The sequence below is a fragment of the Leucobacter sp. GX24907 genome (genome assembly GCF_053567335.1).
This window is the reverse complement of the sequence record NZ_JBSGPD010000008.1, coordinates 1-55,732: the sequence shown is the minus strand read 5'-3', so window position 1 is coordinate 55,732 and position 55,732 is coordinate 1. Positions and strand designations below refer to the sequence as shown.

Genomic DNA, 55,732 nt, shown 5'->3' with positions numbered 1-55,732 from the left:
GCGCTCCGCTCGCTGAGCGATGAAGAGCGTGACCGAGGCGTGGTCTGCTACTCCTCGGGCAACCATGCGCAGGCAATCGCGTACGCCTCGAAGCTGCTCGGCATCAGCGCGAAGATCGTCATGCCGGAGAGCGTCAACCCTGCAAAATACGCGCTCGTAAAACAGCACGATCCGGAGATCGTGCTCGTCGATGTACTCAAGCGTGCTGAGACGGCCCGGCGCTTGGCCCGCGAGGAAGGGCGCACCTTGGTCCACCCATTCGCCGGTGAAGCAGTGCGCGCAGGGCAGGGCACCTGCGGCCTGGAGATCGTCGATGATCTGCCCGATGTCGACGCCGTCGTCGTACCCATTGGCGGCGGCGGGCTGATCTCAGGCATCGCGACCGCAGTGAAGGGCATTCGGCCCGAGGCTCGCGTGTACGGCATGGAGAATGTCGTCGTGCCGCGCTACACGAACAGCTTGAAGGCCGGCTACTGCCACAACCTCGCCGAGCTCGGTGAGACCATCGCAGACGCGACCCGCGGGATCGATACAGACCAGACGTGCTTCGAGACGATCTCAGCCCTCGTCGACGAAGTCATCACTGTCACAGATGAGCAGATCGTGCCGGCAATCCGTCTCGTACTCGAGCGCGGACATATTCTTGCCGAACCCTCCTCATGCATGGGAGTTGCTGCTGCGCTCTCAGGGAAGCTGCCGGTATCACCGGAAGACCGCGTGGTATTCGTACTCTCCGGGGGCAACTGCGATCTCGATGCGATCGTGAAACTCCTCGCGGATGCTGCTGAGGGCACGCAGCGCAGCTAGCTCAGCTGCGGGGCCCATCAGAAGAGCCGGGCCGGAGAAAAGCTCAGGGTGGCAAGCGATTCGCTTGCCACCCTGAGCTTTCTTCTACTGCAGGTCGAAATCCATCGAGAATCGATCGGACCGCATCAGGCCTGCCGCCTTGGCGCCATCGACGGCGAGCGCAACGCCGCTCACGAAACTGGACTCGTCGCTTGCCAAGAAGAGCACCGCATTCGCGACTTCCTCGGCGTCTGCGACCCGGGGAGTCGGGCTGCTCGCAACCACGCGCTTCTTGAACTCTTCCTTGCTTTCTCCGGGCGCCACATCCTTGTAGAACAGCGGCGTTCCGATCGACCCCGGGCAGACCGAGTTCACTCGAATCTTCTGGTCCGCATAGTTCAACGCGAGGGCCTTCGTCAGGCCGTTGATGCCATGCTTCGATGCACCGTAGAGCGGGTCAGACGGGCGGCCGACGAGTCCGGCAACGGACGAGTTGTTCACGATCGCACCGCCGTTCTCGTTCTCGAGCATGTGCGGAAGCACATGCTTGCAGGTCAAGAACACGCTGCGCAGATTCAGCGTCATGACGGCGTCGAAGTCGTCGACCGTGCACTCGGTGATCGGCTTCGCCATGTTGATTCCGACACCGTTGAACAGCACATCGATGCGCCCGAACTCTGCAATCGCCCGCGCGACGAGTTGCTCGACATCGTTCTCACTCGAGACATCGGTGCGCACGAAGATTGCTTCACCACCGGCAGCACGAATGTCTGCTGCGGCCTGCTCACCATCTCGTTCGTTGATATCGGCGAGAACAACCTTTGCTCCTTCTTTCGCCATGAGTTTGCTCGTTGCAAGCCCCATGCCTGAGGCGGCAGCGGTGAGTACAGCGACTTTATCTTGCATGCGCATGGTTCTCTGTGTCCTATCCCTTGTAGTTGCAGTGCTGGTCGACTCGTGATCACGGATGGTCACTGTTGGGCGGCTCCCGTGAAACGGGCAGGGCTGAAGAGGTCAATATCGTACGACGTCTCACCGTCGATCGCGAGGTCGGCGAGTATCTCACCGACGACCGGAGTGAATTTGAACCCGTGGCCGGCCATGCCCGCCGCAACTGAGACGTTCGCGTGGTCGGGGTGTGTGGAAATCACGAAGTGCTCGTCTGGCGCGTTCACATACATGCAGGACTCCATGCTGACGAGCCGTCCCGCGGCACTCGGCACGTACTGCTCGACATTCCGCTGAATGCCTGCGACTTCTCCAGCGGAGGCCTCGGGCAGCAGCATCGTCTCCGGTGTGCACACCTCTGCGTCGATATCGACGAAGGTCGCCTTCACCAATGGCTCCTCGCCGAAAGCCGGCCAGCTGGTGTAGGCCACACCGCCGTCGGCCACGACATTGACGAGCGGAAACTTGCCGACCCGTAGATCCTCGAGCGCGCCCTCCTGGGGCTCGAACCAGAAGATCCAGTGCCGCTCAATCTGCAACGGCAGATCCATCTCCGACAGCAACCGTGTGGCCCATGCACCGGTGGTGATCACGAGGCGCCTGGCCTCGTACGTTCCTTCGTCGGTGCGCACGCGTACGTGGTCCTGATCCGCATCGGCCTCCCATTCCAGAACCGTCTCTGCGAAATGCAGCTCAGCTCCGTGCCTTTGAGCAAGCTGCTGGTAGGCCAGGATGCACTTTCCCGGCGTGACCACGCCCATATCGGGCTCGGAGTACGCGATCTGTCCGTCTCGAGTCATCACCTGCGGGTACCGTCTGCGCACTTCAGCGCTGTCGAGAACCTCATGGTCGATGCCGAAGGCGCGCGCTGTATCGATGCTGCCCTTGATGTAGTGCTCTTCGGGCGAACCGATGTACAGCCCTCCGGTGTTCGTCACGAGTTTGCGCCCCGTGAGCTGCTCGAGCTCGTCCCAGAGCTCATACGAACGCTTGCCGAGCGGAACATAATCGGGGTGCTCGAACGCCGACTTGCGAATCATGCGCGTGGTGCCATGGCTCGATCCCTTGGAGTGCGCGGGATAGAACTGCTCGAGTCCGAGCACGCGCTCCCCACGCTTGGCGAGTTGATACGCGGCGGAGCTACCCATCGCCCCGAGCCCGATCACGATGACATCGTAGGTGCTGCTCTCTGCCGCCACATAGCTGTTCGTCATCTGGTTTCACTCCATTCACACTCGCACAGAAATCGCTGAATACAACATAGCCACTCATTGATCCCGATGGAGCGGCAAGAGCCCGTAAACCGATTCAATTCTTGTATCACAAGTGACTCGAGAGGTATTTGCGTATGAGCACCAATAACCGCAGTAATAGAACGGGAGAGGTTCTGTGGATTCGCGCCGCCATTTGGCCGTCCGGCTCAGTGATACTTCGTTCGACGCCCACGACTCTCACATTCTTATGTTCCATCGCAGAAAGGCCCCTCCAGCATGTCGATTCGTTCCAATAGTCTGACCCGAGCGCTTACGCTCGGAGGACTCACCGCACTCGCCGCGGTCTCGCTCGCCGCCTGCTCCGGCGGGGAGGACATCACCGCAGGCGGCGATAACTGCACCCCAGCGCACCCGGATCTGCAGACCGTCGAGGAAGGAAAGCTCACAGTCGCGGCCTACGACTTCCCGCCATTCATGAGCATCAACGGCGAGGAGCTATCTGGCGTAGAGGGCGACCTGCTCACCGAGATCGCAGCGATGGAGTGCCTCGAGATAGCTGTGCAAGCCGCAGGTGGCGCGGGCGCAGCGATTCCCGCCGCAGAGACCGGCCGCGCCGATGTCGCGGCGACTGCCTGGTACCGCACCGAAGCACGTGCTGAAATTGTGCGGTTGAGTGCCCCGGTCTATCTTGACGCGACCGGAGTCGTGTCACTCCACAATTACACCGTTGACGACCTCGCCGATATCAAGGTCGGGTCGGTCTCTGGCAACCTGTACAACGAGAGCCTGAAGAGCTGGTTGGGCGACAGCTTTATCGTCTACCAAGACGATGAGTCGATCTACGGCGACCTCGAGGCTGGCCGCCTAGACGCGATTATCGCCTCAGTTCCCTCTTCGCAAGCAACGATCGAGGGCAAGGGCATTGAAGGCGCGACCGTCAACCCGGTCGAGCCTGTCGATGAAGTTCCCGAGTTCGCCAAGCCTGGTCAGGTGGGTTGGCCGACGAGCTACGACAACGAGGCCTTTGGCAAGGCGCTCGACGAGAACATCGCAAAGCTTCATGAGGACGGAAAGGTTGCCGAAGTCCTTGAGGCCTACGACCTGCCCGCCTCTTCGGCGGAGGTCGGAGACGCCTACGAGCTGTAAGCGCTGACTCAGCATGATGGGCGGGCCGATCCTCACAGATCGGCCCGCCCATCACATTTCTGCTCTAACCGGCAACTACCAGTTCCACGGTCTCGATCGGATCGGTCAGACGCTTGGCGTCCTGCGTCGCTTCAGTGACGCGGCGCGGCCGCAGCGCATCGCCGATCACGATGGGCTCGATACCGAGCTCGCGCAGGTCATCGGCGAGGCTCAGATCCGGATCTCCGCCGGCCCAGGTGACCACCGCATCGACCGCGAGCTTCTAGCGAGCGACGCCGAAAATGTCTTCGAGTTCGACTTCACCGCCAGTGACTCCGACCGGCTTCACGCGCTCGATTGTCTGGATGCCCTTCTCCGTGAGGGTGCGCAGCATCGGAACGACAGTGTTGAACCCGTCTCCCTCACCGATGTGCAGGCGCTCGGTCGAGAGCACGGGCTCCACTCCGATGGAGTGGAGGTAGTCGGCGATCAGCGGTCCATCGAGCTCGCCGATCATCTCGTGCACGAGCACACGGCCGCGCACCGCACCGGGCTCAAACGCACGATCCGCGGTGACAACCGGCACGCTTCCGTCACTGGGCACTGCGATCTTCGCGTCGGGCGCGCCCAGAGCGAGTACCACCGTGTCCGGCTGCAACTCAGCGATCGCGGAGGCATCCGCACGCGTGCCCAGACGGATGTCGGCCCCGTAGCGACGAATCATGCGCTCGGCCCACTGCACCCACTTCTTGGAGTCCTTACGGGAGGGAGCCTTCGACCACTGGGCCATGCGCCCACCGACCTCGGCAGCGGCCTCAAACAGTGTGACGCTGCTGCCCCGTCGTGCAAGGCGCCGTGCGGCCTCGAGCCCGGCAGGCCCCGAGCCCACGACGACCGAGGTGTGGCCATCGAGACTGCTGAGCTGATTGAACTCGTCAGCGTTCGCGACGTCGGGGTTCACGTGGCAGGTCAGCGGCTTCTTCAGCATGAGGGAATTCACGCAGACGTTCGCACCGACGCACGGCCGCACCTCATCGGCCTTGCCCGCGAGCGACAGCGGCATGAGATTCGGGTCGGCGATGTGCGCACGGACCATGCCCACAATGTCGGTGTCACCGGCCGCGACCATATGCTCTGCGAGCTCCATCGTCAGCACGCGTCCGACAGCGCACACCGGCACCGACTTCACGGCCTCTTTGACGACGCGGGCCTTGCTGCGGAAGAGTCCCGGCTCCGCCGGGTCCGGCGGCCAGTGCCGGGCGCGCGCCTCGAGCCTGTTGTTGTTGCCCACCATCACGCTGATGTAGTCGACCTTGTCTTCGAGGGCTGCGGCGATCCGCGCACCGTCTTCCGGAGTCAGACCCCCTTCGACCATGTCGTCGATGCCCAGACGTATACCGAGGATGCGATCGTGGCCGATCGCCTCGCGACTCGCGTCGATAATGCGGTGGATCAGGTACAGACGCCGCTCGAAGTCGCCGCCGTACTCATCGTCGCGTCGGTTCGTCAGCGGGCTGAGGAACGCGGCGGGCAGGTTGCCGTGCGCCATGCTGAGCTCGATCCCGTCGAGATCGCCGCGTCGGCACCGGTCGGAGGCCGCTGCGTACTCGTCGATCACCTGGTCGAGCTGCGCGTGGGTCGCGGCGACCGCGACCTGACGGCTGAACTCCGAGAAGTCGCGGGACGGGCCGAAGACCTCGGTGCCTTCCTCCTCGGTCGGGCCGGGGTGCGCGAGCTGGGCGATCATACGACCGCCCTCGGAGTGCACCGCCGCAGCGAGCCGCTGATAGCCGGGAACGATCGACTCATCCTTGTTCCAGAGGCAGATATCAGGCCAGACCTCTGACTCGATGATCGGATTCGCGCCGGTCACCTGCATCGCCATACCGGCACGTGCGCGCTGGCGATGGTACTCGATGTACTGGTCGGTGACCTGTCCCCCCGAGGCCAGCCCCGGCTGATGGGCCGGCAGGTACACACGGCCCTTGAGCTCGAAAGGGCCGACCTTGATCGGCTCCAGCAGAACGTTGCTCATGTCATCCTCACTTCTTCGTCTTGCCGCGGCCCCTGCACTCGCTGCGCTGCGAAGTGATCGGGGCTGTGGACCAGTGGTGTCGATTGCGGGTGGCTCGCACTTGGCGGGTCTGGCTTATCTACCCGCGGTGAATCAAATGTAGCCGTGGAACGGGCGCTTCACTACGGCGCTCTCGACCCAGTCGATCATGGTCACGAAGTCCCACACCGGCAGGTTCACGGCCTCGGCAATAGCGCGAGAATGCGCCGGATACAGCGTGCACTCCATGAGCACCGCTCCGATGCTCGGATCCTCAGCAACCAGCTTCCGCGCGGCAGCGACCAGCTCTCGCTCCAACTGGGCCGGGTTGTACCCGCCTTGATTGGTGAGCACGAGATCCATCTCCGGCACCTCGGGCAGCTTGCCGCCACTGATCACGAGTCGCGACCGGTCGGTGATACCCGCGTGAACGAGCGCATCAGCGTCTGGCAGCACGGTGGCATCGGCACACAGCACTGCGACCTTCTTCTCCGGCGCGATGCTGTTCAAGATGAAGGGCAGCTGCAGCAGCGACGACATGAACACCGGGATATTCACCGCAGCACGAACCTGCGGTTGGTAGTTGCCGAAGTACCCGCAGCCACCGATGATTGCACGGCATCCCGCTGCCTCCAGCTCCTGGGCAGCCTCGATCAGTGCGTTCAAGATCTTCTCATCGGCGCCGGGCTGCAGCACGGTCTCGGTCGTCGCCTCGGGAATCGCCCGGTAGTGCACGGGGTACTTGAATGTCGTCGCATTCTCGACCGACCCCGGGGGCAGCGTGTACCCCGCGGTGCCAAACAGCAGCACACCGATCGCGACGCCTCCGAATGTGCGTCCCGGTCGGTTCGGGACTACCGCATCCGGATATCCCTGGCTTTGGGTGTACATGAGTTCCGACATAGCCTCACTTTTCCTTTGATCTCTGAGGATCCCGCGATCCCTGAGGAACAGTCACGAGAGGTCCGAACCACCTGTCCGAACGCTCCGCTGCGCTCGGCACTCTCGTACCGTCCGTTCTGTGCAATTATCACCCGGTTCTTCAGCGCCGGCATTCACTTCCTCGCGACAGTTTCTGATCCTGGCGTAAGCTTTGCTTACACACCGTTGCATCGCAATGATCGCAGCCTGTTCACCCGCATTCGCACACGAGCCCTCTATTCATCTGACGAACCGAATGAAGCAACCATTATGCTGAATCCCATTCATCTCGAAACACTGCGCACCGTGCTGCGCACCGGTTCCTTCACCGATGCCGGTCACGAGCTCGGCTACACGGGATCCGCGGTCTCGCAGCAGATGTCTGCTCTCGAGCGCGCAACTGGTGCTCAGCTCTTCGAGCGCGATGCGCATCGGGTCCGACCGACGACAACCGCGGTGTTCATCGCAGAGCGCGCCGCAGAACCCCTCGGGCGCCTGCAGGCACTCGAAGCCGATGTTCAATCCCATCTGCGCGGCGAGATCGGCACCCTCCGCCTCGGCGCCTTCCAGTCGTTGAGCGAACGCCTGCTGCCGTCAGCGATCTCCGCGTTCCGGCTCGCTCACCCCGGCGTGGAGATCCCGCTCATCGAAGACACTCCCGCCGGGCTCATCCCCGCGCTCGAGATCCGCTCACTCGATCTCGCGGTGCTCTACCGGTACAGCGCGATGCGCAGCGGCTGGCCCCGCGGCTTCCCGGTCGATGAGCTCTTCACTGAGGATCACTTCATCTTGACTGGCCCAGACCACCCGGTCGCGATCGCCGCAGAAGCCCCGAGCTTGCGCCCGCTGCACGCCGAGATCTGGATCTCAACCGGCCCTTCCTCCACCGGCACTGCAATGCTGCGACGTCTCTGCGCACGCGCAGGATTCGAACCGAAGATCACCTACCAGAGCTACAACTACGCCACCGTGCAAGGGCTCGTCGCCGCGGGACTCGGGATCGCACTCGTGCCGGCGCTCGGCTACACCCCGCTGCCCGGCGTCGTCGCGACCCGACTCGACGTTCCCGACGCTGTGCGCGAGGTCCACGTCATGCGCTCCCCCACGCTGCTCGACGCCCCCTGGATCTCGATGCGGGAAGCCCTGCAGCGGGCCACCGCGGATCTTGCGGCGACCGCGCCCGGCATTCACCTGCCCGACGAGAAGCGCTGATCCTGCGCCCTGCCCTCCTCTTCACCCGCCCTGTCGCCGAGATGAGCCTTGTTGTTCCTTGCGGCGCGTGAAGCACCCGCAATCCTCATCTCGCGAGGGTCGACCGCTGCCAGATGACCATCCTCGTCTCACACGGCGGGTCGACCGTGGCTACGCGGCGGCTCGACCGCAACTGCACTGCGGCTTCGTCATGCACGTCGACGTCAGGTTGCTCCTTGAGCCAGGACTGACCCCAACCATCGACCGCGGCGACGATCGGCCGCAAGGTCTCGCCCAGTTCGGTGAGTCGGTACTCGACCCGGGGCGGCACCTCCGCGAAGACCTCGCGATGCACCAGCCCGTCCTGCTCGAGTTCGCGCAACTGCCGCGTCAAGGTGCGATCCGTCGCCCGCACCAGCGCGCGTTTGATTTCCCCGTATCGCATCGCCCCGTCAAGCAGGTGACTGATGATGGTGAGCTTCCACGCTCCACCGATCACAGTTATCGCAACCTCCACGGGGCAGGCGACGACAGCCTTCCTTGTAATCTCACGCATGACTGCAAACTAAGATGACCGCAGGTAATCTGCAGGAAGAACCGTACTACTGCATCTGCATCTTTCGCGCTACTGTCCGTCTGGGACGGTTTCTCCTCCCTGCAAATATCTGCAGCACACACGAATAACCGCACCACCCACCAGACAGGACTCACAGATATGCACGCTCTCGTCGTCGTCTCCCACCCCTTCACCGGATCGTTCTCCCATGCCATGGCGAACCAGGTCATCGCGGGCCTCACAGAGGCCGGCCACACCGCGGAACTCGCAGACCTCGCCGCCGAAGGCTTCGATCCCCGCTTCACCTTCGAGGACTACGAGACCTACAAACGACAGACCGGCCCCGTGCCCGACGACGTACGCGCAGAACAGCAACGCATCGAACGCGCCGACGCCCTCGTCTTCGCATTTCCGGTCTACTGGTGGTCGCTGCCGGGTCTGCTCAAGGGGTGGTTCGATCGCGTGTTCACCGGCGGGTGGGGGTATGGATCAGGGCCTGACGGGCAGACGTCGAACCTCGGCGGGATCGACGTGCACCTCCTCGCCATGACCGAGACCAGCATCGAGCGCTACGAGCGCCGCGGGTACCGAGAAGCGATCCGCACCCAGATCGAGTCGGGAATCTTCGGATACTGCGGCGGAGAGGTCTGCACCGCGGAGCTGTTCCCGATCACTGAGGAGAACTACGCCGAACGCCACCTCGCACGGGCTCAGGAGATCGGCGCCTCGGTATTCGCCCCGCGAACTAACTGAGGCAAAGGCCCACGACCACATGGCCGGTGGCGAACAACAGGAGGGACCGGGACAATAGTCAGCTCCGGCCCCTCCCGCATGATGCGACGGCGCATGAGTTGATCAGCAGCTCAGCAGATCAAACGCTCAGCGGCTCAGTGTTCAATCACTCCGCTTCGCAAGCACGCGCGCAATCACTCGATCACGCGATCACTCACTGCGCGCAATCACTCGGTGATCAGTGTGCTGAACCCCTCAGGGTTGTCTTCAATCCACTTGTCGACCGCACCCTCGGAGTCGTTCTCATACTCCTCGCTCGTGATCAGCATCTCGAGCTCGCCATAGGCCTGGTCATCAAGGTTCAGGCCCTGCATGAGCTCGGCAGCCTCGGGGAACTTTTCCGCGGTTCCCTTGTGGCCGAGCATGTGCAAGCCCTCCGGCTCACCCATCGCGCCCTCGGGGTCCTCCAGGTCCTTCACGTCGTACTCTGCGTACGCCCAGAACGGACGCCACAGCGTCACCACAACCTCTTCTTCGTTATCGATCGCATCGCCCAGAACCGTCAGCATCGACGCGGTCGACGACGTCGACAGCGTCCAGTCGTCAAGGCCGTAGGCAGGCATCATCGACGTCTGCGTCACCTCGGTCAGCCCTGCACCGGGCTCGATCCCCACAATCTCGCTACCGAAGAGATCGGCGTTGTCCTTGAGATCCGCCATCGAATCGATCTCGGAATACGACGGCACCGCGATCGTCAGCACACCGTTGTCGTACCAGACGCCCATCGACTCGATGTCATCACCGAACTCGTCCATGTAGCTCTTGTGGGTCACCTCGGGCCATCCCGAGGCGTGAATGTCGATATCCCCCTGAGACAGCGCGGCGTACATCGGGCCGTTGTCGTTGAGCACCTCCAGCTCGACCGTCATTCCGAGTTTCTCGAACTGGTCCTTCAACAGATACGCAATGCTCTGCCCGTCAGTCCATCCCTCGATGTACCCGACCGTGATGGAGCCTCCGCCCTCACTACCGCCATCGCCACCGCCGTCACCCGAGCCCCCGCCCGAGCACGCCGACAGGGCTAGCATCGTTGCTGCCCCCAGGGCAAGAACGCCCGCGTACTTCTTCTTCATCAACATGGTGTTTCCTTTCCTTCGCTGGTGCGAGTGGACCTTGGGAAATCCTGTTTCCATTCGAGCCTATCCAGGCGCTGTATCCGGTTGAGACCCGTACAACGGGATTGTTGAACCATTCGTTATGTTCCGTGTCCCTGCCCGTTCCGTTGCCCCGGGCCACGCGACGCAGGCTGTGAAGAGCGGGGTCCGGGGCAACGGAACGGGCAGGGACACCCGTCGCAATCGGACGAGCGCTCCATTCTCTTGCGCCGCGTGACACAAGATTCCGGATCACCGATCAGTCGGTTCCGATGTGCTCCTGCATGCGTGCCACGTACCAGCTCACAAAGGCATCGACCATGTACTCGCTCTGCATGTATGGGCCCTGCTCGTATGCCGGACTCGTCGCACCGCGCTGGCACAACTCGACGAACTCGCGATCCTGCAGGTTCGTCTGCTTCCAGGTGAATGTGAGTTCGTCGAGGTCATAGTCGACCCCCTCGACGGCGTCCTCCGCAACGTGCCAGATCGTGCGAATGAGCGTCTGATTCGCCGCGATCGGGAAGACCGCGAAGGTGATGATGTGATCGCCCAAGAAATGGAACCAGCTGTTCGGTTGCATATGCAGGCCCACCCGCCCGAGCTTGAACTCGGGCACGTCTCCCACGAGCTTCTTCGAGAGCCGCTTCCCTGTCGTCGAGAAGGATTCGCCCTCACCGTCCATGGCAGCGCGCTCCACCCTGAAACCGACGGGACGGTCGCGCAGATCTTCGAGGATGCCGTACGGCAGTCCGTAGCGGTCACACTTCTGAATGAGCTCAAGTTCGGCGATCCGCTCTCGATTCCAGTCATCGAGTCGGTGCTCGGGGATGCTGTTCTCATCCATCCCGAAGGTTGGGAATATGGAGCAGGAGAGCTCGGGATGTCCGTCGCAGTGGTAGCACTCTCGGTTGTTCTCGACGACGAGCTTCCAGTTACCGTTCTCGATCAAATCCTGCTGGTAGGCGATCTTGGTCTCGCCAAGTCCATAGGTCGAGAGAAAGGGATCGATGATCTCCGCGACCGCGTCGAAGTCCTCGGGCGGATTTTCGGCGAGGCAGATGTACACGAGCCCGGCAACGATGCGCACGTGCGCCCGCTTCAGCGCGAAGCAATTCTTATCGAAGTTGTCGCCCGTCGCAGACGCATGCAGGAGCTTGCCGTCCGGAGCGTAGGTCCATGAATGGTAGCCGCAGACGAGATTTCCCGTGGTTCCGGACTTCTCCCGCAGCACCTTCGCTCCGCGGTGACGGCAGACGTTGTGCAATGCGTTGACGCCGCCGTCATCATCGCGCACCAGCACGAGCGAATACGGACCGTACTCGACAGTCACATAATCGCCCGACTCCGGAATCTCCGCGATCGACGCGGCGAAGATCCACTGCTGACCGAAGATGCCCTCCATGTCGGCGTCGAACAACGCGTCGGACGTATAGAACGGGGCCTCCAGGGAGAACATCGGCCGTCGCCGTTCGAGCAGCTCTCGAATCTCGGTCGCGGACTCCTCGGGGATCGTGGAAACTCGCCTGGTGGCGACGGCGGTGTTCTGCTCAACGGCGCCTTGCCCAACCGTGCTCTGCTCAACCATGATGCACTCCTTTGTGACTGTGGGGGATATCGCCAGAATAGGCAGGAAAGATATTCAATAGAAGTGAACATTTTGCACCGATAGCGTGTACGTTTCTTTCATGATCGATCCTCGGCTCCGTGTGCTTCAGCTGGTGGCCCATCACGGCACAGTGACTGCCGCCGCCCACGCACTGAACTACTCCCCCTCAGCGGTATCGCACCAACTGAAGCAGCTCTCCGAAGAACTCGGAGTCGCACTGCTCAAGCAGGCTGGTCGCGGCATCCTCCTCACTGATGAGGCCCATCGACTGCTGCGACATGCTGAGATCCTCTTCGCGCAGGCCGAGCAAGCCTATGCAGACCTGGGAGCGAGCGCCGTGGGCGGGCGTCTGACGCTGTGCGGCTTCTCGACGGCCGCCTACCTGCTCCCCGACGTCGCCGTCAGTCTCCGGGCAGAGTTTCCGGAGCTACAGATCCGTCTCCTTGAGACCGACCCTGCACACAGCCTCGATCTGCTGCTCACCGGTGAGGCAGACCTCGCGCTGCTGACGGCAACCGCCGACCTGCCATCCCTGACCGACCACCGTTTCGACCAGCGTCACCATCTCGACGACCCGCTGGATCTGCTGGTCGCCGAGGGGCACCCGCTTGCGCGCGAATCACGGGTGTCACTCACTTCCGCAGCCGAGGAGCCTTGGATCACCGGGCACCCCGACGGCCCGTACCATCCGCTCATGATCTCAGCGTGTCTGTCGGCGGGCTTCTCACCCCGCATCGCTCACCACGCTGATGACTGGGATCTCGGGCTTGCACTCATCGAGCGCAACTTCGGTGTCTCGCTCTGGCCGCGGTCGAAGCAGATTCATCCCAGTCGCTCGGTCGTCCGCCTCCCGCTGCGCGGCAAGAACCGTCCGACACGCCAAATTCTCAGCGTGACCCGCGCAGGAGGTCGAGGAGGCCCCTTGGTCTCTGCAGCGCTCACGCAGATCGAGGCCAGGATCGCTGCCGAGCATCGGCGGTAGCACGAGAGCGGGGATCCGCGCCGGACTGCTCCTCACCCCCTCACGCCTGTGTACCCCTACGCCCGCCCTGGAGCGACCTCGAGCAGCACCTTGCCGAGGTGGCCGCCCTGCCGCAGCACCTGGTGCGCCTGCTCGGCCTGCTCGAGCGGAAACCTCGCATGGATCGGCAGTCGGATCTCACCGCTCTCGAGCAGCGGCCAGACGAGTTCCTGAGTTCGCTCGAGGATCCGCTGCTTATCCGGGGTCGACCTCGACCGCAGTGTCGTCCCGATGATCCGCGCCCGGCGGGCCATGAGCGCCCCGACGTTCAGCTCGCCGCGCACGCCTGCGATCGTGGAGATCACGAGCAGCCGACCGAACTCTCGCAACATGGCGACGTTGCCTTTCAGCTCCGGGCCGCCGGCGACATCCAAGATGATGTCGGCGCCGCTCTCCGCCTGCACCGCTGCGACGACGTCAGTCGTCCTGCGGTTCCACACGCGCTCGGCGCCAAGGCTCTCGGCGGCCGCGATCGATTCGTCCGACCCTACGGTCGCGAACACGCGGGCCCCCAGGGCACGCGCGAACTGCACGGCGAAGCTGCCAATACCTCCCGTGCCGCCGTGCACGAGCACTGTTTGGCGCTCAGCCACTTCCAAGTCAATGGGCAGCCCGGCCTCGATCACCAGGTTCGACACCACGGTCGCGGCGACCTCGATCAGGCCGCCCGCATCGTCCAGAGAGAGTGCCGAAGGAGCGGGGAGCAGCTGGCCTTCCGGCACGGCGACGACCTCGGCGTACCCGCCGCCGGCGAGCAGCGCGATCACGGCCTCCCCCGTGTCGCGCCGGTACCCCGAGACCTCGAGCCCCGGGAGCTCCGATGCCCCGGGAGGCGGCGGGTACTTACCCGCCACCTGCGCGAGGTCGGCGGCATTCACCCCGGCGGTGACCACATCGACAAGCACCTCGCCGTCGCTTGCCACCGGATCCGGAACATCCTCGAATCGCAGTTCATGGTCGTCGGTGATCGTGATCGCTCGCATACGCGTCACGCTACTCGCGCCGACAGGCCGGATGCAATGCGACTCCACGGATCCTCACCCACCCCGATATGCGGAGACCGCAGATGAGTCAGCGCACCTCGCGCGAGCGTTGCCCGCCCGCCGCTTCGACGAGCCGCACAAGCAATTCATCGGGCAGGCTCGGCTCGGCAAGCGGCTCACGACGTCGCCCGAAATCGTGGCCGATGAGAGGCCGCAACCGCTCGAAGTGCGCCTCGGTCCGCTGCACGAAATCCTCCCCGAACGCTGACGGGTCGACCACGACCATCCAGGCTCCGACGCGCGGAGGATTCGGACCTTCGTTCTCAGCATCGATCGAATAGGTGCCGCCAGCCATCGCCCCGAGCATCTCGACCATGAGTGCGATGTTCGCACCCTTGACCCCACCGAACGGCAGCACCGCACCGGCCAAGGCGGCCACGGGATCAGTCGTCGGATTGCCGGCCGCGTCAACACCCCAGCCCTCAGGAATCGTCTCGCCACGATCCGCAGCGCTCCTGATATTGACCCACGCGGTCTCACTCGTGGCCTGGTCGATCAAACGGGGGCGCCCTGCTCCCGGCAACGCATAGGAGATCGGGTTCGTTCCTGTCACCGCGCCCGGCGCCCCGAAGACCGACATGAGCGCCGGCGAATTCGTGCCGGCGATCGCCACCAAGCCTTGCTCCGCAGCATCGACCGTGATGTAGCTCAGCTCACCCCATGCGAAACAATCGGAGACCCCGAGGAATGCCACGCCCGCCTCGCGAGCCGCCCGATGCAGGTCCTCTCTCACCAGATCGTAGACGTACTGCGCCGGCCCGTCATCGGCCCCAGCCGCGATGACCGCTGGCCGCGGCGCGCCGATACGGGGTTCCGGATCAGCCTTCAGTCGACCGGTGCCCAGCGCCTCGATGGCATCGAACAGGTGTGAGACCCCGACAGTCGGGCGATGCCGCTGCTCGGCTTCGACGACCGATGCTGCGAACGTCTTCGCCAGGTTCTCCGACGCACCCGCAGCACGAAGCGCGTCAACGCACAGCGCCTCCAGCTCCGTCCAGGTCGGCTGGGGATGAGGATCAGAAGCACGCATGAAATCGGTCACGACACCCATCCTGTCGTAGATGCAGGGTGCGCCGCAGTACGCGACTCAGAATTCCTCGTACGTGTTCGGATGCTGACTGAGGAGCCGCCCGTCTGCACGGCCCAGAGCGGTGATCGCATCGACCTCGGCCGGATCCAGAACAATATCAGCAGCTTCAAGGTTCGCCCTCTGGTGTGCAAATGAGCGAGAGCGAGGGATCGCGATCACCTCGCGAACAATGTGCCATGCGAGCACGACCTGCGCCGGTGACGCGTCGTGGTTCCTCGCGATCTCCAGCACCACTGCCTCGGCGAGCAGATCCTTCCCCTTGCCGAGCGGACTCCACGCCTCAGTGAGAATACCGAGCTCGCGGTGCGCGGCAAGCGCCTCGGCCTGCGGAAAATAGGGGTGCAACTCGATCTGGTTCACCACGGGACGCACGCCGGTGGCTTGCTCGATGCGCTCGAGGTGCTCGGGCAGGAAGTTGGAGACGCCGATCTGACGCACCACCCCGCGTTCCCGGGCGGCCACCATCGCCTCCCAGGCCTCCACATACCGGTCAAGACGGGGAACGGGCCAGTGGATGAGGTGCAGGTCGATCGCGTCGACCCCCAGTCGCGCCCTGCTCTCCTCGATGCTGTGCCGATTCTGCGGCGAGGCATGGTGGCGGCTGGGCAGTTTCGAAGTGACCGTGATCTCGGAACGGTCGACGCCGGAACGACGCAGCCCTTCTCCGACGGAACCTTCGTTCTCGTAACCGGACGCCGTATCGATGAGTCGGTATCCGGCCTTGATCGCCTGGGCGATGACGTCTGCGCCCTCATCGCCGAGGAGGCGCACGGTGCCGAAGCCCATCGCCGGAAGCTTGAAGCCGTTGTGGGCGGTGAAATGCGGCAAATTCGTCACGGGGATCCTCCGATGCGTGCTGTCTGTGCGTGCTGAGTATGCGTGCTGTGTATGCGTGCTGTGTGTGCGTTCCGCCTGAGACGGGGTCAATGCGCTGAAGCTACGCCGACTTCCCTGATTCGGTCAATGCGACTCACCGGCTCTGGCTGTTGCAAAATTAGTATCGTTCGCAACCCTTCCAGCGGTGCTCTGGGCACGGCTATTCTGATCGCATTCCGCAGCACGATGCGTCAGAAAGCTGCGGAGCTGACCGCCAAAGGAGTTCGCATGTCTGGCACCCCCTCGTTCCTCGTCGGCCTCGTCGGCACCGGAACAATCCAGTCGTTGTCTCCGGCCCTGCACATGCAAGAGGGCGCGGCCCATGACTTCGCCTACGTGTTCCGTCCGGTGGACCTCACCGCGCTGCAGCTCGAGGTCGACCACCTCGCCGACGTGCTCGACTGGAGCGAACGTCTCGGCTACAACGCGATGACCGTCACGCATCCCTGCAAGCAGCTCGTCATCCCGCTGCTCGACCGCGTGGACCCCGTCGCCGAAGCGCTCGGCGCAGTCAACACCGTCGTATTCACCCCTGAGGGTCGCGTCGGGTACAACACCGACACCACCGGGTTCGAGACGGCCTTCCGCGACACCATGGCGGGCGTACCCGTCGGTCATGTCATACAGCTGGGCGCGGGTGGGGCCGGAGTCGCCGTGGCCGATGCGCTTGCGCGCCTCGGTGTGGCACGCCTCACCATCGTCGATATCGACGCGGGGCGCGCAAACGATCTGGCGACAGAGCTGCGCACCCGACGCGGGCTAAAGGTTGAAGCGGCGCAGCCCGCCGACGTGCCGTCGCTGCTGGCTGAAGCAGACGGGGTCGTGCACTGCACTCCGCAGGGCATGCACGATCACCCCGGTACGCCGTTCGACACGGCGTTGCTGCGCCCTGACCTCTGGGTCGCCGACATCGTCTATCGCCCGCTCGAGACCGAGCTACTCCGCGCCGCGCGAGCACTCGGCTGCCAGACGCTCGCAGGCGGCCGCATGGCCGTGCACCAGGCGGCCGAGGCATTCCGCCTCATCACGGGCGTCGAAGCCGATACCGGCCGCATGCTGCAGCACTTCGAAGAGCTCGCAGCCGCGGAGTGATCCCTAGAGGTGGTCGGTGCTCATGTCGAACCACAGGTCGCCGACGGTGTGCCCGTTGGCGAACGGATCAGTCGGATGCAGGCCGACCTGACGGGTTCCGGTGATCCAGGCCTGACCAGCGATGCGCGGCACGATGCCTGCCACTTCGTTACCGCCACGATCGGCCACTGAGATCTCTTCTTCGATCGTGCCCTCGAAGGTCGTGCCGATGATCGAACTGTGCCGGAAGACCTCTCCCTCACGAACGAGGCCCTTCGCGTGCAGCACCGCGAGTCGCGCCGAGGTACCCGTGCCACAGGGCGAGCGGTCGATGCGACCGGGCGAGATCACGACGGCGTTGTGCGATTCGAGACCGTCATCGGTGCGTCGCAGAGGTGCTGCGAAAAGTGTTTGGCTGATCCCGGTCATGCCCTCGAGCGTGGGGTGCTCGACCGGAAGCTGCTCGGCGGCCGCACGTTTGATGCGCTCCCCCAGCTCGCAGAGGGCCCGTCCCTCACTCGGTACGACCTCGAAGCCGAGTGCCTGGGCATCGACGATCGCGTAGGTCATCCCGCCCCAGCCGACGTCAACCGTGAGCTTGCCGATACCGGGAACGTCGATCTCGCGGTCCAAGTGGTAGGCGAAGGCGGGCTGGTTCACGAGGCTCGCCCGCACGACCTTGCCGTCCCGGCACTCGCAGTCGACGGAGATGAGCCCACCCGGGGCTTCGAGCGTCACGGTGGTGCGGGGCTCCTGCATCGGGATCATGCCGGTCTCGAGCAGCACTGTGGCGACGCAGATCGTGTTGGATCCTGACATCGCAGGGTACTCGGTCGGTTCGATGATGACGTAGCCGACCTGGGCATCCGGATGCGTGGGCTTCACGAGCAGGTTGGCATGGTGCGCGGCCGAGCCGCGGGGTTCGAAGAGCAGCGAAGTGCGGAGCCAGTCGGCGTTTCGCTGTACCCAGTCGCGCTTCTCGAGCACTGTTGCTCCGGGAGGGTCGACCACCCCACCAGTGATGACGTTGCCGACCTCACCTTCGGCGTGACAGTCGACCAGGGTCAGTACTCGTTCGATGCGCATGCGCGCTCCTCTTTCTTCAGGTGTTCCTCTTCGAATCCCGCGGCTGCAGCCTACCGCCGCATTGCGTTACAGCTCATTCGGTTCGCCGACCTCGGCGATCCCGGGGCTTAATCCCCACTTCTCGAGCAGGCCGCTCGGAGCGCCATTCATCCCCGAACGATCTATCGTTATATGCTATAACAAATACTTCGAAAGCCCACCGGATATGCTGATCCGCAGAGCCCGGTCGAGCGAGAGCCTGCAAGACCCGGCGCCGCCCCCGACCGCCTCGAACGCGATGAAGGAGATCGGTCAGTGACGACCCAGCCCCCCGCCGGCCTGCAGCAACCGCCGACACTGGCTGAAGAGATCTACCGTTTCCTCGAGGGCGAGATCCTGAGCGGACGCATCGAGGGTGGCACTCGACTCGTCCTCCGCCAGATCGCGGAGCAGGTCGGCACAAGCATCATCCCCGTGCGCGATGCCATCAACCGCCTCGAAGACGTCGGTCTCGCGGTGAGTGAGCCGCGGAAGGGTGCCGTCGTCAAGGCCTACAGCACCGCCGAACTCATCGACATCTACGAGTTGCGCCTGCTCATTGAAGCCGAGGCGACGCGGCTCGCCACGCCCCGCGTGACCGACGAGGCGGTCGCCGGCATGGAAGAAGCTCTGCGCGAGATCGCCGGGCTCATCGCCGACGGTCGGATGGGCGATGCCACACTCGCGGAGGCCGCGCTGTACCGCACGCTCTACGAGTTCTCGGGCAACAGTGCCCTGAACACGGTCATCGAGCAGCTCTGGAAGCAGAGTCACCTCTACCGCATCACGGCGCACATGGAAGACGCAGAGCAGACACTCTACGAGGTCACCGAACACACCGTCGAAGCAGTGAAAGGCCGTGACCCCGATGCCGCGGCAAGCAGCCGGCGACGCGGCATCCAGCGCTCGCTCGACAACCTCACCGCCCGCGAACGGGGTTAGTCGCGCTCACCGTTTCCGGCCGGCTCCCTCTTCCCTCTCGATCGGAGTGAGGCGCGCGAGCTGCGTGACGTGGCGGGGTTCCAGTTCGTCCACGGTCGAGACACCGAGCAGCGTCATCGTTCGCATGATTTCGCTGCGCAGGATCGCAATCGCTCGATCGACACCCGGCCTTCCTCCGGCCATCAACCCATAGAGATACGCGCGACCGATGAGCGTGAACTTCGCCCCGAGCGCCATCGCGGCCACGATATCGGCGCCGTTCATGATGCCGGTGTCGATCATCACGGTGGCGTCCTGCCCCACCTCACGAACGACCTTCGGCAACAACTGGAAGGGCACCGGAGCCCGATCGAGCTGCCGCCCACCGTGGTTCGACAGCACAATGCCGTCGACCCCGCGGTCGACGAGTGCAACCGCGTCTTCAAGGTTCTGCACACCCTTGACGACCAAGCGCCCCGGCCACATCTCACGGATGACGTCCAGATCCTCATACGAGATCGTCGGATCCATCGCCGAGTTCAGCAGGTCACCGACGGTTCCTCCGGTCGACGACAGCGAGGCGAACTCGAGCTTCGGGGTCGTCAAGAAGTCGATCCACCACCACGGGCGCGGGATCGCATTGAGCACCGTGCGCAGGCTCAGCTGCGGCGGAATTGAGAAGCCGTTGCGCGTATCACGCATTCGATTGCCCGCAATCGGCGTATCCACCGTGAACATGAGCGTGTCGAAGCCCGCCTTCTCAGCGCGTTCCACGAGTCCATAGGAGATCTCGCGATCTCGCATGACGTAGAGCTGGAACCAGTTGCGGCCGTGCGGATTCGCCGCATGCACGCCCTCGATCGAGGTCGTGCCGAGCGTAGAGAGCGTGAAGGGAATGCCTGCGGCGCCCGCAGCGCCTGCCCCGGCGATTTCCCCCTCGGTCTGCATCAGACGAGTGAACCCGGTCGGGGCGATGCCGAAGGGCAGGGAGGATCGCCCACCCAGAATCTCCACCGATGCATCGACGCGGTAGGCAGGGCGCAGCACATCAGGGTGGAACTCGATATCTTCGAACGCGCGTCTGGCGCGCTGCAACGACAGCTCACCCTCCGCGGCGCCGTCGGTGTAGTCGAATGCGGCCCGGGGTGTGCGGCGATGCGCGATCCGCCGCAGGTCATAGATGGTGAGCGCTGCATCGAGTCGACGCTTTCTCGGGTCGAGCTCCGGCTTCTTGAAGCGCATCAGCTCGAACACCTCGCTGGGGCGGGGAAGCTGTCGTTTCATGGTGCAGCCTTTCTCCTCCGGATCAGCGCGCTCACCTCACGGGTTCATCGCACCATTCTCTGGCCCGAACGTGTGGTCAGACCACAGTAAGTGTAAACCCGCGCGGTCCGACGGTCAACGGGATCGAGTTCGCCCGCGACCGCCGTTCGGTAGCTGCTCCCCGCCGTTCGGTAGCTGCTCCCCGCCGTTCGGTAGCTGCTCCCCGCCGTTCGGCAGCTGCTCCCCGCCGTTCGGCAGCTGCTCCCCGCCGTTCGGCAGCTGCTCCCCGCCGTTCGCCCGCCACTCTCCGCCGTTTGACCGCCGCTCGGCCTACTCCCCCGCGGCCTCCCGGTAGTAGCCGACGATGTGCGCATGCAGCAGTTCTGCGGCCTGCTCGCCGGCCCCGCTGCGCAGCGCCTCGAGAATTCCGCGGTGCTCTGCTCGAAGTCGGGCGGCCGTGGCCGCCCAGTCCGGGAGCGAGCGGGAAAGCCCAGCCGTATGATCCGCGATCGACAGCCGCAAGGCCTCCATCAGCGTACTGATGAGCGGGTTTCCTGCGGCGCGCGAGATCATCGCGTGGAACTCTGCATCCAGTGCAAGGAACTCGTCGACCGAGAGATCGTCATCGTCCATGCGATCCAGCAGCCGCTCCGCCGCGCTCCAATCATTGCTCGCCGGCCGTGACCGCTTGGCCGCCCACTCTTCGAGTAGCAGCCGAGTCTCGAACACATGGGCGGGGCCCGCTTGGCTCGTGGCGAGCTGCAGGTTGAGCGCCAGCGCAAGGGCTTGCTCGGGGGCGGCCGAGATGATGGTGCCGGATCGCGGCCCTGATCCTCGCGCCGACGTGACGGCCCCGAGCGCCTCCAGCACCCGCAGTGCCTCGCGAATGGAACTGCGCGAAACTCCCAGCGTCTCAGCCAGTGTCCGCTCCCCCGGCAGGCGGTCTCCGATGCGCAGCCGCCCGCTCGAGAGCTCGCCGGTCACCCAGCTCATGACCGCCTCGTGCGCCTTCATGCCTCAGATTCTCTCACCTTCTCACCGAGCGATGATCTCCCCGAGATATGACTTTGTGTTGCTTGGGCACCGTCGAAGCACCCCGAAGTCTCATCTCGACGAGCGTCTGGCTATCACTCAGAGAACCAACACCGCGAGCGCCGCGGTGACCGAGACCACGACGAGCGCGTTCGCGAGCAGTACGACGCGGATCACCACGCCGCCATCCACTCGTTCGATGTCCGCGGGTGCAGTATCGATCGGCCCGGTGTCGGTGTGCACGATCCCCCCGCGCCCGGAATCGGAGCGCGATGAGGCGATGCCGTTCGCGACGCCTTCGGCGACGAGCAAACGAGCCGGGCAGAGCATGATCGCCGCGCCGGTCGTCACCCCTTGCGCTCCGATCGCGACGGCGGCGTTGGCCCCCAGAACGTGCGTGGCGTCGGTGATCGCAACCGTCAAGATTGCGGCGCTCGCGCTGCCGGCGTTGGTCGCGTATCCCGCCAGCGCGCCGATCGATGGGATGAGTGCGAGGAACCCTCCGCCCATACTCACGGCTCCTGCGGCGAGCGCGGTGCTCATGCCGTTCACCGAGAGCAGGGCACCGAATCCGATGAACAGGATCGTGACGGTGCATACGGGAATCCACATGCGCGTTCCTCGGCGCACTGCGATCGAAACGGTCGAGCGCGGCATGCGCAGGATCACCGGCGCCACGGCTGCGGTCACCATGATCCACAGCCCTGGACTGGTGAAGAGCGCGTCCCAGTCGCCGAGGTCCATCAGCATGCTGATGACGATGACGGAGAGCATCGAGGCGATGAGCAGGCCGTAAGGAGCGAAGGCGCGCAGTGTGCTGCGATCCATCTGTGGAATGCGCGCACCCCTGATGCGGCCGAAGCCGATGAATGCGGCGATGCCGACGAGCGCAGCGATCACGCCGGCGAGCGGGGCCCCGACCCACAGGTTGACCGCGAGCAAGGACCCCCACATGAGAAGTGTGACGACCAGCACTTTGCCAAGCATCCGCCGGCCGCGCCGCCAGCCGAGGCCGACGATGGTCATGGTCGCGCCCATGATGACGAGCACCGGCAGGTTAAATACGGCGGTCCAGACGCCGATGTCGTGCAGCGGGAGGCCGCTCATGCCGGCCGCAATGAGCAGGGCGGGGCCCATGGACCCCCACGGCGCGACGACGAGTCCGAGGAGTCCGATGGTCGCTGCCTTGGTGGCGCTGAGTCCGATCCTCATGAGCAACGGAACTGCCATGATGAGGCCCACGCCGTATCCGATGATCGACTCCGCGAGTGGGGCGATGCCGAGCCCGAGCAGGAGTACGGTGCGGTCGCGCGTCTGCGCGGCGCTGCTCAACCAGGTGCTGATGCGTTCCTGCGCCCCTGAAGCGGAGAGCATCTCGGAGAGCCAGATGCCTCCGAGCATGATGAAGACTGCAGAGATCGCTGCGACCGACAGCGATTGACCGCGCTCGACCAGCGCCTGGCCGTCGATAGGGAACCAGGGGAAGAGTGCGAGGGTCAGCCCGATGCAGGCGAGTACTGCGTGGAGCGTCTTGACCCGTAAGAGGAGCAGGATGACGATCGCTGCAATCGGCAGGGCCGCGAGTATGAGTTCGAGAGCATGGCGGGTCAATCACCCCTCCTTCGCGGTTCGGGATCGGCACTCGTTGTCGGAGCGGAGTCCGGCGCCGAGAGTCCGGCTAGAGCAATAGTGCTGGATCGCCGGTGTCGCGCGCCATCTGAAGCTCGCGTGTCGCGGTCACAAATATGTACATAAGTACACAAATACGCGCACTTGCGTGCATTGCGTCGAACGCGTCCCGGTCACAGAGACCGGGCCAACATACTCTGACCGCCATCGATAGCCAGGGATTGGGCGGTCAGAGTGAGCGGAGCTTCGGTCGCGAGCCAGATTGCCACGGCAGCGATCTCCTCGGGTTCACTCGCTCGCCCCACTGGCACAATCCCGGCGAGTGCCTCGGGATCGGCATCCGCGAGAAACTCGGCGGCCATGGGCGTGCGAATCCAGCCGGGATCCACGACATTGACCGCTACCCCTCGTCGCGCATATTCGATCGCAGCTGATCGCGCCAGGGCGGTGAGTCCGGCTTTCGCAGCCTCGTATCCGCCGTACTCACCTCGGCTGATCCTCCCGGTGATCGATCCGATGTGAACGATGCGTCCTTCACCATTCCGCGCCAACCGTTCAGCGGCCACGCTGGTCACGACGGCAGGCACCATGAGGTTCGTCTCGAGCACCTCCCGGAACATCGCGATATTGAGATCCGAGAGCGGAGTTGGCAGGTAAGCGCCAACCGATGTGATGACGCCGACCACGGGGCCGAGTGCTGCTTCGACCCGGTCGACGACGCGACCCACTGCCGCGGGATCACTTGCATCGTCGGCTTCGAACACGCGGAAGGCCTCCCGGTCAGGCCCGCACGCTGCTTCGAGTCGCTCTCGAGAACGACCGATTGCGGCGACAGCAATGCCCGATCTCACGAGACCGGCCACACAGGCCGATCCGACGCCGCCCGATGCTCCGAATACTGCTATGCACGTCATCGTGCCGCCCTTCCTGAACACGAACAATAATCACTCTGATCCGACGCACGCAGCGGGCTCGGAATGTCGGCACTGACACCGCACAGTCTCGACCCCGCTGCGCTCGCGGTACCTCCGATCAACCGATCAGACGGGCTTCTCCGACGTCGGCCGCTGAGGCATCGAGCCCGTTCTCTTCGAGAATCTCACCGAGTTCACCTGACTCGCGCAGTTGTGTGATGAATTCGTCCATTGCTTCTGTGAGACTCGAGTTGTCCGGGGCGATGGGGAACATGATCTGAGCGGCCTCGAGTGACGCTGCTACCCGGTCGTCGGGCTCGACGACCTCGACCTGGAAGTCGGTGTCCTCGAGGTTGTACATACCCGATCCAAAGCTATCGACGGCAATGTCGATACGACCGTTCTTGAGGTCCTCGTAGAGGTTCTGCGCCGTGTTGTAAACCTTCATATCGTCACCGAGTAGACCACGGAGATCTTCGACCCACAGGTAACCGTCGACGGTCCCGACGTTCTTGCCCTCGAGATCGTCGACGCTCACGTACCCATCTGTGGACATCAGCGCCATCTGATCCAAGTAGATCGGTTCCGTGACTTCCACGACCTCCGCTCGCTCCGCCGTGCGGTAGAAGGCGCCGGTGCCGATGTCGGCACGACCCGACTGAATTGCCGGGATCGATGCCGCCGCGGTGAGCACATCGATTTGCAGGTCGACACAACTCTCCTCGGCGAACTTGGTCATGAGCGCCCCCTCGACGCCTTCCAGTCCGCCCTCGCCTGACTGGGTGAAAGGTGGCAGATCGACGTTGGCAACGGTCAACGTTCCATCGCTGATCGTGTCGAACTCATATTCGGGCGTGCAGTTCTCGTCTCCCGCTGCGCTTCCTCCGGTCCCTGCGCAGCCTGCGAGGGTCCCGGCGAGCAGCGCCGTCGCTGCGATGCCTGCGATCCGTCGGTTCTTCATGATGTGTTCTCCATTTCACAGTGAATTGGTTGGGTGTTGGGGTGATGGGTAGAGGAATCAGTGGGCATGCCTGCCCAGGCGCTTCTCGACGCGCTCGGTCATGTAACTCGCCGGAATCGTGATCGCCGCATACAGGAAGCCCGCGAGAATCAGTACGTCCAGGTATTTGAAAGTCGAAGAGCCGATGGAGTACGCAGTGCCGAGCAACTCGGACAGCGCAACCGTGTAGGCGAGCGATGTGCCTTGGAATATGAGAATTGCGAAGCCCATGAGTGCAGGCAGCGCGACGCGGAACCCCTGAGGAATGATGATGAACCGCAGTGTGTCCCGCGAGTTCATGCTCAGGGCTTGCGCTGCCTCGATCTCGCCCTGCGGCACCGCTTGCAGCCCGCCTCTGATGATCTCGCTCGTGTACGCGGCGGTGGTCAGCGCGAGCGCGACGGCCGCCGAGAGAAACGAGGTGAGCGAGACACCGATGCTTGGCAGGCCGAAGTAGATGACCTGCAACATGACGAGTGCCGGCGTGCCGCGTCCGATCTCCACGAGGACGATGGCGATGGAACGGACAGCCTTCGATCGCGTCTCGTTCAAAACAGCCAGGATGAGGCCCAGTGGGACCCCTGCGAGCAGACTCAGTCCGGTGAGCTTCAGGCTCACCCATAGTCCGCCGAGCAGACGCGGTAGTGGCGTCAGCCACTCGGTGAAGAACTCAATCATCGTGCGACCCGCTTTCTCAACGTCGTCTCGAGGGCGCGCGCTCCCCAGGCCGCGGCGAGGGAGAGCAGGATGTACAGGGCCGCAACGACCAGGAAGGGCCCGAGTGCATCGGCAAGCTGGCGTGACTGAGTGTTGGCGAAGTACATCATCTCGGTCACGCCGATGGTGAATGCGATGGAGGAGTCCTTCAGCAACCCGATGCCGTAGGTGGCGATCGCAGGCACCGAGATGCGCGCGACCTGGGGGCCCACGATCCTCGACATCATGCTCGTCCAAGACATACCGAGCGCCGTCGACGCTTCGTACTGCCCGTGATGCACCGCGGTGAGGCCACCGCGGTAGATCTCGCAGAGATATGTGGACGAGATGATACCCATCCCGATGATCGCAGCGGTCAATGGGTCGAATCTCACCCCAAGCTGCGGCAGACCGAAGAAGATGATGAAGAGCCAGACGATCGGTGGGGCTCCTCGAATCAGCTCGATGAGCAGACGCGTGGGCAGGCTGAGTATTCGCCAACGGGAGTTCCTGAGAATCAGGAGCGGAATGCCCCCGACCATTCCCACTGCGAGAGAGAACAACGTGAGCAGGATCGTCGTTGGCAGCCCCTGCAGCACGGTGAGGAAGACGTCGAGGTTCATCGTTCGAGCACCGCCTTCAAGAACTGACGAGTGCGCGGATGCTCCGGGTCGGAGAAGACCTGTTCGGCCGCTCCCTGCTCGATGATTCCGCCGTCGGCCATGACGACAAGGTGGTCGGAGACGTCACGTGCGAACTGCATCTCATGGGTGACGACGACCATCGTCATTCCATCGCTGGCCAGCTCTCGCATCACTGAGAGCACTTCGACCCCGAGCTCTGGGTCCAGGGCGCTGGTCGGCTCGTCAAAGAGCATGACCTTTGGGTCGACAGCGAGCGCGCGGGCGATGGCGATGCGCTGTTGCTGGCCGCCGGAACACCGACTCGGATACTGAGCGGCCTTGTCGGCGAGGCCAACGCGGTCGAGCAGCTCCATGGCACGAGCTTCGGCGTCCCGTTTGGACCTGCCAAGCACGCGTTCCTGTGGCAAGGTGACGTTTCGTAGAACGGTGAGGTGGGGAAAAAGGTTGAAGGATTGGAAGACCATTCCCACGGTGCTGCGCAACTTGTGGAGCTGCTTCTGCGGCAATGGTTCAGAGGCTTCGATGACGGTATCGTTCACGCGGATCCGCCCAGCATCAGGGGTCTCGAGCAGATTGATGCACCGCAGCATCGTGCTCTTGCCTGCACCGCTGGGGCCAATAATTGCCGCAACTTCACCCTCTTGCACACGCAGGCTCACATCGTTCAGCACGATGTGGTCTCCGTAGCGCTTCTCAAGATCGTTGACCTCGATCACCGGCCGAATCGAGTCCGCACTCATGCTCGCTCCTCTACTCTGACGACGGCATCCGCCACTCGTTTCGCATCGGCTGTCGCATCGAGCACACGCCTCGGACGCAGCAGGTCACCGATCACAAGGGGATCAATCCCGAGCTCCCGGAGTTCGGATGACAAGGTCGAATCCGGATCCCCACCCGTCCAAACGACCATGCTGTCGGCGGCGATGCGGGTCGAACTCACGCCGAAGAGATCCTCGATCTCCACCTCTCCCCGCGAGATACGCACCGGGCGACGGCGTTCCTGTATCTCGATGCCCTTCTCGGCAAGTGTCCTGAGCATCGGGATCAACGAGTTCAGCCCTTCACCCTCTCCTGCATGAATTCTGGAGGTGACGAGGGTCACGTGCTTCCCTTGGGAATGGAGATAGTCGCTCATAAGTGCGCCGTCCAGTGCACCTACGGCGTCGAACACCACCACTCGAGTTCCAGGAGCATCGACACGGAAGCTCTGTCGTGGGCCGAGCAGGGTGCTCGAGCCGTCGGACTCGATGGGGAACCCCGCGTCGTCCGCTCCTATCGCCAGAATGACCGTGTCTGGATGCAGCTCGACGATCGTCGCAGCGTCGGCGGCATGACCCAGGCGGATGTCTGCGCCACCGGCTCGAAGCATGCGCTCGCACCAGTCCACCCATTTCACTGCGCTTGGTCGTGATGGCGCTTTACCCCACTGGGCCATGCGTCCGCCGAGGAACGACTCGGCTTCAATCAGCACGACGTGCGCGCCACGCACGAGGAGGCGACGCGCAGCTTCAAGTCCTGCGGGTCCGCCCCCGACGACCACGGCATGGTGCCCATCGATCCGTTCGAGGTTCACGAGTTCGTCAGAGTCGGCGACGTCGGGGTTCACGAGGCACTCCAACGGGCGCTTCTGAATCAGCGCGTTGATGCAGACACTTGCACCGATGCAGGGCCGAACCTCATCGGCACGACCCGCGAGCGATAGCGGCAACAGCTGCGGGTCAGCGACTTGGGCACGTACGATACCGACCATGTCAGCATCCCCTGCCGCAATCATGTCTTCGGCAAGATCGGCGCTGAGGATGCGCCCGACACCCGCGACCGGGACACTTTGTACATGCTGCTTGACCGTCCGCACGACGTGCCGAAAAAGCCCTGGCTGCGCCGGGTCTGGCGGCCAGTGGCGAGTCCGTGCTTCGAGCCTGTTGTTGTTCCCGACCATGACGCTGATGTAGTCGACTCGCGACTCCAGAGCCGCAGCGATCTTGCCGGCTTCTTCGGGGTCGAGCCCGCCTTCGACCATGTCATCCGCGCCGAGCCGGATACCGAGGATCAAATCACGCCCGACAGCCTCGCGGACAGCGTCGAGGAGTCGAATGGGCAACTCTAATCTGCGATCGAAGTCTCCACCGAACTCATCGTCGCGCCTATTCGTCAGCGGAGACAGGAAGGAGGCGATGAACAGCCCGTGGGCCATACTGATCTCGACTCCGTCGAGCTCCCCACGACGGCAGCGGTCGGCGGCGGCGGCGTATTCCTGAATGACCCGGTCGATCTGTTCATGTGTCGCCTCGAGGGCCACCTGGCGCGTGACTTCGGAAAGGTCTCGTGAGGCGCCGATGATCTCAGCGCCCTCCGACTCGTACGGACCAGGGTGCGCGAGCTGCGCGATCATCCGACCGCCTTCGGCCCGCACCGCCGCACCGAGTCGGCGGTACCCCTCGATGACCGAGTCATCGATATTCCATAGGCAGATATCAGCCCATTCATACGAGGGAGCCACCGGAGTCGCACCGGTCACCTGCATCGCCATCCCTGCCTTGGCGCGCTGCCGATGGTAGGCGATGTAGCGATCCGTGACCTTCCCGTCCTTCGCCAGACCTGGCTGATGCGCCGGCAGGTACACCCGGCCTCGCAACTCGAACGGACCCACGGAGATCGGTTGCTCGATGAGTCGCACCATATGGCTCTTCCTCGTTTCATCGTTGAAATCGGTGTCACCGTCTGTCACCGGTAGGCCCATACTCACAGCAGAGGTGTCGCTCTCGACAGCCGTCGAGAGCGACAAAGATCTGGCCTAGTCCCAGCAAATGTTGGACTGGTCATCACACGTGCGCAGAGGTCAGCCCATGCGGCCTGTGAACGGCTCTCACGTCCGCGCTGACTCACGGACTCCGCGCTTCGCACTCCATGATCAAGGGGCTACCCTGGGTGGCGGGGCGCAACGGTGCGCACCTGACCCCGCTTCGCTCATCGATGAGCTGGAGCGCACGAGAGGCCCGCACGTTCATGCTCAATCCATTTCATCTGCTGACACTCCAAGCCGTCGTGCGTACGGGCTCATTTGCAGAGGCTGGGCGGGTGCTCGGGTACACGGGCTCAGCGGTCTCGCAGCAGATCGCCGCACTCGAAACCACTCTCGGTGTCGAATTGTTCGAGCGCGCCCCGCAGGGTGTCTCCCCGAACTCGACGGCCCTCTTTATCGCCGAGCGCGCGACTGACACCCTCGGACGAATCAGATCGCTCGAAGATGACATCCGAGCGCAGATCTCCGGAGAAGCAGGGCACCTGCGCATTGGCAGCTTCGCGACCGTGGTGGAGAAAGTCGTGTCGCGCGCGTTCTCGATGTTCCGTGAGGATCATCCCCGTGTGGATATCCAGCTCTCGGAAGGTGAGATCAGCGATTTGATCCCGCTGATGGAATCCGGCGAACTCGATATCGCAATCACCTACCGGTACACCCCGCTGTCGGTGCGCTGGCCAAGGGAGTTCTACATCGAACGGCTGCTGGTCGAGGATCTCTTCCTCCTCACTTCGAAGCACCATCCTCTCGCCGATGAAAAGAACGGCATATCGTCTCTGGAGGGTCTGGAGCACGAACGCTGGATCTCGACAGGGCAGCACACCATTGAGACGGCCATGATCCGCCAGATGTGCGCCACTGCCGGTTTCGTGCCGAACATCAGCTACTACGTGGCGAACTATCTGAGTTTCCACTCACTGATCGCTCCCGGGCTCGGCGTCTCGATCATGCCCACACTCGGCTACAAACCGGATCCAGCGATCGCAGCGAGCCGTCTCGAGATGCCCGACGCATTTCGTGAGGTGCTCCTCGTGCGCGCCCCGGGAGTCACTGAAGCTGCCTGGCATGCGATGCGGTCGGCGCTGCGCAGTGCAACGACGGAACTCATGCTGACAGACCGCTCAGTGCACACGCCCGCGCACTTGAACGGCCTGAACAGCCCACCTGGTTCGTGGCGCACATCGCTGCAGGATGGCGGTGCGGCTCGGTAGGACACCCGGTACGGCCGTTGGGGGTACCGGATGTCTACACGCTACCGCTGAATATACGACACATGCGTCTCCACAAACTCCATCACCCCATGCTTCCCATCAGCACCACCGATCCCGGAATGCTTCCGCCCCGCATGGAACCCCTGCATCGCCTCGAAATTCTCCCGATTCACATACGTCTCCCCATACTCCAACTCATCAATCGCCCGCAGCGCGCAGTTCAGACTCTCCGTGTAGATCGACGACGTCAGACCGTACTCCGAATCGTTCGCCAAACGAATCGCCTCATCCAGATCCGCAACCGCCTGCACCGGCAACACCGGACCAAACACCTCCTCACGCATCACCGCCATCCCGTTCTCCGCGCCGGTCAGCAGCGTCGGCTGGTAGTGGAATCCGGCGCCGAGATCGGCCACTGCGCCTCCGCAGACGACCTTCGCACCCTCTGAGACCGCACGCTCCACCACCGCGCTCACCCGATCCAGACTCTCCGCATTGATCAACGGCCCCATATCCAACTCCGCCACCTCCGCAGGATCCCCGAACCGGGTCCCCTCGAACAACACCCGCAACTTCTCCACGAACTCGTCATGCACACTCGCCTGCACGAACACCTTCTCCGCACAGTTACACACCTGCCCCGTGTTAATCACCCGAGACTCCCAAATACACCGGGCCGCGAGATCCAGATCCGCATCCTCCAACACAATCGCCGGCGCCTTCCCACCCAACTCCAAATTCACGCGAGTCAGGTTCTTCGCCGCGAGCTCCATGATCCGCTTCCCCGTCGCCACACTCCCCGTGAATGTGATCAGATCCACATCCGGGTGCGCCACTAACGCTTCCCCAGCCTCACGACCCGTCCCCCCGACCAGGTTGAACACCCCAGCCGGCACCCCCGCAGCATCCACCAACCGGGCGAACTCGAACGCGTTGATCGGGGTCTCTTCCGCCGGCTTGATCACGATCGTGTTCCCCGTCACCAACGCCGGCGCCATCTTCCGCGCGATCAAAAAGAACGGGAAGTTCCACGGCAAAATGCCGCCCACCACACCCACAGGCTTGTAATTCAACAAGATCGTCTCACCCGAACGATCACTCGGAATGATCTCTCCCTCGATCCGGCGCGCCCACTCCGCCATGTACTCCATGTAGTCCGCGGTGAACCCCGCCTCTACCCGCGCGAGCGCGCGAGTCTTGCCCTGCTCCCGCACAATAATGTCCGCGAAGTGTTCCACCTCGTCCCGCAACAACGCAGCAATCCGACGCAAATACCCCGCACGCTCAACAGCAGGCAACGCCCCCCACCCAGGCTGCGCATCCCGCGCCGCTACCACCGCACGATCAACTGTCTCAGCACTCGAACGCGGCACCCGCCCCACCAACTCCCGCGTCGCGGGATTCCACACCTCAACCACCTCAGGCTCCGACCGGAACACCCCACCAACAAAATTCTCATACGTCACGGACATGGTTTCTCCTTTGAACACCGCCTCCTCGTTGGAGGTCACTGCGAGACTCTCATTGCTCATCACGGCACCAAAAGCACCTGACCGCGACACTTCGTTGGGCTTGCACGAATTCCGCTTGGGGTAGCACCTCGGCTCCGGGTGAGTTCGCATCCAGACATCGCAGAACGACAACTTGTACAGAGGTACATAAATACGTACACTTGTACTTATTGCTGCGAGTGCGCCGCGACGCCATCCGCCCGAACGACACAACAGCTCGACCGAAAGAGGCCGACATGAGCACCGACCGGACGTCCACCCACGTCGCTCCGCGTCGACACGACCCCGCAGGCCGTCGCCGCGCGATCCTGAACGCCGCAGCCGAACTCATTACCGAACACGGCACCCCCGCACTCACCCACCGCGCCGTTGCGGCCCGCGCCGGGGTGGCACTCGGGTCGACAACGCAGTACTTTTCCTCGATCGACGAGCTGCGTGAGCTCGCACTCAAGCAGCTCGCTGACGAGATCGACGACGAACTCGCAAGCATCGAGCGGTTGCTCGACGAGCATCCGCTCGACTCCGACCCCGTCGTCGACCTCATCCACGATTTCCTCACCGAACCTTGGCAGGTGCACTCAGCGCTCGCGCTCATGCACGCCGGTGTCACCGATCCGACCCGACGCGCGCTCGCTCGACGCTGGTTCGATCGCCTCGTCGAGATACTCGCAACTCGCGTTGGCCGGGAGCAAGCCCTCGCTCTCGCCGTCTACTTCGACGGAGTCACCGTGCATGCGGGCCTGCACCACGAACCGCTCGACCGAGCCCATCTCGCCCGAGTGATTCGCGCGCTCACCGAAGAGGACTAGCTGAAGCTCACTGCACTTCGGAACACCTCCCGATCTTCTGACCTCTGGACCCCAGACATGACCTCGACCACTACGCCCAAATCTTCGACCGCGACGCTCTCGTCTCCCCGACGCTGGGCGGCCGTCGCCGTACTCACCGCCAGCCTGCTCGTCGTCACCATGGACATGACGATCCTGAATATCGCGCTTCCCGCGATGGCAGCGGATATCCATCCGACGGCGGAGCAGCAGCTCTGGATCGTCGACGTCTACTCGCTGATCCTCGCCGGCCTGCTCGTGCCTTTTGCCGCGGTCGCCGACCGCTGGGGCCGCAAGCGCATGCTCACACTCGGGTACACGATCTTCGCACTCGCATCGCTGCTGGTGCTCGTCGCAGATTCCCCCGCCATGGTCATCGCGCTGCGCACGCTCCTGGGCGTCGGTGGCGCCATGATCATGCCGAACACGCTATCGCTGATCCGAATCATCTTCACCGACCCTGCAGAACGCGCCAAGGCACTCGGCATCTGGGCCGCCGTTGCGGGGCTCGGCGCCGCCGTCGGCCCGCTCGTCGGTGGGTTCCTGCTCGAGCACTTCACCTGGCATTCGGCGTTCCTCATCAACGTCCCACTCATGGCTGCCGCCATTATCGCCGGCCTGATCTTGCTACCCGAGTCGCGAGTCAAGAATCCGGGCCCGTGGGATCCGGTAGCCGCCGCGCTCTTCCTCGCAGGCATGACGCTGCTGGTGTGGTCGATCAAGACCTTTGGCAAGCACGCGGGATTCGATGTGCTCGAGGCCTGGGGCGCGCTCATCGCGGGTACCGCACTGCTCGCCTGGTTCGCTGCTCGCTGCCTCCGCAGCCCGCACCCGATGCTCGATCTGCGACTCTTCCGCAACCGTGTCTTCTCTGCAGGCGTGCTTGCCGCGCTCGGCTCCACCTTCGCGTTCGTCGCCGCGCTCCTCCTGCTTGCCCAGTGGCTGCAAGCGGTCGACGGAGCGACCCCCGTCGAGGCGGGCATGCGGCTGATCCCCGCAGCCGCTGGAGCCGCACTCGTGTCACTCGTCGCCCCGGCGATTGCAGCCCGCATCGGTGCTCGTGCTGTGCTCGCCGGCGGCATCGGTATCGCCGGCCTCGGCATGCTGGTCATCGGCCTGCAACCGGGTGAGCTGCATCTCTTCACCGTACTCATCGCCCTCGCGATGGTGGGGGCCGGCAACGGCTCGCTCGCCATCGGCTCAGCCATGATCATGGCGGGTTCACCAGTGGAGAAGGCAGGCAACGCGGGTGCGATCGAGGAGTCGTCGTACGAACTCGGTGCCGTGCTCGGGGTCGCGATCCTCGGCTCCATCGCAGCCCTGCTCTACCGGGCGGAGTTCTCGAACACCGCGGCCTACTCCGCCCTGAATCCTGCCGCGGCCGAAGATGCTGCGCAATCCATCGGAGCCGCTTCCGCCTACGCAGATCAGGCCGCGCTCCCGCAACTCGCACACGACGCCGGCATCGCGTTCACCCACGCGATGCAGGTCACAGGCATCGCCGGCGGAGTCCTGATGCTGGCCGTGGCACTGGCGGTATTCCTGCTGACGCCCCGCGGCACGGATATCGCCGACGTCGAGCACTAGGCCCGGCCGTCACCACCCCGCGAGCAGCGAAACCGGCAGCACCAATACCCCGATGACCGCGAGCACGATGGCGAACAACCAACGCTGATCGGCGCCATCGGTCACGAAGCGCACCCTGCGCGCCTGACGAATCGCGAGGAACGCGAAAGCGATACTCAGCACGATCGACAGCGGAGTGAGGAAGAACGTGTCGGCGATCCCCATGTTCGCGCTCTCCACGAACTTCCCCAGACGACGCAGCCCGAGTGCGAGCAGTGGGAACGCCAGTGCGACCGTTCCGAGCAGAAGTGCTGACCCGCCTTCGCCCGAGTACAGGGCGCGCAGTTTCTCGTTCATGCCGCAAGCCTAGCGATTCCTCACCGGTCGGTACCCGAGTACCACCCGGTCGGCACCGGAGGCCGATCCGCAGGGAATCCGTGACTTCTACTCTGAAATTACTGAGAAACCCGTCACAGGATCAATGAAAAGGAACTCCCATCATGTCGACCACCATCACCACTGCACACCCCACCGAGACTGCGGCTGCGTCTGCGAACGCACCCGAGGGCAACCTCCAGAACACGACAGCGCTCCAGGACGCTCAGGTAGCGCCGGTCCCCCCCGAGCGGAGCGACTACCGCGGCTTCGCGATCACGAGCTTTGTACTCGGCCTGGTTTCGATCGCCGCCGGCTGGACGTTCTTCGCCCCGCTCACCGGCCTGATTCTCGGCATCCTCGCACTGCGCGGAGGCACCTCCGAACGCACACTCACGACTTGGGGCATTGCCCTGAACGGTGCAATGCTCGCGCTCTTCGCACTCGGTCTCGTCGCGGTCGTCGTCTTCGCGGCATTCGGACTCATGGCCCTACCGTTCATCGCATGAGCGACGGGAGTTTGGATGCCTTTGGTGTTCTGTTCAGGCGGATAGAACACCAAAGGCATCCAAACTCTCGCAACTCAGCGGCGGGGCGGGAGAGAGGCGGACCCCGGCTGGGCCTCGACGCGCTCACGCGATCGCACGACCAGCAGTCTGACAACCGCAACGATCCCGATCACCATCCACACCGCGTTCAGCCCGACAACCGGCAACGCTCCATGGTAGATCGCATTGATGACGAGTCCAGTTGCCCCGATGAGATTCAGCAGCTGATACCCGAGCCCCGGCGCTTTCCCTCGCGCGCTTACCAGCGCATACCCGAGGATCAGGCAGGTGGTGCCGATCCACCCAACCGCATCAACAGTGTTCACCCCCGAATCATCTCACCCGAGAGCATCCGATACCAGTGGTGCAGCGTGTCGCTTGGAGCCGCGACTACCGTCGAGCCCTGCGCTCACGGATGCGCATGTTGATGACGATCGGGGATCCCTCGAATCCGTAACGCTCGCGCAGGCGGCGCTGGATGAAGCGGCGATACCCGGGGTCCAGGAACCCCGAGGTGAACAGCACGAAGGTCGGCGGGCGGTTCTGCACCTGCGTACCGAACAGGATGCGGGGCTGCTTGCCACCGCGCAGCGGATGCGGATGCTCCTGCACGAGCTCTGCGACGAAAGCGTTGAACTTCGCCGTGGGGATGCGGGTATCCCACGATTCGAGGGCCGTCTCGAGGGCGGGTACGAGCTTCTCGAGATGTCGGCCGGTGCGAGCTGAAATATTGACGCGGGGTGCCCACGCGACATGGTCGAGGTCGGTCTCGATCTCACGATCGAGATAGCGGCGTCGCTCGTCTTCCAGCAGGTCCCACTTGTTGAAGGCGAGCACCAGTGCGCGCCCTGATTCGAGCACCAGGTCGATGATGCGCAGATCCTGATCACTGATCTCCTGCGTCACATCGAGCACGACGATCGCGACCTCGGCCTTCTCCAGCGCCGCAGTTGTACGCAGCGACGCGTAGAAGTCCGCACCCTTCTGCAGGTGCACACGGCGTCGAATTCCTGCGGTATCCACAAAGGTCCACACCCGCCCCGCGATCTCGACCTGCTCATCCACGGGGTCTCGTGTCGTACCGGCGAGGTCGTTCACGACGACGCGCTCCTCACCCGCCGCCTTATTGAGCAGGCTCGACTTACCGACATTCGGTCGTCCGAGAATCGCCACACGGCGTGATCCGTCGAACTTCGGCTGCGCCACCTCGGATTCTTCCGGCAGCGCTGCAATGACCCGATCGAGCAGGTCGGCAACACCGCGTCCATGCAGCGCCGAGACCGGTCGCGGCTCGCCGAGGCCGAGCGACCAGAGCTGTGCGGCCTCCGGCTCCTGCACGGCATCGTCGACCTTATTGGCAACCAGGAACACGGGCTTCTGCGTGCGACGCAAGAGCTGCACGACTCGCTCATCTGTAGCGGTCGGTCCCACACGCGAGTCGACGACGAACACGACGGCGTCGCACAGCTCGATCGCGACCTCGGCCTGCAGTGCCACGGATGCGTCGATGCCCTTGGCATCGGGCTCCCACCCGCCGGTGTCGACGAGCGTAAAGCGGGTGCCGGCCCACTCGGCGGGATAGCTCACGCGATCGCGTGTCACACCGGGCAGATCCTCGACGACCGCCTCTCGACGCCCAAGAATGCGATTCACAAGCGCTGACTTACCCACATTCGGGCGTCCCACGATCGCGACAACCGGCAGCGCTTCAGCTCCGGGCTCAGCGAAGCCGAGGAACTCGCCGTCCTCGCCGATAAGCGCAAAGTCCTCGTCCTCGAGCGCGAAGGCCTCGAGGTTCGAGCGCATCGCGCGAAGGCGCTCCTCGTCGGTGACGGAGTCGTCCAAGCCAACGGCCTCCTCGCTGTCAGCTGCCCCGCCAGGGCCAGCAGCCCCATCCAAGCCAGCAGTCTCCTCGAAGTCGCCGGCACCGGAGACCTGATCCTGCTCATTCATCATTCGCTCTCTCCTGCGCCCCGCAGGGCGCTCACGATATCCACCACAGCCTGCACCGACTGCTCAAAATCCAGATCGCTCGTATCGACGAGCGTCACCCCGGGTGCGGGAGTGAAGAAATCGACCACCTGGGCGTCCTTCTCATCTCGCGCACGCAGATCCTCAAGCACCTGTTCGGGCGAGAGTCCCGGCAGCTCGCCGGCGCGGCGCTGAGCTCGCACCTCGGGCGAGGCGGTGAGCAGGATCCGTACCGGAGCATTCGGAGCAACGACGGTCGTGATGTCGCGTCCTTCGATCACGACTCCGGGCAGACCGGATTCGGCCACGAGTCGACGGAACATGCCGTTGAGGCCGTCACGCACACCGGGGTGCTGCGACACGCGACTCACCTGCACACTGACAGCAGGGTCGCGGATCTCCGAGGTGACGTCGATCGGCGTCGAAGGGCCCGCGGGATCGAACGCCGGAAGTCGCACGGTCACCCGCTGCTCGCCCTGCAGGGTAATGGCGTATCGCCAGGATTCCAGCAGGTTCTCTACTGCCGGAGCGTTGTCGAGATCAAGGCCGGTGCGCAGGGCCGCCCACGCGAGTGTGCGGTATGCGGCACCGGTATCGAGGATGCCGAATCCGAGCCGCTCGGCGGCGGCTCGAGAGACACTCGACTTGCCGCTCCCCGCGGGGCCGTCGATCGCGACGAGGATGGGTTCGGCAACCGATGCGTCGACGCTTGATGCGGCAGTGTCGGTCACAGGGTTCTCCATCCACGATCAGTGAGTCCCGAGACCGCGAGGTCGGCCACCTCGGGCAGCACCGCGATCTCGGCGAAGCCGATCTGCGCTCCCGGCGAGTGCTCGAGGCGCAAGTCTTCCATGTTAATGCCCAGTTCTCCGAGCTCGGTGAGCAGACGGGCGATCTGCCCGGGTCGATCGTCCACGATCACGGTGATCGTCGTGAACCGTTCAGACGATCCATGCTTACCGGGAATGCGCGAGACACCCCGATTGCCTGCTGCAAGGAGGTCGGCGATGCGGCGGCGTGCGCCGGTTCGGGCAGGATCGCGGAGCGCATCTGCGAGGTCGGCGACGTCTCGCCCGAACGCGTCGAGCAGCTCGACGACGGGCTCGCTGTTCGCTCCGAGAATCTGTACCCAGAGCTCAGGGTCGCTCGAGGCTACTCGTGTCGTGTCGCGCAGGCCTGCACCAGCGAGCCCGATGGCCTCGTCGCTCGCTGGAACGAGGCGGGCGGCCAGCAGGCTCGACACGACCTGCGGCAGGTGCGACACGAGTCCGACAGAGCGATCGTGCTCCTCAGGCGTCATCTCGAGCAGCACGGCGCCGAGATCGAGAGCAACGGCTTCGACCAAGGCGAGCGCCTGCGCCGGAGTCTCATGGTCACGGCAGATCACCCAGGGCCGTCCGACGAACAGGTCGGCCCGCGCCATGATCGCACCGCCCCGCTCACGCCCTGCCATCGGGTGGGAGCCGACGTAGTTCGTCAGGTCGACGCCACGGCGACGCAGTTCGAGGAACGGCTCGAGCTTGACGCTGGCGACGTCGGTGACGACGGCTTCGGGGAAAGTCTCGAGCGCCCGCTGCACGACATCGGCCGTGACATCGGGTGGGGTGGCGATGACGACCAGGGCGGGGGCAGGATCCTTCGCAGTCCGTCGACGACCGGCTCCGTAGTCGGCGGCGAGCGCCTCTGACGTCGGCGATCGGTCTTCGAGCGTCACCTCGACGCCGCGTTCACGCAGCCCGAGCCCGACGCTCGCGCCGAGCAGGCCCGTCCCGATGATGTGGACCGGCCGATCCACTCGGCTCGCGAGCCCCTCATTCATGCCAGGCCGCCTTTCGTTCAGTACCCGTACCAGTTTGCCCTACGGGTGGAGGTTCATGCGTTCCGGATCCCACCAGCCCCGCCACCTACCTTCGGCGAGATACGCCTTGTGGTTCCTTCACGCCCGTGAACCAACCACGATCCTCATCTCGCGTGCAAGGAAAGAGTGCTGGTCGCGGGCACGGCCTAGAAGCAGCGGTCGGGAGCACGCCGTGCCAGGAGCGGCGGCCGGGAGCAGGCCCTGCAGAGAGCACGGGTCGAGTGCACGTGGTGCCGCGAGCTAGCGGCGACCGTGCGGGTTTCCGCGCGCCGCAACCCCGCGCATTCCGCGAGCCCCCTTGCCGTCACCGGGACGCCCTGCCGTGATCTCGCCGTCGCGCTGCGTCTGAGCTTTGCCAGAACGTGACTTGCCAGCACTCGACTTGCCAGAACGTGACTTGCCAGCACTCGACTTGCCCGACCGGGACTTGCCGGCGCTCGGTTTACCAGCACCGGACTTACCGGCACCGGACTTCCCAGAACCCGCTGAGCCTGCGCCGCCGGCCGTGGAACCTCCGTCTTCGGCCGCACTCAGCAACGCCCCGCGTTCGGCAGGCGCCAGCTCGCGCATCTCTCCCGCACGCAGCGTGCCAAGGTGCAGCGGCCCGAACTGTCGCCGAACCAACTCTTCGACCGGATGCCCGACCTCCGCGAGCATGCGTCGCACGATGCGGTTTCTCCCCGAGTGCAGCGTGATCTCAACGAGCGAGCGCGACGATCCGCCCCCGCCCGGCAACAGTTTGGCTCGATCGGCATGGATCGGGCCGTCGCTCAGCTGCACGCCATCCTTCAACTGTTGGATCACCGCCGCCGTCACCCGGCCGCGCACCTTCGCGATATAGGTCTTCTGCACGCCGAAGCTCGGGTGGGCGAGCTTGTGTGCCAGATCGCCGTCATTCGTGAGCACGAGCAAGCCGCTCGTGTCGGTGTCGAGGCGTCCGACGTTGTAGAGGCGGTCTTCGATCTGGTCGGTGAACTCGCGGAGATCCGGCCTGCCGTTCTCGTCGCGCATTGTTGACACGACGCCGCGGGGCTTATTGAGAACGAAGTACCGCTTCGTCGCATCGAGCTGCACGATGACGCCGTCGACTCTGACCTCGTCCGCTTCTGGATCGATACGACTGCCGAGCTCATGCCGCACCTCGCCGTTCACGGTCACACGTCCACCGGTGATGAGCGATTCACACGCACGGCGCGAGGCGACTCCCGCGTTAGCGAGCGCCTTCTGCAGGCGCACGCCGGTGTCCTGCGCAGGCCGACCATCGGGATGATCGGCGCTCTGCCCCACGCCGCGATGCTCACCGCGGTCCTGACCGCGATCCGCCTTGCGGTCTGCAGTGCGCTCAGCGGGCCACCCCCACTCGGCCATGTCGATCTCAACCGATCCTCCATCGACCGAGAAGGCCCCTCCGAAGCTCCCGCCCGATTCGTTCGTCCGGTCGCCACTCATCACGCCTCCTCAGTGCTGAGCGGTGCACCGCTCGTCTGCAGGTCCTCAGCTTGTGCGCCGCTCGCAGGCCCAGAAGACGACTCTTCCTGCAACGCGGTCCCACCGCCTCGCCCTGCGTCTTCATGTTCGAACCCCGCGCTGCCGTCGTCGAGCAGCGGTGCGATGGGCGGCAACTCCTCGAGACTCGTAATGCCGAGGTGTTCGAGCAGCATCTCGTCAGTTCCGTAGAGCACCGCTCCGGTCTCCGGGTCATGGCCTGCCTCGACGATGAGCCCGCGCCCGACGAGCGTGCGCACCACCGAGTCGACGTTCACTGCCCGAATGGACGCAATCGCACCGCGCGAGATCGGCTGACGGTACGCCACGACCGCGAGGGTCTCGAGCGCCGCCTGGCTGAGCCTCGCGGGTGAACGCTGGTGCACGAAATCGGAGATCAGCGGATCAAGCGATTCGCGCACGTAGAAGCGGAAGCCGCTCGCGACTTCCCGTATTTCGAAGCCGCGGCGCGGCCCGAGGCTCTCACCGTTGTAGTCGGCAGTGAGGGTCTGCAATGCGCGGCGCACCTCTCGCACGGGGCGGTCGGTCGCGGTGGCGAGATCCACATCGCTCAGGGGCGATTCGGCGATCATCAGAAGCGCCTCGAGCTGTTGTTCGAGTGCGTGCTCCGAGCGCACCCGATCGACCGTGCTCGCGGGCACCGCAGTACCGTCGCCGGGCTGGTCCGCAGCACCCTCGGTGTGTTCCGCGTCGGCTTGCTCCGCAGTATCTTCGGCATCTGCCAGATCCGGGGTCGCACTTGAAATCTCAGTCATAGTCGCTCCCCAAGGTAGCAAGCTCGTCATCAGACCAGTTCTCGCTCGACCAGCGCACGAGCAGCTCGCCCAGTGGCTCAAGCTGCTCGAAGCTCACCGCAGAACGGCGATACAGTTCGAGCAATGCGAGGAATCGGGCCACAATCACGCCCCGTTCGGATTCTCCCACGATGAGCTCGCGGAATGAGTGCGTGCCGCCTCCTCGGAGCGTTGCGACGACGGTCGCTGCCTGCTCCCGAATCGAAACGAGCGGGGCATGGAGATGGTCGAGTCCGACGGTCGGAATCTCGCGCGGCGCGAATGCGAGCATTGCGATCGCCGCAAAGTCCTGAACGGTCGCCGTCCATACGAGTTCCGGTGCACTCCGACGGAACCGCTCATCGAGCGGCACCCGACGCGGATGCCGCTCGGACTCGAGTTCGAGTCGCTCTCGAAACCATGCACTGGCCTGCTTGAACGCCCGGTACTGCAGCAACCGCGCGAACAACAGATCCCTGGCCTCGAGCAGCGCGATGTCTTCGGCATCGACGACTTCACCCTGTGGCAGCAGACTCGCGATCTTGAGGTCGAGCAGCGTTGCGGCGACGACGAGGAACTCCGAGGCACGGTCGAGTTCGACGATGCCCTGGCCCTCGATCGTCGCCAAATAGGCGATGAACTCGTCGGTGACGAGGCTCAGCGCGACCTCGGTGATGTCGAGTTCGTGCTTGCCGATGAGCGTGAGCAGCAGATCGAAGGGACCGTCGAACACCTCGAGGCTCACACGGAAGCCGTCGCCCGGGCCTTCCGCTCCCGGTTCGGCTACTGCGGCCGTGTCGGTGGGGTCCATGGGCTGGTTCAGGCGACGAGCCGGCGCTCCACGAGCTCCCTGGCGAGCTTCAGATAGGCCTCGGAGGCGGCATTCGATGGGGCATACTCGAGGATCGGCTGCGCGGCGATCTGCGCATCGGGCAGCTTCACGGTACGACTGATCACGGTGTCGAACACCTTGTCGCCGAAGGTATCGACGACGCGTTCGAGCACTTCGCGGGCGTGCAGCGTACGGGCGTCGTACATCGTCGCAAGAATTCCGTCGAGCTCGAGTTGCGGGTTGAGCCGGTCGGTGACCTTCTCAATCGTCTCGATCAGGAGTGCGACGCCGCGAAGCGCGAAGTACTCGCAGGCGAGCGGGATCAGCACCCCGTGGCTCGCGGTGAGCGCATTCACGGTGAGCAGGCCGAGCGAGGGCTGGCAATCCACGAGGATCACATCGTATTCGGATGCGACCTTCCGCAGCACCCCCGCGAGGATCTGCTCGCGGGCCACCTCTGTGACCAGGTGCACCTCGGCTGCTGACAGGTCGATGTTGGCCGGGAGCACGTCGAGCAGCGGCGTAGCGGTCGGCTGGATGGCGTCTCGCGGATCCTTCACGCTTCCCAGCATGAGTTCGTAAATAGTGGGAACATCATGCGCCTGTACGCCGAGACCTGCCGAGAGCGCGCCCTGCGGGTCGAAGTCGACTGCGAGGACCTTGCGTCCGTAGCGCGCGAGCGCGGCTGCGAGGTTGATGGTGCTCGTAGTCTTCCCGACGCCGCCCTTTTGATTGCACATCGCGATAATGCGGGCCGGGCCGTGCTCTACGAGCTCGTCGGGCACGGGAATCAGACGCTCGGGTCTGCCGGTCGGGCCGAGTTCGACCTGCTGTTCTGTCACTCGGTGCTCCTCTCGACGCTCTGAGCCCCCATCCTATCGCTCTGATCCATCCGGGCCTCGTGTGGGGTCGTGCAGCTGGCGAGGAATTGCCATAATGTGGCCATGCCCGAGTTACCGGAGGTATCCGCCCTGGTCGATGACCTGAGGCGACGAGCCGGCGGGCGCGTGCTCGAGCGCCTCGACCTGTTCGCGTTCGCAGCACTGAAGACTGTGGCGATATCTCCTACGGAGCTGCATGGACAGACCATCGACGGGGTCGATCGGCACGGGAAGTTCCTCGATCTGCGCATCGGCCCCAGTCATCTCGTCATGCATCTGGCACGGGCGGGCTGGATCAAGTGGCGTGATGAGGTACCGAAGACACCTGTCAGGCCCGGCAAGAGTCCACTCGCCGCCCGTCTGGTTCTGGCTCGGGACACCGCCGACGATGAGGGGCAACCCGCCTGCCTCGATATCACCGAGGCCGGGACGAAAAAGAACTTGGCGATCTACCTGGTAGCGGACCCTGCCGAGGTGCCGGGCGTCGCCAGACTCGGGCCCGATCCCCTGGATGACGAGTTCACTGTCGAGGCGTTCGCCGACATCCTGGCCGGTGCCGGGAAGGCGCAGATCAAGGGGGTGCTTCGGGACCAGTCGCTCATTGCGGGAATCGGGAACGCCTACTCGGACGAGATCTTGCATGCGGCACGCATGTCACCGTTCAAACCTGCTGCGATGTCACCTGAGGAGATCACAAGGCTCTACGAGTCACTCGGCTCGACGCTGCGGGAGGCGATCGGACGGGCCGAGGGCCGCGCGGCTGCCGAGCTCAAGCAGGAGAAGAAGTCGGGCATGCGAGTGCACGGGCGGGCCGGAGAGGAGTGTCCGGTCTGCGGAGACACGGTGAGGCAGGTGATCTTCTCGGATTCCACCCTGGAGTACTGCCCGACCTGCCAGACCGGGGGAAAGCCTCTTGCCGACCGAGTGCTCTCCAGATTGCTGAAGTGAGGGCTGCGAGTCGCCAACGCATCACTGACACGTTTCCGAGCCTCACCGAGCCTCGCCGAGCTTCACCGGGCGCGGGGGTGCGCCATCAGGTAGTGCTCCCGGAGCGTGTCTGCAGTGACCCGGGTGTAGATCTGCGTCGTCGTCACCGAGGCGTGCCCGAGCATCTCCTGCACGGTGCGCACGTCGGCCCCGCCCTGCAGCAGGTGGGTCGCGAACGAGTGCCGGAGCGTGTGAGGTGACACTTCTGCGGCCAGCTCTGCACGTTCAGCCGCGGCCTTGATGATGAGCCAGGCGGTCTGTCGAGAAACCCGGCCACCGCGAGGGCCGACGAAGAGCGCGGGCGTGCCCCGTCCCTGTGCCACGAGTAGAGGTCTGGCTCGCACGAGGTAGGCGGCGAGCGCCTGCCCGGCGAAGCGCCCGTAAGGCACGATCCGCTGCTTCGATCCCTTCCCGGTGACGCGCAGAAATCCACCCTCGCCGAGCGCCTGCTCCGGATCCGACCCGGCATCGCCGGCGGCGGTCAGCAGGTCGTCGACGTCGAGCCCCACGGCCTCGCTGACACGCGCCCCCGAGGCGTAGAGCAGTTCGAGCAGGGCACGGTCTCGCAGCGCAACTGGCGTGTCTGCGCCGGCCGAATCCGCGGCATGCAGCAATGCTTCGACTTCTTCGACGGAGAGTGCCTTCGGCAGCCGTTGTGAGAGCTTCGGAGTTCGTACGCCTCTGGCCGCATAGTCGGGCAGCAGACCTTCGTCGTAGAGAAATCGGTGCATGCCCCGTACGGTCGAGATGCGACGTGTGATTGAGGCGTGCGAGAGCGCTCGTCCCTCCTTAGGGGCGCCGAGGTGGGCTACATACTCCGAGAGGTGCTGCGGGGAGACCGTTGCGAGGTCGTCGATTCCGCTCTGTTCGAGCCAGGCCTCGTAGGCCTCCAGGTCACGACGGTAGGCGTCTCGACTGTTGGGCGAGAGTCCGCGTTCGATCGCGATGTGCCGCAGGAAACGCTCGATCCCTCCACGGGGCGCGAGCTGCGGTTGCGCGGTCATTCCGACCGCAACCCGCGGGTCAGTGCGCGACGGTCCCAGGGGGTTTCCGGATCGCGGAGCGTCTTCCATCCGCGAGCGCGAGCGGCCTCCGCAGCGAGCAGAGCGTTCGTCGTGACGCCGTTCTGGACCCGGCCGTCGAGCGCCGCCTCGACGGCTTCGGAGAGCGGCACCCAGCGGGAGACCATCTCCGCCTCCTCACCATCGCGCACGAAGTCATGCTCGACGGGGCTGAGCCCGCGGGCGAGGAAGATGCGAAGCGTCTCACTCATGCCGCCCGGTGAGGTATATGTGTCGAGCAGCAGGTGCCAGTGCTCCGCCTGCAAGTCGGCCTCTTCCGCGAGTTCGCGCTGTGCGGCGGCGAGGCCCGGCTCATCAGGCAGATCCATGAGCCCTGCGGGAATCTCCCAGTCGCGGTGCGCAATCGCGTGCCGGTACTGGCGTAGCAGCAACACGCGTTCGTCGTCATCGAGCACCAGCACGCCGACTGCGCCGGTGTGGTCGACGTAATCTCGAGTGAGCACCTGGTCGCCGAATTCGAAGCGGTCGCTCCGCACGTCCCACACGTGCCCGCGGTGCACGAGCTCGCTCTCGAGTATGCGGATCTCCGGAGCGAACTCATCCGCGAGAGGCACGTCGGTCGACGAGTCGGTCGTCATCGGTGCCTCAGGCGTCGAACAGCCGGGTGGCTTCGCGGCGTTCGATAGCCGCCGCAGCCAGGCCCGCGAAGAGCGGGTGCGGGCGGCCGGGACGCGATCGCAGCTCAGGGTGCGCCTGGGTGGCGATGTAGAACGGGTGGATGTCGCGCGGCAGCTCGACGTACTCGACAAGCTCGCCGTCGGGGCTGGTGCCCGAGAAGGAGAGCCCAGCCGCCCCGATCTGATCACGGTAGCGGTTGTTCACTTCGTAGCGATGCCGGTGGCGCTCGCTCGCCGTGCCGGCTCCGTAAAGCTCGGCGGCCAGTGATCCGTCCGCGAGCACGGCCTCGTACAGACCGAGACGCATCGTGCCCCCCAGATCGCCACCACCCGTCACATTCTCAACCTGCTCGGCCATCGTCGCGATGACGGGGACCGGGGTTTCAGGGTCGAACTCGGTCGAGGAGGCATCTGCGAGACCGGCGACGTTCCGCGCATACTCGATGACCATGCACTGCATGCCGAGGCAGAGGCCGAGCGTCGGAATACCGTTCTCGCGAGCAAAACGCAGGGCACCGAGCTTGCCTTCGATACCGCGGATGCCGAACCCACCCGGCACGCAGATCGCGTTGACATCTCCGAGCGCTTCGAGCGCCCCCTCGGGGGTTTCGCAGGTGTCTGACGCGACCCACTTGATATTGACCTTGGTGGCGTGCGCGAAGCCGCCGGCACGGAGCGCCTCGGTAACCGAAAGATAGGCGTCGGGCAGGTCGATGTACTTGCCGACAAGACCGATGGTGATCTCACCCTTCGGGTTGTGCACCGAGTCGAGCACCGGCTGCCACCCGGTCCAATCGACCTCGGCAGACTGTGCCGAAAGGCCCAGGTGGTCGACCACAGTCTGGTCGAGGCCCTGATCGTTGAAGAGCTTCGGGAGGTCGTAGATGCTCGGCACGTCGACCGCGTTGACCACGGCGTCTTCGTCGACATCGCACATCAGTGCGATCTTGCGCAGATTGTCGTCGGTGACGGGGCGGTCGCTGCGCAGCACGAGGGCGTCGGGCTGGATACCGATCGACCGCAGCGTCGCGACGGAATGCTGAGTAGGCTTGGTCTTCTGCTCACCCGAAGCACCCATGAAGGGCACGAGCGAGACGTGCACGAAGATGACGTTCTGTCGTCCGAGTTCGTGACGCACCTGCCGGGCCGATTCCAGGAACGGCTGCGATTCGATGTCGCCGACCGTGCCACCGATCTCCGTGATGATCACGTCGGGCTGCGGATCTTCTTCGGACTGCAGCCGCATGCGGCGCTTGATCTCGTTGGTGATGTGCGGGATCACCTGGACAGTCGCGCCCAGGTAGTCGCCCCTGCGCTCCTTGGCGATCACGTTGGAGTAGATCTGCCCGGTGGTGACGTTCGCAGCCTGCGACAGTTCGATGCCGAGGAAGCGCTCGTAGTGGCCGATGTCGAGGTCGGTCTCGGCACCGTCGTCGGTGACGAAGACCTCACCGTGCTCGAACGGGTTCATGGTGCCCGGATCAACGTTGAGATACGGGTCGAGTTTCTGCATCACGACGCGCAGGCCCCTTGCGGTCAGCAGGTTTCCGAGGCTGGCGGCCGTGAGCCCCTTGCCGAGCGAAGAGACCACACCTCCGGTCACGAAGATGTGCTTGGTGATCTTGGGCCGGTCTGCGTGCTGATCTGCTTCCACGGGCTTCGATCCTATCATTCGATTCTTCAGCGGAGTTCCTGTCTGGGAATCCAGACCTGCTTCACGATCATGAGCACCATCGCCGTGACCGGGATCGAGATGAGTGCTCCGAGCAGCCCCAGGAGTGTGCCACCGGCCAGTGCGCCGATGACCACGAATGAGCCGGGAACCGATACAACGCGATTCATGACCCGCGGCGTGAGCAGGTAGGCCTCGATCTGCATGTAGATCACGTAGTAGATAGCGGCGATGATCGCGGCCTGCGGGGATTCGAAGAGGGCCACCACTGTCACGAGCACGGTAGCCGCAACGGAGCCGATGAGCGGGATGAGCGCGAGCAGGAACACTCCGACCGCTACCAGGCCCGCGAACGGCACTCTGACGATCGTCATCATGATGAAGCCGAGCACCGAGTTCATCAGTGCGAGTATCACCATGCCGTTGACGTAGCCGCCGACGGACTTCGTGACCTGCTCGGTAATGTCCATGACTTTGCCGCGCCCCGAGCGCGGAGTGAGCGAGTAGAAGCCCCGCTTGATCGACCGCAGCGAGGCGAGGAAGTACAGGCTCAGGATCAGGACGATGATGCTGGCGGTGACGCCACTTGCGATGCCGACGCCGGCCTGCCACACGCCGCCGGCCACCTGCGCCCAGTTCTCGGGACTCGTCACGATGCCCTGCCCCATGTGCAGCAGCTCCTGGAAGTCGACGAACTCGCCGAATCTCTCCTGCAGGTCCCAGAACCACTCCTGGCCCTGCACATCATCGATGAGCCCCGGTGCGCTGCGCACCAGCAGAGTGATCTGGTTCGCGATCATCGGGATCACGATCGCGAGTACGGTCGCAATAATCAGGAGGAAGCCGAGGAACACCGTCGCGATTCCGAATGATCGACGCATGCCCTTGCGCTCCAACCAGCGCACCACGGGGTCGAGCCCGAGGGCGATGAATAGGGCACCCACCACATACATGATGATCGTGCTCAGCTGCCCGATCATCGTGCCCACCAGCAGTGCGACGAGCACGCCCAGCGTGATCGTGAAGCCGAGCTGGAACGGACCGCGGACGACGAACTCGCGACGGTTCGCGCTCTCGGGCTCACTCCGCGCCTCGGCGGCAGCCTCGCGCGCATCGCGATACATCTCGCGAGTTTCGGCGTCCATCTGCGTCGGGTCGGCGTGCACCACGTCAGGATGGTTGTCGAGGTAATCGGCGCGTTCGGCGTCAGTGCTGGATGCGTCGGCCGGCGGCTTATCGGAAGCTCCGGCCTGACGACGTCGAAGCCCGCTGATCTTGATCATGTCAGGAGAGTAGCACTCGCCTCGGACGCTCGGGAGAATCAGGCCTCGTTGCCGAGCGACAGCAGCTCAGCGGCATGCTCGAGCGCACTCGACGAGTCGCTGAGCCCTGAGAGCAGACGCGCCATCTCACCGAGCCGCTCCTCTCCGTCGAGCCTGCGGCAGCTGCTCTCCGTGAAGCCGCCAGATGAGTCCTTCACGATCTGCAAGTGGTTATTCGCGAATGCGGCGACCTGCGCGAGGTGCGTCACCACGATCACCTGCGAACTCCGGGCCAGGCGGGCGAGACGCCGTCCGATCTCGATGGCTGCTCCACCTCCGACGCCGGCATCGACCTCATCGAATACGAATGTGGGCACCGGATCGGTTTGCGCCACGACGACTTCGAGCGCGAGCATGACACGCGACAGCTCTCCGCCCGAGGCGCTCTTCGCCACTGGTCGCGGTACGGCCCCCGGGTGGGGTGCAAGCAGGAATCGCACCTCGTCGGCACCGTGACGTCCCAGCTCCGTGGGCTCGAGCTCGGCGAGGAACGAGGCGTCGGGCAACGCCAGCTGCCGCAATTCGGCGGTCACGAGCTCGGACAGTCGGGCTGCAGCGTCGCTCCGCGCTCCGGTGAGCCGCTCGGCGAGCAACTGCTCCGAGCTTCGAAGCTCGGAGAGACGCGCCTCCGAAGTCTCGATGCGTTCGTCGTCACCATCGATCTCGGCAAGTCTGACCGCACTCTCGCCAGCCCACTTCACGACCTCTTCAGACGTCGCACCGTAGAGGCGGAAGAGTCCGTTCAGTGCCGCGAGACGCTCATTCGCCCGTTCGAGTTCGCCCGGCCCTTCCTGATCGAGGTCGCCGGAGTAGGCTGCGAGCTCTCGCGCAGTATCGGCGATCTGAAAACTGATCGCGCGGAGTGACTCGAGCATGCCTTCGAGCGCCGCATCGTGGCCGACAACCCGCTCGATCTCCTGCCTCGCAGTGTCTACGAGAGATCCGGCGTCGCGACTGAACGGGTCATCCGAATCCGTGGCGAGCGCCTCGTGAGCCGTGCTGGTAGCCGCGCGCAGCTCCTCGGCATTGGTGAGCAGTCGGATGCGCGCCTCGAGTTCCACCTCTTCTCCGGGCTGCGGATCCACAGCCGAGATCTCTTCGATCTCGCGTCGCAGACGCTCAGCCTCCGCGGCTCGCTCGTCGCGAGTCTCGGTGAGCTCAACAACCTGTGCCTCAACCTCCCGGCGTTCGTCGTGGACGCGTCGGTACTCATCGAGCACCCCCTGCAACGCCTCACCACCGAAGCGGTCGAGTGTGTTCCGCTGTGCGGCAGAGCTGCGCAGCCGCAGCTGCTCTGACTGCCCGTGCACGGTGAACAGCCGCTCAGCGAGACGGGCGAGACTGCCCACAGGCGCGGCCGCACCGCCGACGTTCGCACGACTGCGTCCCTCGGCATTCACCGTCCGGCCGAGAACGAGCTCACCGTCGTCAAGATCTCCACCGACCTCGTCGACGAGCTCAGCGACGTCGGGATCAGCCGTCCGTACGATGCCGTTCACACGCGCCTGCTGGGATCCGGCACGCACCGCACCAGCGTCGCTGCGCTCTCCCATCAGCAGACCGAGCGCCGAGACCACCATCGTCTTGCCGGCTCCGGTCTCACCGGTGATCGCGGTGAAGCCGGGCCCCAACGAGAGCACCGAATCCGCGATGATGCCGAGATCTCGGATGCGCAGCTCCTCGATCATCGGCGACCGCCCCCGTTGAATCCGGCTGCGCTTCCCCGCCATCCCGTGATCGGCAGATGGAACTTGCGCACCAACCGTTCGGTGAAGACGGCAGGATCAAGCCTCGCAAGCCGCACGGACAGTGGAGAGCGGCGCGCCTCGATGACGGTGCCGGCCGGCACCTCGAAGCGGCGACGTCCGTCGCACCGCAGCACGCCCAGACCAACGCTCTCGGGAAGAATCTCGACGCGCAGGGCCGAATCCGTACCGACGACGACCGGACGGTTGAAGAGTGCGTGCGCTGCGATGGGTACGAGAAGCATCGCCTGCACACCCGGCCAGACGACCGGGCCACCGGCGGAGAACGAATACGCGGTAGATCCGGTCGGCGTGGCGAGCACGACGCCGTCGCACCCGAAGGATGTCAGGGGACGACCATCGACACCGACGGCGACCTCGAGCATACGGCTCAGCTTCTCGATGCTGGCCTCGTTGAGCGCCCAGGTCTCGACGATGATCTCGCCCTCGAATACCGCTCGGACATCGAGCGTGACCCGCTCCTCGACTGTGTAGTCGCGGGCAAGAACCTGCTCAATGGTCGCCGAGAGGTCGTGGCTCTCCATCTCGGCAAGAAAACCGACATGACCGAGGTTCACCCCGACGATGGGACAGGCCGATCCTCTCAGCAGCTCCGCGGCGCGCAGGATCGTACCGTCGCCTCCGAGCACAATCGCGATCTCGATCCGATCGAGGTTGGTATCGGTCTCGAGCTCGAGGATCATCGACAGGTCCACATGCGGAGCAAACTGCTCACGGTCCTCCTGACTCATGACCGGAGTCACCTCGGCGGCGAGCAACGCCGAGATCGCTTCCCGCGTCGCTTCCACTGCCTCATCGCGGGCAGTGTGCGAGACGATGAGGATCTGTCTCTCGCTCATGCGTATTCCTCTCCTCGCCGTCCTTGTACTCCACGCCCGGAGATCCGGTGCGCAGCGCTCCGTTCGGGGCCGGCTCTCTCGGGTCCGGTGCCTCCGCTCCCGAGCACAGTGCCTCGATGCGCCCTTCCCATTCTGACGGATCCGCGGCGGTCGCAGGCACGAGATGCACCAAGAACTCGATGTTCCCCTCCGCTCCCGTGATCGGTGAGATGGCGAGTCCCGCGGCTCGATACCCGCACGCTACTGCCGACTGCAGCACCGTGCGGATCGCCTCCGCACGCAACGACGGATCGGTGACGATTCCCTCTTGAATACCGGTGCGCCCGACCTCGAACTGCGGTTTGATCAACAGCACGGCATCGGCGTCAGGCGCGGCTGTGCGGGCGATCGCGGGCAGGATCAAGGTGAGCGAGATGAACGAGAGATCCGCGACGACGAGCTCGGGACGCTCCGCCTCACCTGTCAGCCGGGCCAGGGAGTCGGCGTTGAGTTCTCGCGCATTGCACCCCTCGACGAGGCGGACTCGAGGATCCTGTCGCAGCGTGTCGTCCATCTGCCCATGCCCGACGTCGACAGCCTGCACCAGCTGAGCACCGCGTTCGAGCAGCACCTGGGTGAACCCGCCGGTCGAGGCGCCGAGGTCGAGCGCACGCCTCCCCGTCGGGTCAATACTGAAGTCGTCTAAAGCTGCGAGGAGCTTCTGTGCGGCACGACCGACATAGTGCCCGGTACCATCGCTCCGAAGCTCGACGCGGCCACCGTCGGGAACCCGCTGCCCCACTTTCGTTACGAGCTCACCATCGACGGATACCAGACCCGCCGCTATCCGCTGCGCGGCTTGGCTCCGTGAACGAATGAGGCCGAGGTCGACGAGTACGCGATCGAGACGATGCGCCGATCCCCTCCAGACCACCTCTACCGAACGTTCAGCGCAGGGCATCGTCGGTACCGTCGCTGCGCTGCAGCTCCGCGAGCAACTGCTCATGCAGCTGCTCGTAACCCCGCGCACGGTCGTACAGCGGTTGACTCTCGACAAGCTCCACCGTGCTGATGAGCTCGTCAGCTGGACCGCCGCCAGTCAGACCAGTGCCGGTCGCCCCGTCGTCTTTCGTCTCGTCTCCAGCCGTCGACGGAACGGAATTCGTTTCAGCTCCGCGCGCGTGCTCTGCAGCCGTCTCGTCCATGCCCCAAGCGTAGCCTGCACCGCCGACGAAGCGGGACGCTAGTACTCGACCCGCCAGTGGTCTTCGAGCAGGATCTCGGGAACTTGCAAGCCGTAGATCGCGAGTCCCGACTGCCAGACTGCCGCGCAGCCCGCCCGCAGCAGGTCGAGCGGCGCATCGCCTTCCGCGACGACCTGCACCACGTGCCCGTCCATGCGCACGCTGGACTTCCCCACACGCACGCTTCCGTTCTTCAGCGTCTCGACTTCGGGGTACGGCTGTTCGAGTTCCTCGAGCGACGCGACGATGTAGTCGGGGCGCATGTCCTTCGACGCTGCGATCAGTTGCTTCGGACGATCCACACCGGTCAACACGTGGAGCGACGCGATCCCGGCTGCCCGAGCACCCTTCATGTCGGTGTCGAGCCGGTCGCCGATCATCAGGGCATTTCGAGTGCCGAACCGAGCGAACGCGGTTTCAAAAATGGGGGTCTCCGGCTTACCGGCGAAGACGGGGAGCCGTTGTACCGCGGTGTGCACTGCTGACACGAGGGTACCGTTTCCCGGGGCCAGCCCCCGCTCAACGGGAATGGTCCAGTCAGTGTTCGTGGCGATCCACGGCAGCGGTGCTGCTCCGGGACGCTCCGCGAGGGCGAACGATGCCTCCGCGAGATGCTCCCACCCCACGTGCTGAGCAAACCCTTGTACCACCGCCGCCGGATCGTCGGCGGCGGTGCGCGTCACGACGAATCCCGCCTTCTGCAGCTCATCGACCAGCCCATCCCCGCCAATCACGAGGACTGTTGACCCCGCAGGAACGCTCTCGGTGAGGAGCGCGACAGCGGCCTGCGGCGAGGTGATGACGCGCTCGGCCGCAGTCTCCAAGCCGAGGCTTCGCAGGTGCGCGGCCACAGCCTCGTCGGTGCGGGAGGCGTTATTGGTGATGTAGCCGAGCGGCACCCGCTTGGCGGCCGCATTCAAACGCTCCACTGCCCCAGGGATCGCCTTCGGGCCGCGGTAGACCACACCATCGAGATCCGCGAGCAGCAGCTCTCGGTTCTCGATCGGCGCCGCACCGAACAGCGGCTTTCTCCCGAAGAGCGCCATGGTCTAGTTCTCCTTGTTCGAGCCAGCGTCCGGCTGCTCTGCAGCGTCGTCTGCGGAGTCGGCGAGAAGCGCATCGACCTCGGCAAGATCAGCGTCAGTCACGGCCATCGCGTCGGCAGGATCGACCTCGGTCAGGTCGGCCTCGGTAGCGCGTGCATCAGCCGAGCCTGCTTCAGCTGCATCTGCTTCAGCTGCATCTGCTTCGGCTATGCCTGCTTCGGCATCGCCGCTCGCGGCCGCCTGCTCGCTCGCTGCTTCTGGCTCATGCTCCTCGAAGACCTCGAACACCTCGAGCTCGTCGTGCACACCGTAATGCTGCTGCAACGCGCGTTCCGCTTCGTCAGCACGAGCATCCCAACTTCCCGCTTCTGCCTCACGACCGAGGTCCTGCAGTACTGCGGCATAGGCGCGGAATAGGTCGGGGCTCCACGAGTAGGCTCGGTCTGGGTTCAGCTCCGGGATCTCCAGCTCGTACAGGGCCTGCTGGGTCTGATTGAGATCCAGGCGAGCACCAGACATCGCGATGGCAAGCTGTACGCGCTGTTCCGTGTCGAGATGCTTCGTATCAGCATCGAGTCCGGTCTGAATAGCCTTTTCCGGACGATCGAGACCACGCTCACAGTCGACCATGAGCGCGAGGTGATCGGCAGAGCCGGTCAACCGTCGATAGGTTCGGAGCTCACGCAACGCGAGCGCGAAGTCACCAGTACGATACGCCGTGATCGCGAGGGTCTCCCGGGTCACCGGGATACGGCCGGCACGGCGCGAAGCCGAGATCGCGTGCTGATGCGCAAGCTCAGGGTCCTCGTCGATCAGGGCGGCAACCATCACGAGGTGCCGTGCGACCCGATCTTGCAGATCGACCTGGAGCTGCTTCAGCTCCTTGCGCGCTGCTGGATGCAGGTCCTTCGCTTGGATCGCATACGGGATCTCCGGGTCCTCGTGCTCAGACCGGACGGGGCGCAGCTCGTGCTGAAGCCGTTCGGCTTCCGTGTACTCGCGGTCGCGACCGCCGCGATCGCTCCGGCCACCACCCCGCGTGCCGCCGCGACCGGTTCGACCGTCGCCTTCAAAGCCACGGCGGGGACGTTCGTCCTGTCCACGCTGACGACGGTCCCCTCCGTCATACCGGCGGCCACCGTCTCGACCGTCACGACGCTGACGCTCTCCATCGCGACGGTACTCACCATCACGATGTGCCCGCCTGTCGCCCTGGGCCGAATCACGACCAGGCCGATCGTCCCGACGCGGTCGATCGTCCCGACGCGGTCGATCGTCCCGACGCAGTCGATCATCACGACGGGGTCGGTCATCGCGACGCTGGCGATCGCCGCCAGTCTGGGATTCACCACGGTGCTGCCGGTCCTGACGCTCACCACGGAAGTTCCGATCCTGGCGTTCACCACGGTACTGCCGGTCCCCACGAGCGCCGGGCTCATCACTTCGATCGGTGTCTCGCCGAGGCCGGTCGGTACGTCCTTCGCCTTCGCGGCGGGGGCCTCCACGGTACCCGCCTCCGCGATGATCGCGGCCGTCACGGGAATCCCGACCCTCGCGGTCGCCGCGGAAGTCGCGATCACTGCCCCGACGTCGATCGCGACCTGCGTCGCCGTCTCGTCTGGGGCGGCGTCCATCGAAATCGCCGCGTCGTGGCCGATCGTTCATGATGCCTCCTGCGGCGTCGTCTCTATGTTCGCCCCAGATTATCCGGGGAAATGAATAAGGGGCCGTCCGTATCATTCTCAGGTCCGCCAACATTGGCGAACCGTCATCGAATCATACGAACGACCCCTCATTATTGTGAAGAGGTCCGGCGGTGTCCTACTCTCCCACGAGGTCCCCCTCGCAGTACCATCGGCGCTGTCAGCCTTAGCTTCCGGGTTCGGAATGTAACCGGGCGTTTCCCTGACGCTATAACCACCGTAA

Annotated in this window: 53 protein-coding genes, 1 rRNA gene and 1 pseudogene (1 of these 55 cut by a window edge); 13 read left to right on the top strand and 42 right to left on the bottom strand. The window is 64.5% G+C overall.

Annotation, left to right across the window (positions count from 1 at the left end):
* On the top strand, positions 1-807 hold the 3' portion of the coding sequence (locus tag ACUYV6_RS11985) for a threonine ammonia-lyase (RefSeq protein WP_449278912.1). 183 nt of this gene lie to the left of the window's left edge; 807 of the gene's 990 nt are visible here — the last part of the coding sequence; the start codon falls outside the window, past its left edge; its stop codon occupies positions 805-807.
* An 84-nt stretch (positions 808-891) separates the two neighbouring features.
* On the opposite strand, the gene ACUYV6_RS11980 is transcribed toward ACUYV6_RS11985, so the two are convergent.
* Entirely contained in the window at positions 892-1,698 is an 807-nt protein-coding gene (locus tag ACUYV6_RS11980; protein WP_449278911.1) for an SDR family NAD(P)-dependent oxidoreductase, read from the bottom strand.
* A 59-nt stretch (positions 1,699-1,757) separates the two neighbouring features.
* Positions 1,758-2,948, bottom strand: a complete 1,191-nt coding sequence (gene solA, locus ACUYV6_RS11975) for an N-methyl-L-tryptophan oxidase (RefSeq protein ID WP_449278910.1) — start codon at positions 2,946-2,948, stop codon at positions 1,758-1,760.
* 276 nt (positions 2,949-3,224) lie between these two features.
* Here solA and ACUYV6_RS11970 point away from each other — a divergent pair, with 276 nt between their 5' ends.
* Positions 3,225-4,094 (top strand): substrate-binding periplasmic protein, encoded by an 870-nt coding sequence (locus ACUYV6_RS11970; protein ID WP_449278909.1) that lies wholly within the window; start codon positions 3,225-3,227, stop codon positions 4,092-4,094.
* Between the two features lie 64 nt (positions 4,095-4,158).
* On the opposite strand, the gene ACUYV6_RS11965 is transcribed toward ACUYV6_RS11970, so the two are convergent.
* From ACUYV6_RS11965 to ACUYV6_RS11955, 3 genes are all read right to left on the bottom strand, one after another.
* Positions 4,159-4,338, bottom strand: a complete 180-nt coding sequence (locus tag ACUYV6_RS11965; protein ID WP_449278908.1) for a hypothetical protein — start codon at positions 4,336-4,338, stop codon at positions 4,159-4,161.
* A gap of 18 nt (positions 4,339-4,356) precedes the next feature.
* The gene (locus ACUYV6_RS11960) at positions 4,357-6,108 is read right to left on the bottom strand and encodes an oxidoreductase (protein WP_449278907.1); all 1,752 of its coding nucleotides are present in this window, start codon (positions 6,106-6,108) and stop codon (positions 4,357-4,359) included.
* A 132-nt stretch (positions 6,109-6,240) separates the two neighbouring features.
* Positions 6,241-7,029, bottom strand: coding sequence for an aspartate/glutamate racemase family protein (locus tag ACUYV6_RS11955; protein ID WP_449278906.1), 789 nt, complete (start codon positions 7,027-7,029; stop codon positions 6,241-6,243).
* Between the two features lie 288 nt (positions 7,030-7,317).
* Between ACUYV6_RS11955 and ACUYV6_RS11950 the strand changes: the two genes are divergently transcribed.
* Positions 7,318-8,259 (top strand): LysR family transcriptional regulator, encoded by a 942-nt coding sequence (locus ACUYV6_RS11950; RefSeq protein WP_449278905.1) that lies wholly within the window; start codon positions 7,318-7,320, stop codon positions 8,257-8,259.
* A gap of 85 nt (positions 8,260-8,344) precedes the next feature.
* On the opposite strand, the gene ACUYV6_RS11945 is transcribed toward ACUYV6_RS11950, so the two are convergent.
* A complete protein-coding gene (locus tag ACUYV6_RS11945; protein WP_449278904.1) occupies positions 8,345-8,794 on the bottom strand; it encodes a winged helix-turn-helix transcriptional regulator in 450 nt (149 codons plus the stop codon).
* Between the two features lie 159 nt (positions 8,795-8,953).
* Here ACUYV6_RS11945 and ACUYV6_RS11940 point away from each other — a divergent pair, with 159 nt between their 5' ends.
* The gene (locus ACUYV6_RS11940) at positions 8,954-9,547 is read left to right on the top strand and encodes an NAD(P)H-dependent oxidoreductase (RefSeq protein ID WP_449278903.1); all 594 of its coding nucleotides are present in this window, start codon (positions 8,954-8,956) and stop codon (positions 9,545-9,547) included.
* 206 nt (positions 9,548-9,753) lie between these two features.
* Here the strand turns inward: ACUYV6_RS11940 and ACUYV6_RS11935 are convergent, their stop codons facing one another.
* On the bottom strand, positions 9,754-10,665 hold the full coding sequence (locus ACUYV6_RS11935; RefSeq protein WP_449278902.1) for a glycine betaine ABC transporter substrate-binding protein: 912 nt from the start codon (positions 10,663-10,665) through the stop codon (positions 9,754-9,756).
* Between the two features lie 274 nt (positions 10,666-10,939).
* Positions 10,940-12,139 carry an aromatic ring-hydroxylating oxygenase subunit alpha gene (locus tag ACUYV6_RS11930; RefSeq protein ID WP_449278920.1) on the bottom strand — a complete coding sequence of 400 codons (1,200 nt, stop codon included), beginning with the start codon at positions 12,137-12,139 and terminating at the stop codon, positions 10,940-10,942.
* Between the two features lie 229 nt (positions 12,140-12,368).
* Here ACUYV6_RS11930 and ACUYV6_RS11925 point away from each other — a divergent pair, with 229 nt between their 5' ends.
* Positions 12,369-13,271, top strand: coding sequence for a LysR family transcriptional regulator (locus ACUYV6_RS11925; RefSeq protein ID WP_449278901.1), 903 nt, complete (start codon positions 12,369-12,371; stop codon positions 13,269-13,271).
* A gap of 56 nt (positions 13,272-13,327) precedes the next feature.
* Here ACUYV6_RS11925 and ACUYV6_RS11920 read toward each other — a convergent pair whose 3' ends face one another.
* The 3 genes from ACUYV6_RS11920 to ACUYV6_RS11910 form a co-directional block, all read right to left on the bottom strand.
* Positions 13,328-14,293: an NAD(P)H-quinone oxidoreductase gene (locus ACUYV6_RS11920; protein WP_449278900.1), complete on the bottom strand. Its 966-nt coding sequence runs from the start codon at positions 14,291-14,293 to the stop codon at positions 13,328-13,330.
* An 88-nt stretch (positions 14,294-14,381) separates the two neighbouring features.
* Complete coding sequence (locus ACUYV6_RS11915) at positions 14,382-15,395, bottom strand: Ldh family oxidoreductase (protein WP_449278899.1); 1,014 nt, start codon at positions 15,393-15,395, stop codon at positions 14,382-14,384.
* A 45-nt stretch (positions 15,396-15,440) separates the two neighbouring features.
* On the bottom strand, positions 15,441-16,280 hold the full coding sequence (locus ACUYV6_RS11910; RefSeq protein ID WP_449278898.1) for an aldo/keto reductase: 840 nt from the start codon (positions 16,278-16,280) through the stop codon (positions 15,441-15,443).
* A gap of 267 nt (positions 16,281-16,547) precedes the next feature.
* On the opposite strand from ACUYV6_RS11910, the gene ACUYV6_RS11905 reads away from it, so the two are divergent.
* Positions 16,548-17,411 carry a shikimate dehydrogenase gene (locus ACUYV6_RS11905; protein WP_449278897.1) on the top strand — a complete coding sequence of 288 codons (864 nt, stop codon included), beginning with the start codon at positions 16,548-16,550 and terminating at the stop codon, positions 17,409-17,411.
* A gap of 3 nt (positions 17,412-17,414) precedes the next feature.
* Here ACUYV6_RS11905 and ACUYV6_RS11900 read toward each other — a convergent pair whose 3' ends face one another.
* A complete protein-coding gene (locus ACUYV6_RS11900; protein WP_449278896.1) occupies positions 17,415-18,476 on the bottom strand; it encodes a proline racemase family protein in 1,062 nt (353 codons plus the stop codon).
* A gap of 294 nt (positions 18,477-18,770) precedes the next feature.
* Here ACUYV6_RS11900 and ACUYV6_RS11895 point away from each other — a divergent pair, with 294 nt between their 5' ends.
* A complete protein-coding gene (locus ACUYV6_RS11895; RefSeq protein ID WP_449278895.1) occupies positions 18,771-19,436 on the top strand; it encodes a GntR family transcriptional regulator in 666 nt (221 codons plus the stop codon).
* Positions 19,437-19,442: 6 nt separating this feature from the next.
* On the opposite strand, the gene ACUYV6_RS11890 is transcribed toward ACUYV6_RS11895, so the two are convergent.
* The 9 genes from ACUYV6_RS11890 to ACUYV6_RS11850 form a co-directional block, all read right to left on the bottom strand.
* Positions 19,443-20,699 carry an alpha-hydroxy acid oxidase gene (locus ACUYV6_RS11890; RefSeq protein WP_449278894.1) on the bottom strand — a complete coding sequence of 419 codons (1,257 nt, stop codon included), beginning with the start codon at positions 20,697-20,699 and terminating at the stop codon, positions 19,443-19,445.
* Between the two features lie 309 nt (positions 20,700-21,008).
* Positions 21,009-21,692, bottom strand: coding sequence for a FadR/GntR family transcriptional regulator (locus ACUYV6_RS11885; RefSeq protein WP_449278893.1), 684 nt, complete (start codon positions 21,690-21,692; stop codon positions 21,009-21,011).
* A gap of 117 nt (positions 21,693-21,809) precedes the next feature.
* Entirely contained in the window at positions 21,810-23,321 is a 1,512-nt protein-coding gene (locus tag ACUYV6_RS11880; RefSeq protein WP_449278892.1) for an L-lactate permease, read from the bottom strand.
* Positions 23,322-23,512: 191 nt separating this feature from the next.
* Positions 23,513-24,253, bottom strand: a complete 741-nt coding sequence (locus tag ACUYV6_RS11875; protein WP_449278891.1) for an SDR family NAD(P)-dependent oxidoreductase — start codon at positions 24,251-24,253, stop codon at positions 23,513-23,515.
* A 118-nt stretch (positions 24,254-24,371) separates the two neighbouring features.
* A complete protein-coding gene (locus ACUYV6_RS11870) occupies positions 24,372-25,214 on the bottom strand; it encodes an ABC transporter substrate-binding protein (protein WP_449278890.1) in 843 nt (280 codons plus the stop codon).
* Between the two features lie 57 nt (positions 25,215-25,271).
* Positions 25,272-25,931 carry an amino acid ABC transporter permease gene (locus tag ACUYV6_RS11865; protein ID WP_449278889.1) on the bottom strand — a complete coding sequence of 220 codons (660 nt, stop codon included), beginning with the start codon at positions 25,929-25,931 and terminating at the stop codon, positions 25,272-25,274.
* The gene (locus ACUYV6_RS11860) at positions 25,928-26,572 is read right to left on the bottom strand and encodes an amino acid ABC transporter permease (protein WP_449278888.1); all 645 of its coding nucleotides are present in this window, start codon (positions 26,570-26,572) and stop codon (positions 25,928-25,930) included. The genes ACUYV6_RS11865 and ACUYV6_RS11860 overlap by 4 nt, the downstream gene beginning before the upstream one ends.
* Positions 26,569-27,333, bottom strand: a complete 765-nt coding sequence (locus ACUYV6_RS11855) for an amino acid ABC transporter ATP-binding protein (protein WP_449278887.1) — start codon at positions 27,331-27,333, stop codon at positions 26,569-26,571. Before ACUYV6_RS11855 ends, ACUYV6_RS11860 begins: the two co-directional genes overlap by 4 nt.
* Positions 27,330-29,273, bottom strand: coding sequence for an oxidoreductase (locus ACUYV6_RS11850; RefSeq protein ID WP_449278886.1), 1,944 nt, complete (start codon positions 29,271-29,273; stop codon positions 27,330-27,332). Before ACUYV6_RS11850 ends, ACUYV6_RS11855 begins: the two co-directional genes overlap by 4 nt.
* A 326-nt stretch (positions 29,274-29,599) precedes the next feature.
* On the opposite strand from ACUYV6_RS11850, the gene ACUYV6_RS11845 reads away from it, so the two are divergent.
* Positions 29,600-30,604 (top strand): LysR family transcriptional regulator, encoded by a 1,005-nt coding sequence (locus ACUYV6_RS11845; protein WP_449278885.1) that lies wholly within the window; start codon positions 29,600-29,602, stop codon positions 30,602-30,604.
* Between the two features lie 41 nt (positions 30,605-30,645).
* Here the strand turns inward: ACUYV6_RS11845 and aldA are convergent, their stop codons facing one another.
* Positions 30,646-32,136 (bottom strand): aldehyde dehydrogenase, encoded by a 1,491-nt coding sequence (gene aldA / locus ACUYV6_RS11840; RefSeq protein ID WP_449278884.1) that lies wholly within the window; start codon positions 32,134-32,136, stop codon positions 30,646-30,648.
* A 215-nt stretch (positions 32,137-32,351) separates the two neighbouring features.
* On the opposite strand from aldA, the gene ACUYV6_RS11835 reads away from it, so the two are divergent.
* Together ACUYV6_RS11835 and ACUYV6_RS11830 are read left to right on the top strand one after the other, a co-directional pair.
* Positions 32,352-32,924: a TetR/AcrR family transcriptional regulator gene (locus ACUYV6_RS11835; RefSeq protein WP_449278883.1), complete on the top strand. Its 573-nt coding sequence runs from the start codon at positions 32,352-32,354 to the stop codon at positions 32,922-32,924.
* Between the two features lie 57 nt (positions 32,925-32,981).
* Positions 32,982-34,529, top strand: coding sequence for an MFS transporter (locus ACUYV6_RS11830; RefSeq protein WP_449278882.1), 1,548 nt, complete (start codon positions 32,982-32,984; stop codon positions 34,527-34,529).
* Between the two features lie 9 nt (positions 34,530-34,538).
* Here ACUYV6_RS11830 and ACUYV6_RS11825 read toward each other — a convergent pair whose 3' ends face one another.
* Positions 34,539-34,865 (bottom strand): hypothetical protein, encoded by a 327-nt coding sequence (locus ACUYV6_RS11825; protein WP_449278881.1) that lies wholly within the window; start codon positions 34,863-34,865, stop codon positions 34,539-34,541.
* A gap of 143 nt (positions 34,866-35,008) precedes the next feature.
* Here ACUYV6_RS11825 and ACUYV6_RS11820 point away from each other — a divergent pair, with 143 nt between their 5' ends.
* Positions 35,009-35,392, top strand: a complete 384-nt coding sequence (locus ACUYV6_RS11820) for a DUF4190 domain-containing protein (RefSeq protein WP_449278880.1) — start codon at positions 35,009-35,011, stop codon at positions 35,390-35,392.
* Between the two features lie 74 nt (positions 35,393-35,466).
* Here the strand turns inward: ACUYV6_RS11820 and ACUYV6_RS11815 are convergent, their stop codons facing one another.
* The 8 genes and pseudogenes from ACUYV6_RS11815 to ACUYV6_RS11780 all read right to left on the bottom strand — a co-directional run bounded on the left by ACUYV6_RS11815 (position 35,467) and on the right by ACUYV6_RS11780 (position 43,213).
* Entirely contained in the window at positions 35,467-35,757 is a 291-nt protein-coding gene (locus tag ACUYV6_RS11815) for a CBU_0592 family membrane protein (RefSeq protein ID WP_449278879.1), read from the bottom strand.
* A 64-nt stretch (positions 35,758-35,821) separates the two neighbouring features.
* Positions 35,822-37,384, bottom strand: a complete 1,563-nt coding sequence (gene der / locus ACUYV6_RS11810) for a ribosome biogenesis GTPase Der (RefSeq protein WP_449278919.1) — start codon at positions 37,382-37,384, stop codon at positions 35,822-35,824.
* Positions 37,384-38,145, bottom strand: a complete 762-nt coding sequence (gene cmk / locus ACUYV6_RS11805) for a (d)CMP kinase (RefSeq protein ID WP_449278878.1) — start codon at positions 38,143-38,145, stop codon at positions 37,384-37,386. The genes der and cmk overlap by 1 nt, the downstream gene beginning before the upstream one ends.
* A complete protein-coding gene (locus ACUYV6_RS11800) occupies positions 38,130-39,221 on the bottom strand; it encodes a prephenate dehydrogenase (protein WP_449278877.1) in 1,092 nt (363 codons plus the stop codon). The genes cmk and ACUYV6_RS11800 overlap by 16 nt, the downstream gene beginning before the upstream one ends.
* Positions 39,222-39,755: 534 nt before the next feature.
* Positions 39,756-40,628 (bottom strand): annotated as a pseudogene (locus tag ACUYV6_RS11795) (pseudouridine synthase); the annotation flags it as partial.
* 80 nt (positions 40,629-40,708) lie between these two features.
* The gene (gene scpB, locus ACUYV6_RS11790) at positions 40,709-41,521 is read right to left on the bottom strand and encodes an SMC-Scp complex subunit ScpB (RefSeq protein WP_449278876.1); all 813 of its coding nucleotides are present in this window, start codon (positions 41,519-41,521) and stop codon (positions 40,709-40,711) included.
* Positions 41,514-42,350, bottom strand: a complete 837-nt coding sequence (locus ACUYV6_RS11785) for a segregation and condensation protein A (protein ID WP_449278875.1) — start codon at positions 42,348-42,350, stop codon at positions 41,514-41,516. Before ACUYV6_RS11785 ends, scpB begins: the two co-directional genes overlap by 8 nt.
* A gap of 8 nt (positions 42,351-42,358) precedes the next feature.
* Positions 42,359-43,213, bottom strand: coding sequence for a ParA family protein (locus ACUYV6_RS11780; protein ID WP_449278874.1), 855 nt, complete (start codon positions 43,211-43,213; stop codon positions 42,359-42,361).
* Between the two features lie 102 nt (positions 43,214-43,315).
* Between ACUYV6_RS11780 and ACUYV6_RS11775 the strand changes: the two genes are divergently transcribed.
* On the top strand, positions 43,316-44,200 hold the full coding sequence (locus ACUYV6_RS11775; RefSeq protein WP_449278873.1) for an Fpg/Nei family DNA glycosylase: 885 nt from the start codon (positions 43,316-43,318) through the stop codon (positions 44,198-44,200).
* Between the two features lie 62 nt (positions 44,201-44,262).
* Here ACUYV6_RS11775 and ACUYV6_RS11770 read toward each other — a convergent pair whose 3' ends face one another.
* The 10 genes from ACUYV6_RS11770 to ACUYV6_RS11725 are packed head-to-tail and all read right to left on the bottom strand — an operon-like array spanning position 44,263 to position 54,634.
* A complete protein-coding gene (locus ACUYV6_RS11770) occupies positions 44,263-45,243 on the bottom strand; it encodes a site-specific tyrosine recombinase XerD (protein WP_449278872.1) in 981 nt (326 codons plus the stop codon).
* Positions 45,240-45,899 (bottom strand): NUDIX domain-containing protein, encoded by a 660-nt coding sequence (locus ACUYV6_RS11765; protein ID WP_449278871.1) that lies wholly within the window; start codon positions 45,897-45,899, stop codon positions 45,240-45,242. Before ACUYV6_RS11765 ends, ACUYV6_RS11770 begins: the two co-directional genes overlap by 4 nt.
* Positions 45,900-45,906: 7 nt before the next feature.
* A complete protein-coding gene (locus ACUYV6_RS11760; protein ID WP_449278870.1) occupies positions 45,907-47,610 on the bottom strand; it encodes a CTP synthase in 1,704 nt (567 codons plus the stop codon).
* Between the two features lie 8 nt (positions 47,611-47,618).
* On the bottom strand, positions 47,619-48,893 hold the full coding sequence (locus ACUYV6_RS11755; RefSeq protein ID WP_449278869.1) for an AI-2E family transporter: 1,275 nt from the start codon (positions 48,891-48,893) through the stop codon (positions 47,619-47,621).
* A gap of 38 nt (positions 48,894-48,931) precedes the next feature.
* Positions 48,932-50,620, bottom strand: a complete 1,689-nt coding sequence (gene recN, locus ACUYV6_RS11750; RefSeq protein WP_449278868.1) for a DNA repair protein RecN — start codon at positions 50,618-50,620, stop codon at positions 48,932-48,934.
* Complete coding sequence (locus ACUYV6_RS11745) at positions 50,617-51,537, bottom strand: NAD kinase (RefSeq protein ID WP_449278867.1); 921 nt, start codon at positions 51,535-51,537, stop codon at positions 50,617-50,619. The genes recN and ACUYV6_RS11745 overlap by 4 nt, the downstream gene beginning before the upstream one ends.
* The gene (locus ACUYV6_RS11740; RefSeq protein ID WP_449278866.1) at positions 51,491-52,477 is read right to left on the bottom strand and encodes a TlyA family RNA methyltransferase; all 987 of its coding nucleotides are present in this window, start codon (positions 52,475-52,477) and stop codon (positions 51,491-51,493) included. The genes ACUYV6_RS11745 and ACUYV6_RS11740 overlap by 47 nt, the downstream gene beginning before the upstream one ends.
* Positions 52,464-52,721, bottom strand: a complete 258-nt coding sequence (locus tag ACUYV6_RS11735) for a hypothetical protein (RefSeq protein WP_449278865.1) — start codon at positions 52,719-52,721, stop codon at positions 52,464-52,466. Before ACUYV6_RS11735 ends, ACUYV6_RS11740 begins: the two co-directional genes overlap by 14 nt.
* A gap of 38 nt (positions 52,722-52,759) precedes the next feature.
* A complete protein-coding gene (locus ACUYV6_RS11730; protein ID WP_449278864.1) occupies positions 52,760-53,806 on the bottom strand; it encodes an HAD-IIA family hydrolase in 1,047 nt (348 codons plus the stop codon).
* A gap of 3 nt (positions 53,807-53,809) precedes the next feature.
* On the bottom strand, positions 53,810-54,634 hold the full coding sequence (locus ACUYV6_RS11725) for a hypothetical protein (RefSeq protein ID WP_449278863.1): 825 nt from the start codon (positions 54,632-54,634) through the stop codon (positions 53,810-53,812).
* On the opposite strand from ACUYV6_RS11725, the gene ACUYV6_RS11720 reads away from it, so the two are divergent.
* The gene (locus ACUYV6_RS11720; protein WP_449278862.1) at positions 54,593-55,525 is read left to right on the top strand and encodes a hypothetical protein; all 933 of its coding nucleotides are present in this window, start codon (positions 54,593-54,595) and stop codon (positions 55,523-55,525) included. The genes ACUYV6_RS11725 and ACUYV6_RS11720 overlap by 42 nt on opposite strands.
* Before the next feature lie 89 nt (positions 55,526-55,614).
* Here ACUYV6_RS11720 and rrf read toward each other — a convergent pair.
* Positions 55,615-55,731: ribosomal RNA gene (gene rrf / locus ACUYV6_RS11715) — 5S ribosomal RNA — on the bottom strand.
* Position 55,732 lies beyond the last annotated feature (1 nt).

Excerpts from the sequence above, each read along its gene's own strand:
- ACUYV6_RS11980 (WP_449278911.1), bottom strand. The coding sequence starts at position 1,698 with ATGCGCATGCAAGATAAAGTCGCTGTACTCACCGCTGCCGCCTCAGGC.
- solA (WP_449278910.1), bottom strand. The coding sequence starts at position 2,948 with ATGACGAACAGCTATGTGGCGGCAGAGAGCAGCACCTACGATGTCATC.
- ACUYV6_RS11970 (WP_449278909.1), top strand. The coding sequence starts at position 3,225 with ATGTCGATTCGTTCCAATAGTCTGACCCGAGCGCTTACGCTCGGAGGA.
- ACUYV6_RS11960 (WP_449278907.1), bottom strand. The coding sequence starts at position 6,108 with ATGAGCAACGTTCTGCTGGAGCCGATCAAGGTCGGCCCTTTCGAGCTC.
- ACUYV6_RS11955 (WP_449278906.1), bottom strand. The coding sequence starts at position 7,029 with ATGTCGGAACTCATGTACACCCAAAGCCAGGGATATCCGGATGCGGTA.
- ACUYV6_RS11950 (WP_449278905.1), top strand. The coding sequence starts at position 7,318 with ATGCTGAATCCCATTCATCTCGAAACACTGCGCACCGTGCTGCGCACC.
- ACUYV6_RS11945 (WP_449278904.1), bottom strand. The coding sequence starts at position 8,794 with ATGCGTGAGATTACAAGGAAGGCTGTCGTCGCCTGCCCCGTGGAGGTT.
- ACUYV6_RS11940 (WP_449278903.1), top strand. The coding sequence starts at position 8,954 with ATGCACGCTCTCGTCGTCGTCTCCCACCCCTTCACCGGATCGTTCTCC.
- ACUYV6_RS11935 (WP_449278902.1), bottom strand. The coding sequence starts at position 10,665 with ATGTTGATGAAGAAGAAGTACGCGGGCGTTCTTGCCCTGGGGGCAGCA.
- ACUYV6_RS11930 (WP_449278920.1), bottom strand. The coding sequence starts at position 12,139 with ATGTTCTCCCTGGAGGCCCCGTTCTATACGTCCGACGCGTTGTTCGAC.
- ACUYV6_RS11925 (WP_449278901.1), top strand. The coding sequence starts at position 12,369 with ATGATCGATCCTCGGCTCCGTGTGCTTCAGCTGGTGGCCCATCACGGC.
- ACUYV6_RS11920 (WP_449278900.1), bottom strand. The coding sequence starts at position 14,293 with ATGCGAGCGATCACGATCACCGACGACCATGAACTGCGATTCGAGGAT.
- ACUYV6_RS11905 (WP_449278897.1), top strand. The coding sequence starts at position 16,548 with ATGTCTGGCACCCCCTCGTTCCTCGTCGGCCTCGTCGGCACCGGAACA.
- ACUYV6_RS11900 (WP_449278896.1), bottom strand. The coding sequence starts at position 18,476 with ATGCGCATCGAACGAGTACTGACCCTGGTCGACTGTCACGCCGAAGGT.
- ACUYV6_RS11890 (WP_449278894.1), bottom strand. The coding sequence starts at position 20,699 with ATGAAACGACAGCTTCCCCGCCCCAGCGAGGTGTTCGAGCTGATGCGC.
- ACUYV6_RS11885 (WP_449278893.1), bottom strand. The coding sequence starts at position 21,692 with ATGAAGGCGCACGAGGCGGTCATGAGCTGGGTGACCGGCGAGCTCTCG.
- ACUYV6_RS11875 (WP_449278891.1), bottom strand. The coding sequence starts at position 24,253 with ATGACGTGCATAGCAGTATTCGGAGCATCGGGCGGCGTCGGATCGGCC.
- ACUYV6_RS11870 (WP_449278890.1), bottom strand. The coding sequence starts at position 25,214 with ATGAAGAACCGACGGATCGCAGGCATCGCAGCGACGGCGCTGCTCGCC.
- ACUYV6_RS11865 (WP_449278889.1), bottom strand. The coding sequence starts at position 25,931 with ATGATTGAGTTCTTCACCGAGTGGCTGACGCCACTACCGCGTCTGCTC.
- ACUYV6_RS11860 (WP_449278888.1), bottom strand. The coding sequence starts at position 26,572 with ATGAACCTCGACGTCTTCCTCACCGTGCTGCAGGGGCTGCCAACGACG.
- ACUYV6_RS11855 (WP_449278887.1), bottom strand. The coding sequence starts at position 27,333 with ATGAGTGCGGACTCGATTCGGCCGGTGATCGAGGTCAACGATCTTGAG.
- ACUYV6_RS11850 (WP_449278886.1), bottom strand. The coding sequence starts at position 29,273 with ATGGTGCGACTCATCGAGCAACCGATCTCCGTGGGTCCGTTCGAGTTG.
- ACUYV6_RS11845 (WP_449278885.1), top strand. The coding sequence starts at position 29,600 with ATGCTCAATCCATTTCATCTGCTGACACTCCAAGCCGTCGTGCGTACG.
- aldA (WP_449278884.1), bottom strand. The coding sequence starts at position 32,136 with ATGAGCAATGAGAGTCTCGCAGTGACCTCCAACGAGGAGGCGGTGTTC.
- ACUYV6_RS11835 (WP_449278883.1), top strand. The coding sequence starts at position 32,352 with ATGAGCACCGACCGGACGTCCACCCACGTCGCTCCGCGTCGACACGAC.
- ACUYV6_RS11830 (WP_449278882.1), top strand. The coding sequence starts at position 32,982 with ATGACCTCGACCACTACGCCCAAATCTTCGACCGCGACGCTCTCGTCT.
- ACUYV6_RS11825 (WP_449278881.1), bottom strand. The coding sequence starts at position 34,865 with ATGAACGAGAAACTGCGCGCCCTGTACTCGGGCGAAGGCGGGTCAGCA.
- ACUYV6_RS11820 (WP_449278880.1), top strand. The coding sequence starts at position 35,009 with ATGTCGACCACCATCACCACTGCACACCCCACCGAGACTGCGGCTGCG.
- der (WP_449278919.1), bottom strand. The coding sequence starts at position 37,384 with ATGAATGAGCAGGATCAGGTCTCCGGTGCCGGCGACTTCGAGGAGACT.
- cmk (WP_449278878.1), bottom strand. The coding sequence starts at position 38,145 with ATGGAGAACCCTGTGACCGACACTGCCGCATCAAGCGTCGACGCATCG.
- ACUYV6_RS11800 (WP_449278877.1), bottom strand. The coding sequence starts at position 39,221 with ATGAATGAGGGGCTCGCGAGCCGAGTGGATCGGCCGGTCCACATCATC.
- scpB (WP_449278876.1), bottom strand. The coding sequence starts at position 41,521 with ATGACTGAGATTTCAAGTGCGACCCCGGATCTGGCAGATGCCGAAGAT.
- ACUYV6_RS11785 (WP_449278875.1), bottom strand. The coding sequence starts at position 42,350 with ATGGACCCCACCGACACGGCCGCAGTAGCCGAACCGGGAGCGGAAGGC.
- ACUYV6_RS11775 (WP_449278873.1), top strand. The coding sequence starts at position 43,316 with ATGCCCGAGTTACCGGAGGTATCCGCCCTGGTCGATGACCTGAGGCGA.
- ACUYV6_RS11770 (WP_449278872.1), bottom strand. The coding sequence starts at position 45,243 with ATGACCGCGCAACCGCAGCTCGCGCCCCGTGGAGGGATCGAGCGTTTC.
- ACUYV6_RS11765 (WP_449278871.1), bottom strand. The coding sequence starts at position 45,899 with ATGACGACCGACTCGTCGACCGACGTGCCTCTCGCGGATGAGTTCGCT.
- ACUYV6_RS11760 (WP_449278870.1), bottom strand. The coding sequence starts at position 47,610 with ATGATAGGATCGAAGCCCGTGGAAGCAGATCAGCACGCAGACCGGCCC.
- ACUYV6_RS11755 (WP_449278869.1), bottom strand. The coding sequence starts at position 48,893 with ATGATCAAGATCAGCGGGCTTCGACGTCGTCAGGCCGGAGCTTCCGAT.
- recN (WP_449278868.1), bottom strand. The coding sequence starts at position 50,620 with ATGATCGAGGAGCTGCGCATCCGAGATCTCGGCATCATCGCGGATTCG.
- ACUYV6_RS11745 (WP_449278867.1), bottom strand. The coding sequence starts at position 51,537 with ATGAGCGAGAGACAGATCCTCATCGTCTCGCACACTGCCCGCGATGAG.
- ACUYV6_RS11740 (WP_449278866.1), bottom strand. The coding sequence starts at position 52,477 with ATGCCCTGCGCTGAACGTTCGGTAGAGGTGGTCTGGAGGGGATCGGCG.
- ACUYV6_RS11735 (WP_449278865.1), bottom strand. The coding sequence starts at position 52,721 with ATGGACGAGACGGCTGCAGAGCACGCGCGCGGAGCTGAAACGAATTCC.
- ACUYV6_RS11730 (WP_449278864.1), bottom strand. The coding sequence starts at position 53,806 with ATGGCGCTCTTCGGGAGAAAGCCGCTGTTCGGTGCGGCGCCGATCGAG.
- ACUYV6_RS11720 (WP_449278862.1), top strand. The coding sequence starts at position 54,593 with ATGCGCAAGCTCAGGGTCCTCGTCGATCAGGGCGGCAACCATCACGAG.
- ACUYV6_RS11725 (WP_449278863.1), bottom strand. The coding sequence starts at position 54,634 with ATGGTTGCCGCCCTGATCGACGAGGACCCTGAGCTTGCGCATCAGCAC.